Raw genomic sequence first — 57671 nt, 5'->3', positions numbered from 1 at the left:
CAGGGTCAGCGAATACTTCTCGGACTCCCCTTCCTGGGCAACGTAGCCCAACGATTTCATGGTTTGCAAAAAGCGATAAACGGTGCTTTTCGACATCATGACGCGCTGCGAAAGTTCAGTAATGCCAATCTCGCGTTCTTCGCCAAGTGCCTGCAGGATACCAAATACCTTTAGTACCGAAGAGACAGAATCTGGCTGTTTGTCCAAATCTGCTGCTGACATTTATCACCTCATCGCAACTGTTTTATAAATATTAGAACCGGTTTTTATTATAATTTCGCAAGGCCGCCGTAGCAATGAAACTTCTGTGACCTGGTTACAAATCTTCGACATTCAATTGATTAATCAATGCTAGAATCATTCTCCGGTTAATAATTTCATCATAAACAAATTCCCACATGACTAAAAACATGATTGATGGCCTGCCGTTGCCTCAGCGCTACGGTGCCATTTTGACGATTGTCATCGGCATTACGATGGCCGTTCTCGACGGAGCCATCGCCAACGTTGCGCTGCCGACCATCGCCAGCGACCTGAACGCGTCGCCCGCAGCGTCCATCTGGATCGTGAATGCCTATCAAATTGCTATCGTCATCTCCCTGCTGTCTCTTTCTTTTCTTGGCGATATGATTGGCTATCACCGTATCTATAAAGCAGGGCTGGTCGTTTTCACCCTCACCTCGCTGCTGTGCGCGTTCTCGCATTCGCTGGAAATGCTGACCCTCGCGCGTATCGCTCAGGGCTTTGGCGGCGCAGCGCTGATGAGCGTCAACACGGCATTAATTCGTCTGATTTACCCGCAGCGCCAGCTTGGGCGCGGGATGGGAATCAACTCATTTGTCGTGGCGGTATCCTCGGCGGCAGGCCCGACGATTGCCGCCGCAATTCTATCGCTGGCCTCCTGGCAGTGGCTGTTTCTGATTAACGTACCGCTCGGCATTATTGCCTGGCTGTTAGCCGTACGCTTCCTGCCATCAAATGCCAGCCACAGCGATAAACCGCGTTTCGATCTGCCGAGCGCAGTCATGAATGCACTGACCTTCGGCCTGTTGATTACCGCACTCAGTAGCTTTGCCCAGGGGCAGTCGACCACGCTGGTGCTGGCCGAAGTGGTCGCGCTGCTGGTCATTGGCTTCTTCTTCGTTCGCCGCCAGCTGCGCCTCCCGGTACCGCTGCTGCCGGTTGATCTGCTGCGTATTCCGCTGTTTTCGCTGTCAATCTGCACATCGATATGTTCGTTCTGTGCGCAAATGCTGGCGCTGGTCTCCCTGCCGTTCTTTTTACAGACCGTTGTCGGGCGTAGCGAAGTGGAAACCGGTCTGCTATTAACGCCATGGCCGCTGGCTACCATGGTAATGGCCCCGCTGGCGGGCTATCTGATTGAGCGGGTTCACGCGGGGCTGCTTGGGGCGTTAGGGATGGGGGTGATGGCCTGTGGGCTGTTTGCGCTGGCGCTGCTGCCCGCATCGCCGAGCGACCTCGATATCATCTGGCGTATGCTGCTGTGTGGCGCAGGCTTTGGTCTGTTCCAGTCGCCCAACAACCACACGATTATCGCTTCCGCGCCGCGCAACCGCAGCGGCGGCGCCAGCGGCATGCTGGGCACTGCTCGGCTGCTTGGTCAGAGCACCGGCGCCGCGCTGGTTGCACTGATGTTTAACCTCTTTGGCAACGGCGGCACCCACGTCTCTTTGCTGCTGGCAGGCGCGCTCGCGGTCATTGCTACGCTGTTCAGCGGCCTGCGCGTAACGCAGCCGCGCGCCCAAAGCTAACCCGCATTATCCAGACGATACCCGCCGCCGACCTAACAGGCCGGTATCGTCCACCGCCTCCAGCAGATTATTTTTGAAGATAAACAGGCAGGCCTCATTAAAGTTCTCCACGCCAAGACGCTCAGACAGTTCTGTTCGCTGACGATAAAGTCCCCGTGCCGACGTATTTAACGCATCGGCCACCTCCTCCATGGTTCTCCCGGCCATTAAAAGACGCAGCATGCGCTTTTCGCAAGCGCTGAGCGCCAGGTTCTCTAACCAGACCGGCGTCAAACGACGGCTTTTCATATTTAACAGCAGCGTAAACAGCGCGGCCGTATCCGTCGGCGCGAGTAGGCTGTGTAAAAATACCTTCATATTTAGCATCTCGGCTTCACGATAGCGCATATCCAGCATGATACAGGAGATCGGTTTTTTCGAGCGCATGGCATCAAGGATCAGATAGTCATAGCAGTGGAGCGGCGACCGGCTATCAATCAATACTGAATACTCATCGGCACCACCATCAAATACCTTACGGTCGATCGAATCTAACTGGATAATATCAGGAAACAACAGTTCAATGCCTCTGACGAGGTAGCTGTCTTGCGTGACGAGCAGTATAGATGTTGCCACAAATCATCCCTTATACATTAAAGCAGGAACATCCTTTCAGGAGAAAAGACAACCTCCATTGCATGGCTTATTATAATGGTGACAAACGCGGTTAATTTGATTCCCTCTCTCCGTCATATGAAGCACACACCACCTGCAGCACAGTAATGACGAGTCGTAATTATAATTAAAAAACAACCACAGAAAAGATGCCGATTATAAGATTAAGATTTTTTGTCATAAAACGTCCTAAATATTAGCGGATAAAATGTCTTTTTCTTCGACGAGACGCGCATGACACAACGACAAAAATTAATACTTAAAAACCAACAAAATAGATCATTATCAATAGTTTAAAAATAAAAAACATGCTGAGATAAATCATAAGATTGCAGCCATCTACAGATAAATCCTAAAATATAGCAGCCATTTGTCGTATATTTATCGCCAAACATATCAGGTGTATATTAGCGTTCACACGGCCCGATCACGAGGAAAATTCATTATTACCTAAAGGTAAGTTAGACACTGCAAAAGAACAATCGCGTCATCACCATTATTACCTTTCCCTGAATCAGGATTGAAAGGCAGCCACGTTTTGTCATGGACTCTGGATACAGCTATGGTAAATAGATATGGATAGTTCGTTTCAACACAATAAAGCGCACGGTTATCTCAACTCGGCATTATCGCTTTCAGTTAGCCTGATATTACTCATTCCGAATCTGGTTCACGGTGCTGAATCCATATATGAACAAAAGATTCAGCAGGCAGGTAACGGTAATTATCGGCCATTTCTTATTTACGTTCAGCGCTATCAGCAGCATCGCGCCTTAAATGCCGAGCAGGTGGCCGACTGGTTACAGGTTGCATTATGGGCCGGAGACGACCGGGACGTCATTCACCTCTGGCAGCGCTATCAGGTGTATATGCCGCTGCCAGCGCGCGGGCTTGCGGCCGCGGCGCAGGCCGCCCGAAACCTTCAGCAGTGGCAAACGGCACTATTGCTATGGCAGCAGGCGCTGACGCTGGCACCCAATAAGGATGACTACCGTATTGGTTACATCAAAACGCTGGCCGACGCCCGTCAGGATACCCTGGCGCTGGAAGCCGCGCGCGGTTTGCTCGCCGAAAGCCCTACCCCAGCGCATCGGCAAACGCTCGCCTATGTGTACCAACAGCAGGGAAAAGAGTGGGATCGGCTGTTAAACGATACCCTCGCGCTCACCCAGAACTCCCGTGATAGCGCGTTGCTTAGCGAGTGGGTAACGGCATTAAGCCGCAACCGCGTTGATACGCCCGCGCAAAGACATGCTTCTGAAGCGAAGCTTTCGCCTGCCCAACAACGGCAATTGGCTCTCAACGCGGTGGCTGAAATCGTGCGTCTTGCCGTGCTCCCTACGCGTACTGAGCGCGAGCGCTACCATCTGGCACAGCAGGCGCTCGGCCGCTACGAGGCGTTGCTAACACGCTGGAAAAATAATCCTGACGCGCAGCCGGACATTCTACGTGCCCGTATCGACCGGCTTGGCGCACTCTACGCCAATGCCGATTACCCGGGAGTTACCCATGAATATCTTGCGCTGGCCGCCGCACATCAGGCCATCCCCGACTGGGCCATCGGCTGGGTCATTTCGGCCTATCTGGAACAACAAGATGTCGCCGCCGCCCAGACGCTTCTCGCCCGGTACCCCGGTTATGTCCCGGATGCGGAGGATGAGCAAAACGAACTGTTCTTCTCTTTACTGGATACTGGTCAATACCCTGCTGCGCGGCAATACGTGGACCGCGTCATGCAACATACCCCTTGGGCTCGCTATAACCCCGGCGATCCCAGCGCGCAGCCTAATGACCTCTGGCTTATCGGCCAATCGCTCAACGTCCAGTATCTGACGGCAAGCAACACGCTGGCGCAGGCACAAACCCTTGCCCGGCAGTTGGCCGATTCCGCACCGGGGAATCAGGGTTTGCAGATTGATTACGCCACCGTATTGCAGGCCCGCGGCCAACCCAGAAGCGCCGAACGCAGGCTCAAAATGGCTGAAGCGCTGGAGCCGACCAATATTGCGCTGGAAAGCCAGCAGGCCTACATCGCCATGGATCTGCATGAGTGGCGACAGATGGATTTACTGACGGATGATGTTATCGCCCGTACGCCAAAAGATCGCAGCGCACAAAAGCTGGCGAGGATGCGCGATATTCAGCATTTTTCCGAGCTACGCGTTAACGCCACTAAAGGGCTGTATTCCGACAACCCGATCAGCGGCTCCCGCGATCTGTCCTGGGATGCCACGCTCTACGGCCCGCCCATGGCGGACAGCTGGCGGCCTTTTGCGGGCACCCGCTTTGCGCAAGGCCATTTTGATGAAGGTAACGGTTCCGCCCATCACCTGTTTGGCGGCCTGGAGTGGCGGCCACGCGATTTTAGGGGAGAAATCGAGCTCTCCAGCAACCACTTTCACGGAGGCAGCAAGCCCGGCGGACGTATTATCGGCGAGTATCGCCCGGTCGATAGCTGGCAGTTTGGCGGCGAACTGGAGCGTATCTCGCGCTCCACGCCGCTGCGGGCGCTGCGCAATGGCATCAGCGCTAATCGGGCTGCCGCTTCGGTACACTGGTATCAGAACGAGCAGCGTAACTATCGCCTCAGCGCCGCTTACAGTGATTTCTCTGACGGTAACCGTCGACAGGAATACAACATAACCGGCGAAGAGCGGATATGGCAGCGGCCTTCAATGACGCTCACCCTCGGGCCAGAAATATCCAGCAGCACCAACAGCCGTGCAGACACGCTGTATTACAACCCTTCCAGGGATCTCACTACGGCGGCTTCGCTGACCCTTGACCACGAGATGTATCGACATTACGACACGCTCTGGAGCCAACAAATCCTCGCTGGCGGCGGCGTTTACTGGCAGAAGCAACAATCCCCTGGCGCTATCACTCTCCTCGGCTACGGGCAGCGTATCCAGTGGAATAACGTTCTCGATACCGGGCTGATGCTCAATTGGGATAAACGCCCTTACGATGGCAAACGGGAAAGCAATCTCGCCGTCACCTTTGATGCAACTTTACGGTTTTAAGGATGAATATGCTGAATATACGTCTCCGTATCAGCCTGGTAACCCTCGGCTGGCTATGCCTGAGCGCAGCCGTCTGCGCTCAAGCGGTACCGTTTATCGCCCCACAGGATCGCTCCCCGCTGGCTGCCAGCCAGCCGTGGCCGAAAAATCATTTTCTGGTGCTGGGTTATCACGACGTTGAAGATGATGTTGTCGAGCAGCGTTATCTGGCCGTTCGCACCAGCGCGCTCAATGAACAGATAAGCTGGCTGCTGCACAACGGTTATCACGCCGTCAGCGTGCAGGATATTATCGATGCGCACGCATCGCGCAAGACATTGCCGCCGAAGGCTTTCTTACTGAGCTTCGATGATGGATACAGCAGCTTTTACACCCGCGTCTGGCCTCTGCTGAAGGCATGGAACGTCCCCGCACTATGGGCACCTGTCGGTAGCTGGGTGGATACGCCCGCCGGGCAGAAGGTCAATTTCGGCGGGTTGATGACGCCGCGCGATCGCTTCGCCACCTGGCAGATGGTGCAAGAAGTGAGCCGTTCATCATTGGTTGAAGTGGGGGCGCATACCTGGGCCTCACATTACGGTCTTCCGGCTAACCCGCAGGGAAGCCTGGAACCGGCGATTGCCAATCGGTTTTACGATCGGAAAAGCGGCCGCTATGAAACCGACCAACAATTTACCCAGCGCATTAGCGAGGACGTGCGCAAAGTGACCGAGAAAATCAGCTCGGTGACGGGAAAAGCGCCGCGTGCCTGGGTTTGGCCTTACGGCGAAGCCAACGGCGTCACGCTGGCAATAGCTAAAAAACAGGGGTATCAACTGGCCTTTACGCTGGCCGACGGCCTTGGCGATGCACGCAATATCGACAACATTCCGCGCATGCTGATTTCAGGAAACCCCTCGCTGAAAGCCTTTGCCAGCATGGTTACGCAGGCGCAGGAACCGGAGGTGGTGCGAGTGATGCACGTCGACCTCGACTATCTCTACGACCCGGATATTGCCCAGCAAACCCGGAATATCGACAGGCTGGTGCAGCGGGTCTACGACATGAAAATCAGCCACGTTTTTTTACAGGCGTTTTCCGATCCGCAGGGCGATGGCAACGTGAAAGCGCTCTATTTCCCGAATCGCTGGCTCCCCGTGCGGGCCGATCTGTTTAACTTCGTCTCCTGGCAGCTTCAGACTCGTGGCAGGGTTAAGGTGTTCGCCTGGATGCCGGTGCTGGCCTTCAACCTCGCGCCCCCCCTTCCCCGCGTACAGCGCTGGGATCCGCAGAGCGGTCGCACGCTGACGGCCACTGAGCCTTATATCAGGCTGTCACCGTGGAACACGCAGGCGCGCCGCCAGATAACGGATCTCTACGAAGACCTGGCCCGCTACGCTCCGTTCAACGGCATTCTGTTCCACGATGATGCGGTGTTAAGTGATTTTGAGGATGCCGGACCGGAAGCCCTCAGCGCATGGCGACAAACCGGTTCAACCACCGCTATCGCGGAGATGGCGCACAGCCCCGCCGCACAAGAAGCGTGGACCCGTTTCAAAAGTCAGGCGCTCACCGCCTTCACGCTTCAGTTAAGCCAGGCCACGCAGCGCATTCGCGGTCCACAGATACAGACCGCGCGTAATATTTTTGCCCTACCGTTGCTTGAACCGAAAAGCGAAACCTGGTTTGCCCAGAATCTTGATGATTTTCTTGCCGCCTATGACTGGACGGTACCCATGGCCATGCCGCTGATGGAGTCAATTTCGCCCGCACAAAGCCATGCCTGGCTGTCGCAGTTGGTACGCACGGTGGCAGCACGCCCTGGCGCGCTGAACAAAACCATTTTCGAACTGCAGGCCAAAGACTGGAACCAACGACAGCAAAACGCCGTTCCTGACGCCCTACTGGTGAAGTGGATGCAGGTGCTTCAGCTCAACGGCGTGAAAAACTATGGCTATTACCCCGACGATTTCATTAATAACCAGCCCGATATTTCTCATATTCGGTCCGCGTTCTCTTCGTACTGGTACCCAAACAATGACTGATCGCCTTATTGCTTTTTGTATTTTAGGACTGGTATTGGGTCTGCCGCTGGGCGTCGCGGCCATTTTTACCGGTGAACTGATTCTCGATTTCGTCTTCTTCTGGCCGCTGTTTATGTCCGTACTGTGGGTGACCGGCGGCCTTTACTTCTGGTTCCAGCTCGAACGTCACTGGCCGTGGAGTGATGAAATGCCGCCGCCCGAACTCAGCGGCGAGCCGCTGATATCTATTCTGATTCCCTGTTTTAACGAAGGGAAAAATGCGCGAGAAACCATCGCCGCCGCGCTGGCGCAGCGGTATCGGCACATTGAGGTGATCGCCATCAACGACGGTTCATCTGATAACACCGCCGAGGTGCTTGAGCAGCTTGCGCACGAGCAGCCGCACCTGCGGGTCATTCATCTGGCAGAAAATCAGGGTAAGGCCGTGGCGCTAAAAGCCGGTGCAGCGGCGGCCAGAGGCGATCTGCTGGTGTGTATCGACGGCGATGCGCTGCTCGACCGCGATACGGCGGCCTATCTGGTCGCCCCGCTGATTCAGTATCCGCACGTTGGCGCGGTCACCGGCAATCCGCGAATTCGCACGCGATCTACGCTGATTGGCCGCATTCAGGTTGGCGAGTTTTCCTCCATTATCGGTCTTATCAAGCGAACGCAGCGCATATATGGCCGGGTATTTACCGTATCCGGCGTCATTGCGGCTTTCCGCCGACAGGCGCTGGCCGACGTCGGCTACTGGAGCCCCGATATGATCACCGAGGACATCGATATCAGCTGGAAACTACAGCTACGCCATTGGGACATTTTTTTTGAACCACGCGCGTTGTGCTGGATCCTGATGCCCGAAACGCTAAAAGGACTTTGGAAGCAGCGGCTACGCTGGGCGCAGGGCGGCGCAGAGGTTTTCTGGGTCAACCTGCGCAAGTTATTTTATTGGGAACACCACCGCATGTGGCCGCTATTTGCAGAATACACGCTCTCTACGCTGTGGGCTTTCGCCTACGCGGTGACGGTGCTGCTGTTTGTGCTCAGCTACCTCGCGCCGCTTCCGGAAAATCTGGCCGTCAAAAGCCTGTTTCCACCGGAGTTCACCGGACTGCTGCTGGGGGTGATGTGTCTACTGCAGTTCGCCGTCAGCCTGTTTATCGAACGTCGCTATGAAAAACAGGTTGCAACCTCCCTGTTCTGGGTTATCTGGTTTCCGATGGTGTACTGGATGATAGGCATGCTCACCACTGTCGTCGCGTTCCCCAAAGTCATGCTGAAACGCCAGCGCGCCCGTGCACGCTGGGTGAGTCCCGATCGTGGAAAAGGAAGAATGTCATGAGCGAGCATTGCGTTATCTTAACCGAACACCGCCTGCTGCCCCGCTGCTTTGATGCAGTATTAACGTTGATCGCCTGGTGTGGCTTTCTGTTTTTCCTTTATGTCAATCTGGTGATGAAGCTGACGGAAAGCAGCGGTCAGCGCTGGGATACCGCCATCGAAGCATTCAATACGCTGCTGGTGTACCTGCTGATTGCCGTCGCCAACGGCTGGCTATTGATTATCTGGTATCAGTACAACCGCCGACGAACGCATGCCCGACGTCATGCTCGCCTGGCGTCGCTGGAGAATGACGAACTTGCCAGGAGCTTTAATATTGCGCCGCAGATGATTTCGGAGCTGAGCCAGTACAACCTGCTTACGGTCTATCACGATAACATCGGCCGGATTATTGATTTGAAGGCAGAGCCGCCGCAAAACCGCGGCTAAAAAAAAGCCAGCCCGTGACTGACGGGCTGGCTTCATTTTCGGCAACGCCGATTACTTCATGTATTCGCCGCTGCGCAGCGCTTCAATACGTTTATCCAACGGCGGGTGAGTCATGAACATTTCGCTCAGCGACTTCGACTTACCGTTGATGCAGAATGCCATCATGCTGCTGGCCTCCTGCGGCTCATAGCTTGTTTTCAGGCGCTGCAGCGCCGCGATCATTTTCTCACGGCCAACCAGCTTCGCCGAACCGGCATCTGCGTGGAATTCACGATAGCGCGAGAACCACATGGTGATAATGCTTGCCAGAATACCGAACACCAGCTCCAGCACCGTTGCCACCGCGAAGTAAATCAGCGGGTTGCCGTTACTGCTCTCTTCGCCGTCGTCGCGGTTACCGCCGAGGAAACCGGCTGCAATCTGCGCAATCACGCGGGAGATAAAGATAACAAAGGTGTTCACGATACCCTGAATCAGCGTCATGGTAACCATATCACCATTAGCGATGTGGCTGATTTCATGCGCGATAACCGCCTCAGCTTCGTCACGGCTCATGTTCTGCAACAGGCCGGTGCTCACGGCGACCAGCGATGCATCACGGCGCGCGCCGGTGGCAAAGGCGTTAATATCCGGCGCATGGTAAAGCGCAACCTGCGGCATAGCGATACCCACCTGCTGCGCCTGGCGGGCAACGGTTTCCATCAGCCAGCGTTCCTGCTCATTACGCGGCTGTTCAATGACCTCGCCGCCCACCGACTTCAGCGCCATCCACTTAGACATCATCAACGACACAATGGAACCGCCAAAACCAAATAGCAGCGCCATAATCAGCAGACCGGTCATGCTGCTCGACTGAATTCCCGTCAGGCTTAGCACCAGCCCAAATACGACCATCACCGCCAGGTTGGTCATCAGGAAGAGCGCGATTCGCATCATAATTTACTTTTAACCTCTTTTTAACAAAACGCACTATGCGATTACCCATATCGTATGGGTAATCCGGGAATTTTCAACGATTACGTGAGGCTAAGTCACGAGAAAGACACAACTTTACATTTTGTAGCATCGTTGTTTACGAGAAGCTGCGGGAGATAAAAAAACAGGCACAATTGCTTGTGCCTGTTGGGGGGTTACTTGCTTGCCGCCGGCTGTTCAGCGGAGGTCGCCTTCTCCAGCTTCGACAGGTCAATAGCGATATTGACCGTCTCATCCAGATACGGATCCGGCTCTTTATAATCCTTCGGCAGATCGTCAAGTTTCTTGATTGGCGGTTTGCCTTCACGCTTGTAGCGATCGTTTACGCGCGCCAGTCGCGTCGCATCATCTTCCTCGTTCTCTTTGTTACGCTGGGCGTAGTTGAGAGAAACGATGCTGCGCTTGTCCTTCAGCGCATTGAAATGTGCGATATCTTTCGCGATGTACTGGAACTCAGGATCTTTGGCAATACGATCGGCATGCAGCTTCAGCAGCTGCGGCTCGAACGGTGCCATATCGCCCGACTTCACGTAGGTGGCTGCGTTAATGCTGTCCCACGGCAGCGCGTTATCCTCGAACTTCTCGCCGGTTTCGGTCTCTTCGGTACCGGTCGGCATCATGATGTCCGGGGTGACGCCTTTACGCTGCGTACTGCCGCCGTTAATGCGGTAGAACTTCTGAATGGTGTACTGGACGGAGCCCAATGCCGGCCATTCAGGGCGCAGCATCTGATCGTAGATACGATTCAGCGAACGATACTGCTGCACGGTGCCTTTACCGAAGGTCGGTTCGCCGACGACCAGCGCGCGGCCGTAGTCCTGCATCGCCGCAGCGAAGATTTCCGACGCCGAGGCGCTGAAGCGGTCAACCAGCACCACTAGCGGGCCTTTGTAGTAAACGACGCCGTCGTTGTCGCTATCTTCGCGCACCTTACCGTTATTATCGCGCACCTGCACCACGGGGCCGGACGGAATAAACAGACCGGAAAGCGAAACCGCTTCGGTCAGCGCACCGCCGCCGTTGCTACGCAGATCGATAATAATGCTGCTGACGTTCTGTTTTTCCAGCTTCTGCAGCTGTACCTTGACGTCTTCGGTCAGGCCAACGTAGAAGCCAGGAATATCCAGAACCCCCACTTTCTCGTTGCCGGTACCTTTGATCGTCATTTTCACCGCGCGGTCTTCCAGACGGATGCGCTCGCGGGTCAGCGTCACAATACGCGTTTTAGAGCCTTTACCGGCCGGCAGGATCTCCAGGCGCACCTTGCTGCCCTTCGGCCCTTTAATCAGCGCGACCACATCATCAAGACGCCAGCCGATGACATCAACCATCCCTTTACCCGACTGGCCCACGCCGACGATGCGATCGCCTACGCTAATGGCCTTGCTTTTCGCCGCCGGGCCGCCAGCCACCATGGAGTTAATCACGGTGTAATCGTCGTCCATTTGCAGCACCGCGCCAATCCCTTCAAGAGACAGGCTCATCTCGGTATTGAACTGTTCGGTGTTGCGCGGTGAAAGGTAGTTGGTGTGCGGGTCGATCTCGCGGGCGAACGACGTCATCGCCAATGAGAACACGTCTTCGCTGTTGGTTTGCGCCAGGCGACGGATCGCGAACTTATAGCGTCGCGCCAGGGTGTCGTGAATTTCTTTGTCGTCTTTACCGGCGAGCTTGAGGCTCAGCTGGTCGTACTTCACTTTACTGTCCCACAGGGCGTTCAACTCAGCCTGATCCTTCGGCCACGGCGCTTTGCTGCGATCGAGGTTGAAGGTGTCATTACCGGTGAAGTCCATCGGACGATCGAGCACCTTCAGCGCATATTCATAGCGCTCAAAGCGGCGTTTTTGCGCCAGATTGTAAAGATCGTAGAAGACGTCAAGTTTGCCTGAACGAAGCTCGTCGCCAATCTGACCCTTTTTCGCCGCAAACTGCGCCACGTCGCTGGCCAGCAGCACGTTGTGGCTGTAGTCCAGCAGGTTCAGATAGCGGTCAAAAATTTTAGCCGAAAAGGCCTGGTCGAGATCGAACTGGCGGTAGTGGGAACGGGTAAAGCGCGATGTCACGCGCTCGCTTACCGTGGCGTGCTGAGTCTCTTCCTTAAGAATAGGAAGCTGATCAACACGGGTAATATCTTCTACCGCTACGGCCTGGCCTGTTATTAATAACAGGCCAGCAAGCGCGGAGAGCCTAAAAAATTTGTTCATGCCTGGCCCGGCCTCCGTTTCAGAACACCAGGTGTTCTGCGCGTACAATCATTGACATACCAGAAGTAAGCTGAACGCGAACGCCATCCTTGGTAATTTCCAGGATCGTTGCATCCATAGCGCTATTGCCCGCTTTAACTTTCAGGGATTGACCGACCGTCAGCGCAGACAGATCGGATACCGGCGTCAGTTTTTCTTCACGCACTTCGCGAGCCGGTTTAGCAGCCGGTTTTGCAGCAGCAGCGCGCGGCTTGCGCTCGGCCCCTTCTTTACGGCGTACCGGAGGACGCGGTTTACGCTCACGACGTGGCGCATCACCCTGCTCGCCCGCCGCAGCGGCCGCTTCGCGTTTTTTCGCCTGCTGTTCAGCGCGCTGCGCCTGAACGCGAGCTTTGGCTTCTTCAAGCTGTTGACGTGCGTGTGCAACGTGCTGCTCGTCCAGCTCACCGCATGGGTTGCCGTCGAGATCGACGCGAACGGCACCGGCTTTGATACCGTAAAGGTAGCGCCAGCTTGAAGTATAAAGACGTAATGCGGAACGCAGTTGGGTTTTGCTGAGGTTCATTTCCCCTTCAACACGCTCGACGAGATCCTGAAAAATACCGACTTTCAGAGGACGAGCTTCACCTTCCGCGCTAAAGCACTGCGGAAAACGTTCGGCTAAAAATGCGATAACTTCTTTACTGCTATTCAACTTAGGTTGATTTTCCATGAAATTTCCTGATTACAACGGACGTAGCCAACAAGCCGCAGGCATGAACAGGCGACATTATAATGACGCCATCCGTAAATGCTACGTTATCCGTTGATTATCCTGCGACGGGTGCAAAGAATTTTTGATAATCGGTGGCTTCAAGCACTTTTTGCAGGTGGCCGACCAGTTCACATAAGCCCTGTTCATCCTCTTCGCTAAAGCGCGAGAACGCGGTGCTATCAATATCCAGCACGCCAATCACCTGATTGTTTACCTGCAGCGGTAACACGATTTCGGCGTTGCTGGCCGCATCACAGGCAATGTGCCCATCAAAAGCATGAACATCTGCAATACGCTGAACGCGATTTTCCGCCACCGCGGTGCCGCAAACGCCGCGCCCAACCGGGATTCGCACGCAGGCAATTTTGCCCTGGAACGGCCCGAGAACCAGCGTATCGCCTTCCAGCAGATAGAAACCGGCCCAGTTTACGTCGGACAGACGCTCATACAGCAGCGCGCTGGTGTTAGAGATTACCGCTAAGAAACTTGTTTCACCTGCCATTAATGCCTGAAAATCACGGTTAAGGTCCGCGTAAAATTCTGTTTTGCTCATTATTCAATCACTGTTGTTTACGATGTTACTGGTTCGTTACCCATTCTCTGGCCTGATAAAATACGCATTAAGTGCGTTCGGGCTCAAGATGAATCCATACTTAGGTTAAGATAGAGTTATACATTCATTTATCAATGTAATAAATGGCACTGAAAATATCATCTATAACGCCGACAAAGAAAATACGCATTCACGCGGTGAGCGAACCACTACCGTGGGCACATTACCAACGTTGCCCGCAGTGCGATATGCTTTTTCGGTTACCGGTCGTAAAATCATCGCAATGTGCCTACTGCCCACGCTGTAACGCCAAAGTGCGCGACGGCCGCGATTGGTCGTTAACGCGCCTGGGCGCCATGGCGATTACCATGCTGCTGCTGATGCCCTTCGCCTGGAGCGAACCCCTGCTGCGTCTGCACCTGCTCGGGGTGCGCATTGACGCCAACCTGCTACACGGCATCTGGCAGATGACCGACAGCGGCGACCCGGTCACGGCGGCAATGGTCTTTTTCTGTACCGTCGCCGCCCCGGCGGTGCTGGTTGTCGCTATCGCCTATCTCTGGCTGGGTAATATTCTAGGGATGAATCTGCGTCCTGTCCTGTTGATGCTGGATAAACTCAAAGAGTGGGTGATGCTCGACATCTACCTGGTCGGCATCGCCGTCGCCTCAATTAAAGTTCAGGACTACGCTTTTTTACAACCGGGTGTTGGCCTGCTGGCCTATATTTCGCTGGTCATACTCAGCATCCTGACGCTCATTCACCTTAACGTCGAACAGCTGTGGGAACGCTTCTACCCGCAGCGCCCCGCCACCCGGCCGGACACGTCGCTTCAGGTATGTCTGAACTGCCACTACACGGGCTATCGCGACGCGCGCGGGCGTTGTAGCCGCTGCCACACCCCGCTTTATCATCGCGGTAAGCAGAGTTTACAAAAAAGCTGGGCGGCGCTGGTCGCGTCAATCGTGTTCCTGATTCCGGCGAACCTGCTGCCGATATCGATTATTTATGTCAACGGCGGCCGCCAGGAAGACACCATTCTCTCCGGGATTATGTCGCTGGCTAACAGCAACGTTGCCGTGGCCGCAGTGGTCTTTTTTGCCAGTATCCTGGTGCCGTTCACCAAAGTTATCGTGATGCTGACGCTACTGCTCAGTATCCGGTTTAAATGCGAACAGGGGCTGCGCACGCGTATCCTGCTGCTGCGCTTTGTGACCTGGATTGGCCGCTGGTCAATGCTCGATCTGTTTGTCATTTCATTAACCATGTCGCTCATCAATCGCGATCAGCTTCTCGCCTTCACGATGGGCCCCGCTGCGTTTTATTTTGGCGCTGCGGTAATATTAACTATCCTTGCTGTTGAATGGCTGGACAGCCGCTTACTTTGGGACGCACATGAGTCAGGAAACGCCCGCTTCACAGACTGAAGCGCGAATTAAAACAAAACGTCGCATTTCACCGTTCTGGTTACTGCCGGTTATCGCGCTGATAATTGCCGGCTGGCTTATCTGGAATAGCTACGAGGATCGCGGGACGACCATTACCATCGACTTTATGTCGGCGGATGGTATCGTCCCCGGGCGCACGCCTGTGCGCTTCCAGGGCGTAGAAGTGGGGACGGTACAGGACATCCGCCTGGCAAAAGACCGCAGCAAAATTGAAGTGCGCGCCAGCATCAAAAGCGACATGGAAGACGCGCTGCGCACGGATACGCAGTTCTGGTTGGTCACACCAAAAGCCTCTCTGGCCGGCGTTTCCGGCCTTGATGCTCTGGTTGGCGGTAACTATATCGGAATGATGCCCGGTAAAGGTGAGCCCAGCGATCGCTTTACCGCACTAGATACGCAGCCGAAATACCGTCTGAATAACGGCGAGCTGATGATTCACCTGCATGCGCCGGATCTCGGTTCGCTGAGCAGCGGGTCGCTGGTGTATTTCCGCAAGATTCCGGTTGGCCGCGTGTACGACTACACCATTAACCCAAATAACCAGGGCGTGACGATCGACGTGCTCATTGAGCGTCGCTTCACTAACCTTGTGAAAAAAGGCAGCCGCTTCTGGAACGTCTCCGGCGTGAAGGCCGACGTAGGCCTCAGCGGCGCGAAAGTGCAGCTGGAAAGCCTGGCGGCGCTGGTTAACGGCGCCATTGCCTTCGACTCGCCGGCAGACTCCCAGGCCGCTGCGCAAAACGACGAATTTGGTCTGTATGAAGACCTCGCCCATAGCCAGCGCGGGGTGCTGATTCAGCTCCAACTGCCAAACGGCGATGGGCTGAAAGCCGGTTCGACCCCGATGCTGTATCAAGGACTGGAGGTCGGCCAGCTCACCAAAATGACCTTAAATCCTGACAGCTCGGTGACCGGTGAAATGACCGTCGATCCAAGCGTGGTGTCGCTGCTGCGCGAAAGAACGCGCATCGAACTGCACCAGCCGAAGCTGTCGCTGGAAAACACCAACCTCAGCCAACTGCTGACCGGCAGTACCTTTGAGCTGGTACCGGGCGAAGGCGCGCCAAAAAACAGCTTTACCGTACTGGCGGCGGATAAAACCCTGTTGCAGCAGCCCGGGGTAATGACGCTCACCCTCACGGCACCGGAGAGCTACGGTATTGAAGCCGGGCAGCCGATTATGCTGCACGGCGTGCGTATAGGTCAGGTGATGGAGCGCACGCTAAGCGCAAAAGGGATCGCCTTCGCCATCGCTATTGACCCGCAGTACCGCGACCTGCTGCACGGCGACAGCAAATTCGTCGTCAACAGCAAGATGGACGTCAAGGTTGGGATTGATGGCGTTGAGTTCCTTGGTGCCAGCGCTAATGAATGGTTAAGCGGCGGCATTCGTATTCTGCCCGGAGAAAAAGGGCCGATGAAGGACAGCTATCCGCTGTACGCCAATCTGGAGAAAGCGCAGGAGAATAACCTGAGCGACTACCCGACCACGACCCTGATGCTTACCGCCGAGACGCTGCCGGATATTCAGACCGGATCGGTGGTGCTGTACCGTAAGTTTGAGGTCGGTGAAGTCACCTCGGTACAGCCGCGTGCCAACGCCTTTGATATCGCCGTGCACATCAAACCGGAATACCGTTCCTTGTTGACCCCAAGTAGCGTCTTCTGGGCAGAAGGCGGCGCGAAGGTACAGCTCAACGGCAGCGGGCTAACGGTACAAGCATCGCCGCTATCGCGTGCGCTGAAGGGGGCTGTGAGCTTTGACAACATCAGCGAAGCCAATAATGGCACCCGCAAAGGTGATAAACGTGTGCTGTTCCCGTCAGAAACGGCCGCCCGCGCCGTCGGTGGTCAAATTACGCTGCACGCTTTCGACGCGGACAAACTGTCCGCCGGTATGCCAATCCGCTACCTCGGTATCGATATCGGCCAGGTGCAGAGCCTGGCGCTTAACGCCTCTCGCAACGAGGTGCAGGCCAGCGCCGTGCTGTACCCAGAGTACGTCAACACCTTTGCTCGCCGCGGCACGCGCTTCTCGGTGATCACCCCCCAGATCTCCGCGGCAGGCGTCGAGCACCTGGACACGCTGCTACAGCCGTACGTCAACGTTGAACCGGGGCACGGCGAGCTGCGTCGTGACTTCGAGCTGCAGGAAGCCACCATCGCCGACTCCCGCTACCTGAACGGGCTGAACGTCGTGGTGGAGGCGCCAGAAGCCGGCTCGCTGAGCATCGGCACGCCGGTGTTGTTCCGCGGTATCGAAGTGGGCACGATTACCGGCCTGCACCTCGGCAGCCTGTCTGACCGGGTCATGGTCGAGCTGCGCATCGGCCAGCGCTACCAGCATCTGGTGCGCAACAACTCGGTGTTCTGGCTGGCATCAGGCTACAGCCTTGACTTTGGCCTGATTGGCGGCGTGGTGAAAACCGGCACCTTCAACCAGTTCATTCGCGGCGGTATCGCCTTCGCCACGCCGCCGGGGACGCCGCTGGCGCCGAAAGCGCAGGAAGGTAAACACTTCCTGCTGCTGGAATCTGAACCCAAAGAGTGGCGCGATTGGGGCACCGCCCTGCCGCGTTAACATCCAGCCTCACGCGCCGGTGTCCCGTCACCGGCGCGTTTTATGCTAGACTGCGCGCTCGTTATCTCCTTGTGGTATCCGCCAGTGGCTCAAAACTCTGTCTATTTTCCTGATGAATTCCTTGCGCAGATGCGCGAGGCCATGCCCGCACATCTCTCTTTTGAGGATTTTCTTGCTGCCTGCCAGCGCCCGCTGCGCCGTAGCATTCGCATCAACACGCTGAAAATCACGGTGGATGATTTTCTGGCGCTGGTCGCCCCCTATGGGTGGCAGCTGACGCCGGTGCCCTGGTGTGCGGAAGGTTTCTGGATTGAACGCGAAGAGGAAGACGCCCTGCCGTTGGGTAGCACCGCCGAACACTTAAGCGGGCTGTTTTACATTCAGGAAGCCAGCTCAATGCTGCCGGTGGCCGCGCTGTTTGCCGAAGGCGAGCGCCCCGAGCGGGTAATGGACGTTGCCGCGGCCCCAGGCTCTAAAACCACGCAAATTGCCGCGCGGATGGGCAATCGCGGTATGCTGCTGGCCAATGAGTTTTCCGCCAGCCGCGTGAAAGTGCTGCATGCCAACATCAGCCGCTGCGGCATCAGTAATACCGCCCTGACCCACTTCGACGGCCGCGTATTTGGCGCCGCGCTGCCGGAATGCTTCGACGCCATTCTGTTAGATGCCCCCTGTTCCGGCGAAGGCGTAGTGCGTAAAGATGCGGACGCACTGAAAAACTGGTCGCTGGCGAGCAATCAGGCGATAGCCGATACGCAGCGTGAACTGATCGACAGTGCCTTCCATGCACTGCGCCCCGGCGGCACGCTGGTCTATTCAACCTGTACGCTAAACCGCGACGAGAACGAATCGGTGGTAGCCTGGCTGCTGGCGCGCTATCCACAGGCGGTAGAGATAGCGCCACTGGGCACGCTATTCCCTGGCGCGGAACAGGCGCTGACGCCAGAAGGTTTTCTGCACGTCTTCCCGCAAATTTATGACTGTGAAGGCTTCTTCGTCGCCCGTTTGCGTAAAACCGCCGCCATCGATCCCCTACCGGCTCCGGGCTATAAAGTGGGTAAATTCCCGTTTGCGCCCATGAAAAGCCGCGAGTCCGCGGCGGTTGCCGACGCTGCGCGTAAGGTCGGTATTGAATGGGACGATACGCTGACGCTGTGGCAGCGCGACAAAGAGATATGGCTATTCCCGGGTGAGATTGCGCCTCTGCTGGGAAAAGTTCGTTTTTCCCGTATCGGGCTTAAGCTTGCCGAAACGCACAATAAAGGTTTCCGCTGGCAGCATGAAGCGGTTATCGCGCTGGCAAACACCCGAAAGTTAGGGCATGAGCTGACGCTGGAAGAAGCGGAAGAATGGTATCGTGGCCGCGATGTATACCCGCAGCAGTCGCCCGCCACGGACGATGTGATTGTCACTTTCCAGGGATTCCCGCTGGGCCTGGCCAAACGCATCGGCTCACGGCTGAAAAACAGTTATCCCCGTGAATTAGTTCGTGACGGCAAGCTTTTTGCCAACAGGTCGGAGTAGCGCACAAAAAAAGCGCACCTTTTGACTGGCAGAATTCTCCGCGTTGACTACGCTGAAAAGGTACGGCCTAACTGGTCGTACCACAACGGTCAGCAGATTAACGGAGAGCATTATGAGTAAAACCAGCGTACGCATCGGCGCATTCGAAATTGATGATGCCGTGATGCACGCCGATCAGCACGGCGAGCGAACGTTAAGCATTCCTTGCAAGTCCGATCCTGATTTATGCATGCAGTTAGATGCCTGGGACGCTGATATCAGCATCCCGGCCCTTCTTGATGGCGAACATTCCGTTCTCTATCGTCAACGCTACGATCGACCGTCCGACGCCTGGGTTATGCGGCTTGTCTAACCCAAAAGGAACCCGCCCAAAGGCGGGTTATTTATTTCGCGTGCGGTACGGCTTTGTACAGTGACGCCTCTCCGCGCGGCCGGGTTTTGAAACGGCGATGCACCCACAGATACTGCTCCGGCGCACGTAGGATTTCGCGTTCAATAATTTTGTTCATATAGCACGCAGCGGAGATCTCATCACCGCACGGATAATCCGTCATGGCTTCGCTAATATGCAGCGTGTAGCCACGCTGACACGGCTTGCGCACCATGGTCACGGTCAGCATCGCCGCGCCGGAAAGGCGCGACAGCACGTTGGTACCGTTGGTCGTCGCCGCTTCGTTTACCGAGAAAAACGGCGCAAAGACGCTGCCTTTCGGACCGTAGTCCTGATCCGGCGCAAACCAGACGGCCTCACCGGCCTTCAGCGCCTGCACCAGACCACGCAGGTTACGGCGATCGATCATCGCTTTGTTCGAACGCAGACGACCGGTGGTTTGCACCCATTCCATCAGCGGGTCATTATGCGGACGGTAAGTTGCCATCATTGGACGGCACAGCCCCATCGCACGACCGCCGAGCTCCAGTGACATAAAGTGCACGCCCACCACCATAACGCCGCGCTGCTCTTTCAGCGCGTCCATCAGGTTGGCATAACCTTCAACGTCAAACCATTTCTTAACGCGGGCATCGCTCCAGAACCAGGCCATACCGGTTTCGATAAGCCCCATTCCCAGTGACATAAAGTTTTGTTCAATCAGCTTTTCCCGCTGTGCGGCATCCATATTCGGGAAGCAAAGCTCAATATTGCGCGCGGCAATTTGCTCACGGCGCTTTAAAAAACGTCGTGACGCTTTACCAAGAGAAGTGCCAAGCAGGTGTAAGAGTGGGTACGGCAACTGCACCACCAGCCATAAAGAGGCCAGAGCGAACCACTTCAACCCGTTACGGGGATGAAGTAAAGCGGTATCAAATTTTTTGGACATCATTGTTTCCAGCAACGTAATGCAAGGGTAACGCGTAAGGAAAAAAACGAGTCCGTTCATTTGTCTTTATGCGGTACGTATAATCGTTGGACAGTGCTACGTTCGACAAATTCACTGCCCAGACGTTTATTTACAAAACGGTGGTCAACAGAGGTATGGCGCGGTGTGGCAGGCTGTGGCTCAACTCGCCGCAAAGCATGCGCCTTTTTTAGCAAAAAAAATAGAGATTTTAATTCACAATAGAAAATAAACTTTTTAACGCGACAAATAATATTATTAGCGACATATCTATTTTTCGGAAAAATATGAGTTCTTAGCATTTTGTATTTCGTCTGCGACTATTGTCACTTTATAAAAAGAAAAAAAAGTCGCTAAATTGTACAAAAGTGCTTGGATGGGAGCGAGAATCTGTTTACATTGGGTTAACAAGCTAACGGATTCCCGCGGAGCTTGTCCTGCTGAGTGCATACGGCAGATAAAAAGAGACCGAATACGATTCCTGTATTCGGTCCAGGGAAATGGCTCTTGGGAGAGAGCCGTGCGCTAAAAGTTGGCATTAATGCAGGCTAAGTCGCCATGCTTTATAAGAATAGATGACCGTGACAGGTTTTCCAGTCCGCAGCCCTTGCGAGCGGAAAATTTTCGTCAATGAAACGGCATAATGAAAAAAAACCGCAGCCATTTCTCGAGAATGATTGCGGTTTTTTATTGATTATTAAACAGATAGACGATCAGCAGAGCTTCTCAGCACGTTCAATAAATGGTGCCAGGCTCATCTTCACTCCCGGTTGGGCAGGATCGTCAATCTGAATAATGCTCAGCGGCTGTGCCTGGGTTTTACCCGCCTTAACCTGCTGCTCGGCCACATCATTGAGCGGATACTGCACCAGCGTACTGGGGTTAATCACGTATAGCGCGTGCCCAGGGCGGCAGGTCAGCATCACCTCCTCACGGTTGAAAGCCCACTTCTCCTTCCCCACCTCAAATCGACTCACGGTGATGACCTGAGCGGCCAGCGCGCTGCCGGAAGCGGTTAATAACAACAAAGACAGAATAATTTTTTTCATAGTTCGCCAGTTTGATTAAAAAGGTTCCCAGGTCGCGAAGAGACTGACGCACGCCAGCACCAGTGCCCCCAATACAATTTCCGCCTGCGTGGTGCGGAGGAACAGACGCTGTGCCAGCCCCTGCGGCGTCGATGCCATCCGTGGCACTAACAGATAGCGGTTTAGTAGCGCCAGCGCGACCATCAACGCAACGAGCCCCATCTTCACCCAAAGTGCGATACCGTACGGCGTGGCGACGGTCAGCCCCCCTTGAATGAGCCAACTATTGATCAACCCCGTCACCAGCGCTCCGGCAACGGCCAGATGGCCGTAGCGGGAATAGCGCATCATCGTACCGATAGCCGCCTTACGCCAGCGTCCTTTCGCCAGTCGCAGGCAGTAGAGAAACGGCACCAGCCCGCCAACCCACGCCGCCGCACACAGCAAATGCAGCGCATGATTAACACGCTGCAGCGCGCCCGCCGCGCCGTCATACATGGCCGCATGGCCCACGCCAGCCAGCAGGATAAACTGCGCGACACAGAGAAGCAAAAGCCGTCGCATCATCTGCCGCGGCCGCACCCAGGCGATGCCCAATGCAATCCAGGACAGCACGATTTCCCACAGCCAGACGCCGCCAAACTGCGTATGCAGCACCGCTTGCCAGACGTCGGGACGCCAGGTGTCAGACCAGCCCTCCCCCATCAACCCGCCCTGCACCACCAGCATCAGCATCGCCGAAAGCGCGCTAACGGCCAATGCGCTACGCAGTAGCTGGGCAAAGCGCTGAATCAACAGGCGACGCAGCGCGGAGGGTGCCCACCAGCCCGCGTAAAGCGTGCAGCCAAAAGCGACCATCAAGGCCGCAAAGTGAACAAAACGCAGCGCAATATACAGTGCCGTTAGCATCGTTACTTCACGCTAAACTGATATTGGCCTTTGGTCTTATGCCCGTCGACCGACACCACATGCCACGCGACGGTATAGAGACCAGGCATGAGCGTCTGGGTCAGCGGCACAACCAGCTGCATTTTATTGCTCTCGCTGCGAACCGGTTTGCCAGTAGCGACCGTCTGATGATCCGGTCCGGTTAGCGTCACGCCGCTAAAATGGGGCTCAATGCCTTCGGAGAAATTCAGCGTCAGCGCCTGCGGTGCAGGGCTTACCTCAGTGTTTGCTGCGGGCGTTTGCTGTTGCAGATGGGCGTGCGCCCAGACGGATGAGGCGCTCAAAAGGCCAAGAGTAAAAAGCATGGTGCAGAGCGCGCGGGGTGCGGTGAAGTTCATTTCCATCATTCCCTTTTGTTATCAATATAAGTCAAAGAATAACGCTGTATAATGTTCACGTCGAGATGGGTGCCCTGCGGACTTGCCATTTTGCGAGACTCTTAGTAACTTTTGCGCGATATTCCAAGGAGAAAAGCATGCAAACCAACCTGGCAGCCCTGCCTCAGCAGGAGATGGACAAAGTTAACGTTGACCTGGCCGCAGCGGGCGTTGCGTTCAAAGAGCGCTATAACATGCCGGTCGTTGCCGAAGTCGTCGAACGCGAGCAGCCTGCGCACCTGCGCGACTGGTTCCGCGAGCGTCTCATTGCACACCGTCTGGCTTCCGTAAATCTCTCACGCCTGCCGTATGAACCGAAAACCAAATAATGCTTACTGTTAGTGACAGTTCCTTACGTCAGATTTGATACCTTGTTAGAATAAAAGCCCACAGACGACGTGTTGAAGGATGCAACTATGCTGACATGGACTATTGCTGCAGCGCAATATACGCCCAGAACGGGAGATGTTGCTGAAAACATTACCCGCCATCTGCGTTTTATTGATGCCGCCGCCGAGCAGGCCTGTAAGGTGCTTATTTTCCCGGAACTCTCCCTTACGGGCTCAGCTGACGAGCACGCCCTGCCTGCCCCGCCGCCCGACAGCCAGCTTCGCCCGCTTCGCGATGCTGCACAGCGCCACCGGATGACGATCATCGCCGGGCTGCCGATGGAAAAGGAAGGGCAACGGATTAAGGGGATCGTTATTTTTACCCCCGATGACGCGGCGCCGTCCAAACATCAGCAGGGCCATGGCACCTGTCTGGCACCGGGATCTGATCAGATAAGCGTTTTTGAACTTAACACCGAAGGCTGTGAGCTGTCTCACCAGGCCTCGTTGCTGGCAACCGTCAGCTGTATGGCCGAACTTCAGCAGCAGCGTACGACCCAGCGTTTACAGCGCTTTGCCCACAAATATGCCATCGCGGTATTAAAATCCAACTACGGCTGCGGCACGTTCTCCGGCGGCAGCGCGCTGTGGGATGAAAACGGCCAGCTGATCGTCCGCGCCGACGCCGGCGAACTGCTGGTAACCGGCAGAAAAAGCGCCCAGGGTTGGCAAGGCGAGATCATTCCTTTACGCTAGACGTTTTGGCCGGGAGTTCGCCATGCTGCGCGTTATCGATACCGAAACCTGCGACCTGCAAGGAGGCGTCGTTGAGATTGCCTCCGTCGATGTTATTGACGGAAAAATCGTCAACCCCATGAGTCATCTGGTTCGCCCCGACCGCCCCATCAGCGCACAGGCCATGGCGATTCACCATATCAGCGAAGAGATGGTAGCCGATAAGCCATGGATTGAAGAGGTAGTGCCGTTTTATCAGGGCAGTCCCTGGTATGTTGCTCACAACGCCAGCTTTGACCGCCGCGTGCTGCCTGAGATGAACGGCGAGTGGATCTGCACCATGAAAATGGCGCGCCGCCTGTGGCCAGGTATCAAGTACAGCAACATGGCGCTGTATAAATCCCGTAAGCTGAGCGTCGCAACCCCGCCGGGGCTGCATCACCACCGCGCGCTTTACGACTGCTACATTACCGCCGCACTGCTGATTGATATTATTCAAGCCTCCGGGTGGACGCCGGAACAAATGGTCGACGTCACCGGGCGCCCGGCGCTGCTGCGTACGTTTACCTTCGGTAAATATCGCGGGCAGGAAGTCGCCGAAGTGGCTAAAAACGATCCGGGCTACCTGCGCTGGCTGTTTAACAACCTCGACCGCATGAGCCCGGAACTGCGTTTGACGCTAAAACACTATCTCGAGGGCTAGCTAGCGCTCCGCACGCCCTGGCAGCGTCCCCTGCGCCAGGGCAATCAGGAACGCGAACTCCAGCGCCACACCCTCATAGCTTTTATAGCGCCCCGACTTACCGCCGTGGCCGGCATCCATTTCGGTACACAGCAGCAGCAGATTGTCATCAACCTTCAGCTCGCGTAGCTTCGCCACCCACTTTGTCGGCTCCCAGTACTGAACCTGCGAGTCGTGCAGCCCGCTGGTGACCAGCAGATGCGGGTAAGCCTGCGCCCGCACGTTGTCATACGGGCTATACGATTTCATATAGCGATAGTAGGTTTCATCCTGCGGATTGCCCCACTCCTCAAACTCGCCGGTGGTCAGCGGGATAGACTCATCCAGCATGGTTGTCACCACATCGACAAACGGCACCTGCGCCACTACGCCGTGGAACAGCTCGGGGCGTTCGTTGATCGCCGTTCCCATCAGCATCCCGCCCGCGCTGCCGCCCATGCCATAACACAGCGACGGAGCACCGAATCCCTTCGCCAGCAGGGCATCGCAGACGTCGAGATAGTCATTAAAGGTATTTTTCTTCTTCAGGAATTTGCCGTCTTCATACCACTGCTGCCCCAGCTCGCCGCCGCCGCGAACATGGGCAATGGCGAAGACAAAACCACGGTCGAGCAGGCTAAGACGGCTGCTGCTGAAATCAGCATCCATGCTCGCACCGTAAGAACCGTAGCCATAGACCAGCAACGGATTCTTGCCGGAACGGAAATGCTCATGCCGATACACCAGCGAAACCGGGACTTCCACCCCGTCGCGCGCGGTGATCCACAGGCGTTCACTGCGGTAGCGGCTGGCGTCGAAGCCTTTAACCTCCTGCTGTTTCAGCACGCGGCGTTCACCGCTGTCCATATCCAGCTCAAACAGGGTATCCGGCGTGGTCATCGACGAGTAGCCATAGCGCAGGCAGGCCGTTTCTGGCTCCGGGTTATAGGCAATCCAGGTCACATAGGCCGGATCGTCAAAGGCGATGGCCGTTTCTTTGTGAGTCTGCCGATGGATCTGCCGCAGGCTTGTCAGGCCACGCTGGCGCTCTTCAACCACCAGCCAGTCACGAAACAGGGTGAAATCTTCCAGCATGACGGCATCACGCGCGGCAATCAGCGTCTGCCAGTTGGCCTCTTCCCCACTGACGCCACGATAAAGGCCAAAGTTCTTACCGTCGCGGTTAGAACGCATGTAGAAATGCCCCTGGTAATGGTCGAGACTGTATTCATGATCTTTGCGGCGGGCCAGGAACGTTTGCGGACGAGCGTCGGGATTATCGGCGTCGAGCAGCTGCATTTCACTGGTGGTGGTGCTGGAGAGCGCAATCACCACAAACTGGCGTGATGACGTTTTATGCAGGCTGACGTAAAAGGTGTCGTCCTGTTCTTCATAGATCAGGCAATCCTGCTCAGGCGCCGTACCAACCTGATGACGCCAGACCTGCCACGGCAGCAGCGTTGTCGGATGCTGGCGAACGTAATAGAGTGAGCGCGAGTCGTTGGCCCACACCACGCCCGGTGAGACGTCTTCAATCACCTCAGGCAGCCAGGTTTCGTTAGCCAGATGGCGAAGGCGTAGGCTGTACTGGCGGCGGGAGAGAAAGTCTTCCGTGACCGCCAGCAGGTTGTTATCAGGCGCGACGTTCAGCCCGCCGAGGGCATAGAACTCACTGCGCGCAGCGCGCTTATTTTCATCAAGCAGCAGCGACCAGTTTTCTTCGCCTGGAGCCTGTCGCTGATAGATAGCGTACTCCTGGCCTGGCTCAAAAATCTGCCGGTAGCGGTAGCCGTTTTTACAATACGGGGCCGACACTTCCCGCGGCGGAATGCGATCGACAATCTCCTTAAGCACGCGATCCTGCAAACTGCGCTGGCTCGACATCACCTCGCGACCGTAGGCGTTCTCCTGCTGTAAATACTCCATCACGGCGGGCTTCGTGCGAGTGTCGTCACGCAGCCAGTAGTAATGATCAACGCGCGTATTGCCATGTAAGGTCATGGCGTGGGATATCCGTTTTGCTTTTGGCGGCATCTCGTTATTCTTCTGTTTTAGTCACACCCTCTAAGGGTGGACAAATTCAACGTTGATGCAAGCAAAACCTGCAAGATTGCACTTAAAGCTGCTGTTTTTGCTGTTGTAAATCGCGCTCGATGCTTTCGCGCACTTCTGACGGCAGCTTCAGCGCCTCGCCCAGCTCATCCAGATAGCGACGTTCCATAAAGTGATCGATGTCGATTGCCGCGCAGCTCACATAGTACAGCTCAAGCGCCTCTTCTTCGTTATGCACGTCGCGCGCCAGCCGCTGCGGATCGAGCGGTTGTTCAATTGCCTGCGCAATCAGCGCACGGCCCTGCGCTTCCACGCCGGCATCGCGCAGCTGTTGTTCAATCGAAGCCTGCTCTTTAGCATCAATATGGCCATCGCTTTTTGCGGCAAACACCAGCGCCAGAATCAAACGCTCGGTACGCACATCCAGCGGCGCGGCCGGTTGGCCATACTTCGCTTCTGCCGGCGTCGAACCGCGTAGCTGATCTTTGTATTTGTTCCACAGCACGCTCCCGGCGACCGCACCGCCGCCCACCAGCAGCGCGCCAGTACCATACTTCGCCAGCATTTTCCGCGATGATTTACTGGCAAGGAGCAGCCCTGCCAGACCACCTAACGCTCCCGGCACCAGCATTTCGCCAAGAGCGCCTTTCCCATTACCCGATGATTTGCCCAACAGTGATTGCAGTTGATTAAGCCAGCCAGACATATGACCCCCAGTATAAATTCATGAGAAGCTTAGCCTATGCGAGCAGACGTCAGAATATGTCTGGTACAGATAAAGATGTGCAAATTTAACGCGATAGCCGCGCTGCCGCGTCGACAACAAGACAGACGCAAACGTTTTCGTTTATAATGCGACAAATTTTTGTCAGACGGTGGAATAGGTAAATGACGTTATTAGGCACAGCTCTGCGTCCGGCGGCGACGCGCGTAATGCTTTTGGGTTCCGGTGAGTTAGGTAAAGAAGTCGCCATTGAATGCCAGCGATTAGGGATTGAAACCATCGCCGTCGATCGCTACGCCGATGCGCCAGCGATGCACGTAGCGCACCGCTCATACGTTATCAATATGCTTGACGGAGCGGCGCTGAAGGCGCTGGTCGAGCAAGAGAAACCGGATTTTATCGTACCGGAAATCGAAGCGATCGCGACCGACATGCTGATTGCGCTGGAACAGGACGGGCAGCGCGTTGTGCCCTGCGCACGCGCCACTCAGTTGACCATGAATCGCGAAGGCATTCGTCGTCTGGCGGCCGAACAGCTTAAGCTGCCGACCTCAGCCTACTATTTTGCCGATAGCGAAGCACAGTTTCGCCAGGCGGTAGCCACCATCGGCCTGCCGTGTATCATCAAGCCAGTGATGAGCTCCTCCGGCAAGGGGCAGACGTTTATTCGCCGTGAAGATCAGCTGACGCAGGCATGGCAGTATGCGCAGGAAGGTGGCCGCGCAGGGGCTGGCCGGGTGATCGTCGAAGGCGTCGTGAATTTTGACTTTGAAATTACGCTGCTGACGGTGAATGCCGTCGACGGCGTGCACTTCTGCGCACCGGTAGGCCATCGTCAGGAAGACGGCGATTATCGCGAATCCTGGCAACCGCAGCAGATGAGCGAGCTGGCGCTGGAACGCGCGCAGGCAATCGCTCGCGACGTGGTACTGGCACTGGGCGGTTATGGTCTGTTTGGCGTTGAGCTGTTTGTCTGCGGCGACGACGTGGTGTTCAGTGAAGTTTCTCCTCGCCCGCACGATACCGGTATGGTTACGCTCATTTCACAGGATGTGTCTGAGTTCGCGCTGCACGTCCGCGCATTTCTGGGCCTGCCTATCGGCGCCATTCGTCAGTACGGCCCTTCTGCCTCTGCCGTGCTGCTGCCAAAACTGACCAGCCGTAACGTGACCTTTGATAAGGTCCATCATGCGCTTGGCGCGGGGATACAGCTACGTCTGTTTGGCAAACCGGATATTGACGGTTCGCGGCGGATGGGCGTCGCACTGGCTACCGGCGACAGCGTAGAACAGGCGGTGGAACGGGCAAAAATCGCCGCCGCCGCCGTGATTATCCAGGGATAAAAAAAGCGGGCCGCTAACGCGTGCCCGCTCTTTTTTTGTCCTACCCGGTCAGTTAACCGGGTAAGGCAAACACCTTACAGTTTCGCGCCTTCAACCGCTTCGCGAGCCAGTTTGGTGATGCGATCGTAGTCGCCAGCTTCCAGCGCGTCGGCCGGAACCAGCCAGGAACCGCCGATGCACAGTACGCTTTTCAGCGCCAGATAGTCACGATAGTTCGCCGGAGAGATGCCGCCAGTCGGGCAGAAACGGATATGAGAGAACGGACCTGCGATAGCCTGCAGCGCTTTCACACCGCCGTTCGCTTCAGCCGGGAAGAATTTGAATTCTTTCAGGCCGTGCTGCATACCCAGCATCAGTTCAGAAACGGAGCTAATACCCGGGATTAGCGGAATAGTACCCGCGGTTGCCGCTTTCAGCAGCTCATCGGTCAGGCCCGGGCTGATAGCAAACTGCGCGCCCGCATCGGTCACTTCTTTCAGCTGCTGTGCGTTGGTCACGGTACCCGCGCCCACGATAGCATCCGGCACTTCTTTCGCAATCGCGCGGATAGCGTCCATTGCGCACTCTGTACGCAGCGTCACTTCCAGTACGCGTACGCCGCCAGCAACCAGTGCTTTCGCCATCGGTACGGCGTGCTCAAGCTTTTTCACCACGATGACCGGCACTACCGGGCCAGTGGTCAGGATTGCTTCTGCAGTTGTTTTCCAGTTTTTCATCAGAATTATTCTCTCGCCAGATCTACAAAACGTGTCAACTTAAAAGGTAATACAGGTTGCGCCCTGCTCTGCGCCGGACAGTTTTTCCCGTAATGCGCCAAACAGTTCACGGCCTGTCCCCACGCGCGAGGCGCTCAGATCGGGAATATGCGGCTGACGCGCGGCCAGCTCAGCGTCATCAACCAGCAGCGTCAGCTCACCGGTCTGACCGTTCACGCGAATCATGTCACCGTCGCGGACTTTCGCCAGCAGGCCACCATCATAGGCTTCAGGGGTGACGTGAATCGCTGACGGCACTTTACCGGATGCACCGGACAGTCGTCCATCGGTGACCAACGCAATTTTGAAACAGCGGTCCAATAATACACCAAGTGGCGGCATAAGTTTATGTAATTCTGGCATGCCGTTCGCTTTTGGTCCTTGATGACGCACAACCACCACGCAATCTTTATCCAGCAGACCCGCCTCAAAGGCCGGCAGAACATCGTGCTGACTTTCAAAGACCACGGCCGGTGCCTCAATAATCTGGTTTTCCACCGGCACTGCGGAGGTTTTCATCACCGCGCGGCCAAGGTTACCGCTCAGCACTTTGGTGCCGCCGTGTTTAGAGAACGGCTTGTCGAAGCTGGCGATGATGCTGTCGTCCAACGAGGCGTTTGCGCCTTCACGCCAGTCCAGTTTGCCGTTATTGAGCCACGGTTCCATGGTGTAGTGGGACAGACCAAAACCGGCGACGGTATTCACGTCTTCGTGCAGCAGACCGCCTTTCAACAGTTCACGTACCATCACCGGTACGCCGCCAGCCGCCTGGAAGTGGTTGATATCTGCCGGGCCGTTCGGATACAGACGCGCCATCAGTGGTACAACGTCAGACAGTTCAGAGAAGTCGTCCCAGTTGATGATAATGCCCGCCGCGCGTGCCATCGCCACCAGATGCATGGTGTGGTTCGTTGAGCCGCCGGTCGCCAGCAGAGCAACGATACCGTTGACCACCACTTTTTCGTCAATCATTTTACCCAGCGGCATCCATTCGTTGCCGTTGCCGGTCATACGCGTGACCTGGCGTGCCGCCGCAGCGGTCAATTCGGAGCGCAGCGGGGCGTCCGGGTGGACAAACGAAGAACCCGGCAGCTGCATGCCCATGAACTCAATCACCATCTGGTTGGTGTTGGCGGTACCATAGAAAGTACAGGTACCCGGTGCGTGGTAGGACGCGGCTTCTGATTCAAGCAGCGCATTGCGATCCACCTTGCCTTCCGCATAAAGCTGGCGGATACGGACTTTTTCTTTGTTTGGCAGACCGCTGGCCATCGGGCCTGATGGGATGAAGATAGACGGCAGGTGGCCAAAGGAGAGCGCAGCCATCGCCAGCCCCGGGACGATTTTATCGCACACGCCGAGGTATAGCGCGCCGTCAAACATATTGTGAGACAGGCCAACGGCGGCGGACATGGCGATCACTTCACGGCTAAGCAGCGAAAGTTCCATCCCGTCCTGACCCTGAGTGACGCCGTCGCACATTGCCGGAACGCCGCCAGCAACCTGCCCGACCGCGTTCACGCTGTGCAGCGCTTTACGGATGATATCCGGGTAATGCTCGTACGGCTGGTGGGCCGACAGCATGTCGTTATAGGAGGTAATGATCGCGATATTGTTACGCAACATGCTTTTCAGCGACGCTTTATCGTCTGCCTGACAGGCAGCAAAACCGTGTGCCAGGTTGCCACAGGCAAGCTGGGAGCGGTGAACCGTTTCAGTTTTTGCCTGCTCGATACGTGCGAGATAAGCCGCGCGCGTGTCGCGAGAGCGTTCGATAATGCGATTTGTTACCCGTAACATTACAGAGTTCATAAAGGCTCCTTAAAATTTTTCTGTCCAGGCTACGACCTACTGCGGTTTATTTATTGATCTGATTAAGAGATAAATGCCCGAATAGCGCAGCTCAGAGGCAAAGGTCTGCCCGCAGTGTAATAAAAAAAGCCCCGGGGGTGAATCCTCCCGGGGCTTAAATGCGTAAAAAAAGCACGACTTGCTGTGTTAGATCATGTTACCGGTAAAATAACTCTTCCGGATTACAGCGACGCCTTACTCAAACTCGTTCCAGGAACGGCCGTCGCGGGTGATCATCGCCACAGAGGCAACCGGCCCCCAGGTCCCTGCCTGGTAAGGTTTCGGCGCGTCGTTGTCGCTTGCCCACGCTTCAGTAATGGAGTCAACCCACTTCCAGGCTTCTTCCACTTCGTCGCGGCGTACGAACAGCGCCTGGATACCGCGCATCGTCTCCAGCAGCAGGCGTTCGTAAGCATCGGCAAGGTGCGTTTGGTTAAAGGTTTCCGAGTAGCTCAGATCCAGCTTAGTCACCTGCAGGTTATGCTTGTGCTCAAGCCCCGGCACCTTGTTAAGGATCTGAATATCCACGCCTTCGTCCGGCTGCAGACGAATGGTCAGCTTGTTCTGCGGCAGTTCAGGCCAGGTCTCTTTGAACAGATTCAGTTCAGGGTTTTTGAAGTAAACGACGACTTCAGAGCATTTGGTCGGCAGACGTTTACCGGTACGCAGGTAGAACGGCACGCCCGCCCAGCGCCAGTTGTCGATATCTACGCGGATAGAGACGAAGGTTTCCGTGCTGCTGGACTTGTTCGCGCCCTCTTCTTCGAGGTAGCCCGGCACTTTCTGGCCCTGGGCAAATCCGGCGGTGTACTGACCGCGAACGGTTTTATCACGCACGTTGCTGCGGTCGATACGGCGGAGCGACTTCAGGACTTTCACCTTCTCATCACGAATGCTGTCGGCGGTCAGATCGGACGGCGGCGCCATCGCAATCATGCACAGAATTTGCAGCAGGTGGTTCTGGATCATGTCGCGCATTTGACCGGCCTGGTCGAAGTAACCCCAGCGGCCTTCAATGCCAACTTCCTCGGCGACGGTGATTTCCACGTGATCGATGGTGCGGTTATCCCAGTTATTCACAAACAGGGAGTTAGCAAAGCGCAGCGCCAGCAGGTTCAGTACCGTTTCTTTACCCAGATAGTGGTCAATACGGTAAACCTGGCACTCTTCAAAGTATTCACCGACCTGGTCGTTGATCTCACGTGAAGTTTCCAGTGAGGTACCCAGCGGTTTTTCCATGACCACGCGCGCCGGTTTGGCGTTCAGCTTCGCTTCGCCCAGGCCGCGGCAGATGGCGCCAAACGTGCTTGGCGGCATCGCGAAATAGTTGATGGTGGTGCGATTTTTTTGATCGAGCATCTCGCCAAGACGCGCAAATGCCGGGGCATCATTGACATCGAGGTTGCAGAAATCAAGACGTGCGCTGAGGGTGTCCCACAAACCTTCATCGATTTTTTCTTTCATAAAGGTTTCGAGCGCTTCACGGACAACTTTGGTGTATGCCGCTTTATCCCAGTCGGCGCGGCCTACGCCGATAATCCGCGTCTGCGGATTAATCTGGCCGGCTTTTTCAAGCTGGTACAGGGAAGGCAGCAGTTTCCGGCGGGCAAGATCGCCCTTCGCGCCGAAAATGACCAGATCGCATGCCTGGGCCGTTTGCGTTACCGCCATGTCATTCTCCTCAGTTTATATTCCCGGTTCTATGCCAGGCTATCTCCCCGTTATCGCCCGGGTTTCCCCGGAAAATCACGGATATCGTTGTAATTTTCTTACGGTGCACTGTACTGTGTTTACGAAATTGCCGAAACCCTTTAACGCCTTTCAGCGCCGCCGATCGCACAATTCGGAACCAGCAGGGCAACGACGCTTAGGCAATGCGCCAGTTTTGTTCGTTCTTTCGCCTGAAGGGCGTCGGTTAAAATACGACACCGATCATGTAATGAAAAAAAACAACATCTTTTGCTGTTACTCTTCACTTTTCATTCCGCTTCAAGCGTATATTCTTGCTAAAACGCCTGCAGATTTCACCCATTAATGGAATCGTTTCAATCTATGAGCACCTTGTCACGATGAACATGCTGGAAAGAATCCAGTCCCAGCTGGAAAACCTTAGCAAATCCGAGCGAAAAGTCGCGGAAGTTATTCTGGCGGCCCCCGAACAGGCAATCCACTCAAGCATTGCCGCCCTCGCTCTGGAAGCTGAGGTAAGCGAACCGACCGTTAACCGCTTCTGCCGCAGCCTGGAAACCAAAGGCTTTCCTGATTTTAAACTGCATCTTGCCCAAAGTCTGGCCAACGGTACACCGTATGTTAATCGTAATGTAGATGAGGATGACAGCGTCGAGGCGTATACGGCAAAAATTTTTGAGTCAGCGATGGCCAGCCTCGCCCACGTGCGTCAGTCGCTCGACATGTCGGCGGTGAATCGCGCCGTCGACCTGCTGACTCAGGCAAAGAAAATCGCCTTTTTCGGGCTGGGCTCCTCCGCCGCCGTGGCGCATGACGCCATGAACAAGTTTTTCCGCTTTAACGTGCCGGTTATCTATTCCGATGACATTGTTTTGCAACGAATGAGCTGTATGAATTGCAGCGATGACGACGTTGTGGTGCTGATTTCCCATACCGGCAGGACCAAGAGCCTGGTGGAGGTTGCGCTGGTGGCGCGTGAAAACGATGCTATGGTCATTGCCATAACCTCCTCAGGGACGCCGCTGGCCAGAGAGGCCACACTCGCTATCACGCTGGACGTTCCTGAAGATACCGATATTTATATGCCCATGGTGTCGAGGCTGGCCCAGCTCACCGTCATTGATGTGCTGGCAACCGGCTTTACCCTGCGCCGTGGAGCAAAATTCAGGGATAACTTGAAGCGAGTCAAAGAAGCGTTAAAGGAATCGCGGTTTGATAAAGAACTATCGACACACAGCGATAATCACTAAAAGCGATAAAAAAGCGTCATTTATTTAAGCATTCGGTAACGCATTATTGGCATATTGCCGAATTCCTGTTCACGCAACACCTGAGTTGTACTAGTCAACGGAGTATTACATGTCCAGAAGGCTTCGCAGAACCAAGATCGTCACCACGTTAGGCCCAGCAACCGATCGCGACAACAACCTTGAGAAAGTCATTTCCGCCGGCGCTAACGTCGTCCGTATGAACTTCTCTCACGGTACGCCTGAAGATCATCAGCTACGTGCCGACAAAGTCCGCGAAATTGCAGCAAAACTGGGGCGCCATGTAGCCATCCTTGGCGATCTGCAAGGACCAAAAATTCGCGTATCAACCTTCAAAGAAGGCAAAGTTTTCCTCAACATCGGCGATAAATTCCTGCTCGACGCCAACCTAAGCAAAGGTGAAGGCGATAAAGAGAAAGTGGGCATCGACTACAAAGGTCTGCCTGCCGACGTGGTACCGGGCGATATCCTGCTGCTCGATGATGGCCGCGTACAGCTGAAAGTACTGGAAATCCAGGGCATGAAGGTGTTCACCGAAGTGACCGTGGGCGGCCCGCTTTCCAACAACAAAGGCATCAACAAGTTAGGCGGTGGCCTCTCGGCAGAAGCTCTGACCGACAAAGATAAAGCGGACATCCACACGGCCGCCAAAATTGGCGTTGATTACCTGGCCGTCTCCTTCCCGCGCTGCGGCGAAGACCTGAACTACGCTCGCCGCCTGGCCCGTGAAGCGGGTTGCGATGCGAAAATCGTTGCCAAAGTGGAACGTGCGGAAGCCGTCTGCAGCCAGGACGCGATGGACGACATCATCCTGGCGTCCGACGTGGTGATGGTTGCCCGTGGTGACCTCGGCGTTGAAATCGGCGACCCGGAGCTGGTAGGCATCCAGAAAGCATTGATTCGTCGCGCTCGTCAATTGAACCGTTCCGTGATTACCGCGACCCAGATGATGGAGTCAATGATCACCAACCCAATGCCTACCCGTGCGGAAGTTATGGACGTGGCCAACGCCGTGCTGGACGGTACCGATGCGGTCATGCTGTCAGCAGAAACTGCAGCAGGCCAGTACCCATCTGAAACCGTAGCGGCCATGGCGCGCGTTTGCCTGGGCGCAGAGAAGATCCCCAGCATCAACGTTTCTAAACACCGTCTGGACGTGCAGTTCGACAACGTGGAAGAAGCGATTGCCATGTCAGCAATGTATGCGGCTAACCACCTGAAAGGCGTGACCGCCATCATCACCATGACCGAGTCCGGCCGTACCGCGCTGATGACCTCACGTATCACCTCCGGGCTGCCTATCTTCGCGATGTCCCGCCATGAGCGTACGTTGAACCTGACAGCGCTGTACCGCGGCGTGACGCCAGTCTTCTTCGACAGCGAATGTGACGGCGTTGCGGCGGCACACGACGCGGTAAATCTGCTGCGTGATAAAGGCTATCTGATGTCTGGCGACCTGGTTATCGTGACCCAGGGCGACGTGATGAGCACCGTGGGTTCAACCAACACCACGCGTATTCTGACCGTTGAGTAAGTTATTCTCGCGATAAAAAAACCGGACGATGTCCGGTTTTTTTATCTGCGTAGCCCGGCCAAGCGTAGCGCCGCCGGAAAGGCTCGGTGCCGCCCCGTCGTCGCATTGCTCGGACGGGCTACGGGGCTATTTCTTTTTCTTTGGATAGAGTTCTTTACGCTGATACGGCTCGGTTTCACCCGGCTTGCGCGTTTTCAGCAGCTTCAGGATCCACGTGTACTGCTCAGTATGTGGCCCAACGAAAATCTCCACCTCTTCGTTCATTCGACGCGCAATGGTGTTGTCATCCGCTTCCAGCAGGTCATCCATCGGTGGTCGAACCAGAATGGTCAGACGATGCGTTTTGCCATCATAAACCGGGAACAGCGGCACCACGCGCGCGCGGCACACCTTCATCAGACGGCCAATCGCCGGCAGCGTGGCTTTATAGGTAGCAAAGAAATCCACGAACTCGCTGTGCTCCGGGCCGTGATCCTGGTCCGGCAGATAGTAGCCCCAGTAGCCCTGACGGACGGACTGAATAAACGGCTTGATGCCGTCGTTACGGGCGTGCAGACGACCGCCAAAACGACGACGAACGGTGTTCCAGACGTAGTCGAAGACTTTGTTGCCCTGATTATGGAACATCGCCGCCATTTTTTGCCCCTGCGAGGCCATCACCATTGCCGGGATATCCACACCCCAGCCGTGCGGTACCAGGAAAATGACGTTTTCGCCATTGGCGCGGAGTTCATCGATAATCTCCTGCCCCTGCCAGTCGAGGCGCGGCAGAATTTTCTCAGGCCCTTTCAACGCCAGTTCGGCCATCATGACCATTGCCTGCGGCGCGGTGGCAAACATCTCATCAATAATGGCTTCGCGCTCGGCTTCGCTTTTATCCGGGAAGCAATACAGCAGATTGATCTGAGCACGACGGCGAGCGCTGCGGCCAAATTTACCCGCCAGGCGACCGAGCTTACCCAGAATAGGGTCACGAATTTTTGCCGGTACGTAAGCGATCCCCGCAAATGCCAGCACGCCTAACCAGGCACCCCAGTATTGAGGATGGCGGAAAGATTTCTCAAACTCGGGAATATATTCACTGGTATTTTTTTTCGTTTCCATGCCTGTTCCAGGTTCGAATTATCGGGTCGGTGCGAATAATCAAATAGTGTAGCGAGGCAGAATGCTTCGCACAAAAGAAAAAGCCGACGCCATAGTGACGTCGGCTCTGAACGCATACTTCTTAGTCGAAACTAGTCAAAACGCAGCTGCGGCAGAACCTGTTTCACCTGCGCCAGATAGTCGGTACGGTCTGAGCCGGTCAGCCCTTCGGTACGCGGTAATTTCGCCGTCAGCGGGTTAACCGCCTGTTGGTTAATCCACACTTCATAATGCAGGTGCGGGCCGGTTGAACGACCGGTATTACCGGAAAGCGCAATACGATCGCCGCGTTTGACTTTCTGCCCCGGTTTCACCAGCAGCTTGCGCAGGTGCATATAGCGCGTGGTGTAGGTACGACCGTGACGCAGCGCCACATAGTAGCCGGCTGCACCGCTACGCTTCGCCACCACCACTTCTCCGTCACCGACGGCCAGCACTGGCGTCCCCTGCGGCATCGCAAAGTCAACGCCACGGTGTGGCGCAACGCGGCCGGTCACCGGGTTCAGGCGGCGCGGGTTAAAGTTAGACGACACGCGGAACTGACGCGCGGTCGGGAAGCGCAGGAAGCCTTTCGCCAACCCGGTGCCGCTACGATCGTAGAATTTACCGTCCTCAGCGCGAATAGCGTAATAGTCTTTACCGTCGGAACGCAGACGCACGCCAAGAAGCTGGCTCTGTTCACGCTTGCCGTCGAGCATTTCGCGCGACATCAGCACCGAGAACTGATCGCCTTTTTTCAGCTTACGGAAGTCCATCTGCCACTGCATGGCTTTGATCACCGCGCTCACTTCCGCGCTGGTTAACCCGGCGCTGGTCGCGCTGGAGACAAAGCTGCCGCCGACGGTGCCGTTGATCAAGCTATTAACCCAGTCGCCCTGCTGCATCTCGCTGCTCATTTTGAAACCGTTTGCAACGCGATCGTAGGTGCGGGTTTCACGACGCGACATTTCCCAGGTTAAACGCTGGAGATCGCCATCATCGTTCAAGGTCCAGGAGAGCTGCTGGCCCACCTTCATATTTTTCAGGTCTTTATCAGCCGCAGCAAGCTGGCTGATGTTGCCCATATCAATGCCGTACTGGTTCAGGATGCTGCTTAGGGTATCGCCCGTGGATACCACATATTCATGCACGCCCGTTTCGTTATCGGCTTTGTCGTCCAGTTCATCCTGAGGAATCGCTTCGTCTTCCTGCGCGGATTGGTCAATCGGTTCGCTGGCCTCCGGTAGCAGAGAGCGAATCTCTTTTTTCTCCAGCTCGATGGTGCGAACAACCGGTGAAGAATTGGGGTGGTAAACATACGGCCGCCAAACGGCGACGGCCAGTGTGAGAACGGTGAGTGACCCCAGCATAACGCGGTGGGGTCGCGGCAAATTGTTAAATGCCAGGGCGACAGAGCGGGCTATCTGCTGCACGTATTCACTTCCTTACTTATCTCCTTTCAGGCAGCTCGCATACTGGGTCGCCAGCTGAGTCAGAAATGCTGGATAGCTCTCTTTGCTCAACTGAATGTTCGTGCCTAGAGGATCTAACGTTCCCATGCGAACGTTGGTTCCCCGCGCGACAGATTCAACGACAGCGGGCCTGAATTGTGGCTCAGCAAAAACGCAGGTTGCTTTTTGCTCAACCAACTGTGTTCTTATTTGATGTAAACGCTGCGCACCAGGTTGAATTTCAGGGTTAACGGTGAAGTGCCCAAGCGGCGTCAAACCGTAGTGTTTTTCGAAGTAGCCATAGGCATCATGAAAAACGAAATAGCCCTTTCCTTTTACCGGCGTCAGCTCATTTGCCACCTGCTTATCGACCGTGGCCAGATTAGCCTCAAAATTCTTCAGGTTGGCGTCAAGCCGGGCTCGACTCTGGGGCATAAGGTCCACTAATTTGTCATGGATTGCAACCGCCGAAAGCCGCGCTATCTCTGGGGATAACCACAGGTGCATGTTGTATTCACCATGATGGTGATGTGCGTCACCTTTTTCGCCGTGGGCGTGTTCACCGTCACCCGCTTCAGCAGCATCATGATCGTCATCATCACTCCCTTTCATGAGCAACGGTTTCACACCATCAAGCTGGGCAATGGTGACTTTTTTGCCGTCGGCAATGCTTTGCGTTGACTTGTCCATGAACGCTTCCATCTCTGGACCAATCCACACCACTAAGTCCGCGTTCTGTAAGCGTTTTGCATCAGATGGGCGCAATGAATAATCATGTTCAGACGCACCGTCAGGCAGTAAAACCTGGGTCTCGGTAACGCCATCGGCAATCGCGGAAGCGATAAATCCTAATGGTTTAAGTGAGGCGACAACGGCAGCATCCGCACGCGGTACGGCGGTACCCAAAAGCGCGGCTGATAAGGCTGCGCAAAGAAGCGTATTTTTCTGTAACATAATGCGTCTGATAATCGAAATGAATAAGTGATGTGTGATATTATAACATTCACTATCTTGTGCAACCCCTAATTGCTATGACGAATCTTGTATCGCTGCAAAATGTCTCCGTCAGCTTCGGCCAGCGCCGGGTGCTCTCCGACATCTCACTGAATCTCAAGCCAGGGCGCATTCTGACGCTGCTTGGCCCGAACGGCGCGGGTAAGTCGACGCTGGTGCGCGTGGTGTTGGGCCTCGTGCCGCCCAGCGAAGGCGTGGTCGTGCGTGAAAAACAGCTGCGCGTAGGCTACGTACCGCAAAAGGTCCACCTTGACGCGACATTACCGCTTACCGTCAAGCGTTTTTTACGCTTGCACCCGGCAACGCGCAAAGAAGATATTCTGCCCGCGCTGATGCGCGTACAGGCCGGGCACCTGCAGGATGCACCGATGCAGAAGCTCTCCGGTGGTGAAACCCAGCGCGTTCTGCTGGCGCGTGCGCTGTTAAACAAGCCTCAGCTGCTGGTGCTGGATGAACCCACCCAGGGCGTTGACGTCAACGGCCAGGTGGCGCTATACGATCTGATTAATCAGCTTCGCCAGGAGCTTAACTGCGCGGTGCTGATGGTGTCGCACGATCTGCATCTGGTAATGGCGAAAACCGACGATGTGCTGTGTCTCAATCATCATATTTGCTGCTCCGGCACGCCGGACGTGGTCTCCATGCATCCGGAATTTATCTCCATGTTTGGCCCGCGCGGCGCCGAACAGCTGGGGATTTACCGTCATCAGCATAACCACCGCCATGATTTACAGGGCCGTATCGTTCTTCGTCGGGGAAATGGGCAGTCATGATTGAAATTTTACTTCCCGGCTGGCTGGCCGGAATGATGCTGGCATGCGCGGCGGGCCCTCTGGGCTCGTTTGTCGTCTGGCGCCGGATGTCCTACTTTGGCGATACCCTCGCCCATGCCTCGCTGCTGGGAGTGGCGTTCGGCCTGCTGCTGGACGTTAACCCTTTCTATGCGGTCATCGCCGTCACGCTGCTGCTGGCCGGTGGTCTGGTGTGGCTAGAGAAGCGCCCTCACCTCGCGGTGGATACGCTTCTCGGCATTATGGCGCACAGCGCGCTGTCGCTCGGCCTGGTGGTCGTCAGCCTGATGTCGAATATCCGCGTCGACCTGATGGCCTACCTGTTCGGCGATCTGCTAGCGGTTACGCCGCAGGATCTGATCTCGATTGCGCTCGGCGTCATCGTGGTGCTGGGTATTTTGTTCTGGCAGTGGCGCAACCTGCTGTCGATGACCATCAGCCCGGATTTAGCGTTTGTCGACGGCGTGAAGCTCCAGCGGGTTAAACTACTGCTGATGCTGGTGACGGCGCTGACCATCGGCGTGGCGATGAAGTTTGTCGGCGCGTTGATTATTACGTCACTGCTGATTATCCCCGCGGCGACGGCGCGACGTTTTGCGCGTACGCCGGAACAAATGGCGGGTATTGCCGTCGTGGTAGGGATGATTGCGGTAACGGGTGGGCTGACCTTCTCGGCGTTTTACGATACGCCGGCCGGGCCTTCCGTCGTGCTGTGCGCGGCGCTGCTGTTTATCCTGAGCATGACCCGCAAAGCGGCCGCCTGATTTGCTCTGTGGCGCTTCGCCGACCGGGCCTACAGAATGGTAGGCCTGATAAGCGAAGCGCCATCAGGTGTTGCATTGCTAAGGCATTTCCGGCGGCGTGATGCCAAAGTGGCTCCACGCGCGCGTCGTTGCGATGCGCCCACGCGGGGTACGCTGCAAAAAACCCTGCTGAATCAGATACGGCTCCAGCACGTCCTCAATGGTTTCGCGCTCTTCACCGATTGCCGCCGCCAGGTTGTCCAACCCAACCGGCCCACCAAAGAACTTATCAATCACCGCCAGCAGCAGCTTGCGGTCCATATAGTCAAAGCCTTCGGCGTCGACGTTCAGCATATCCAGCGCCTGCGCGGCGATGTCGGCCGAGATAGTGCCGTCATGCTTGACTTCAGCGTAGTCGCGCACGCGCCGGAGCAGGCGGTTAGCGATACGCGGCGTACCGCGCGCGCGACGGGCAACCTCCAGAGCACCTTCGTCGCTCATTTCCAGCCCCATATGGCGGGCGCTACGCCCGACGATGTGCTGCAAATCAGGCACCTGGTAGAACTCCAGACGCTGGACGATACCGAAACGATCGCGCAGCGGTGAGGTCAGCGAACCCGCGCGAGTGGTAGCACCAATCAAGGTGAACGGTGGCAGATCGATTTTAATTGAGCGCGCAGCCGGGCCCTCGCCAATCATGATATCCAGCTGGTAGTCTTCCATTGCCGGATAGAGCACTTCTTCCACAACCGGCGACAGGCGGTGAATCTCGTCGATAAACAGCACATCGTGCGGTTCAAGGTTGGTGAGCATTGCCGCCAGGTCGCCTGCTTTCTCCAACACCGGGCCAGAGGTGGTGCGCAGGTTAACGCCCATTTCATTGGCAACAATGTTTGCCAGCGTCGTTTTCCCAAGGCCCGGCGGGCCGAAGATCAGCAGATGATCCAGCGCGTCGCCGCGCAGCTTCGCCGCCTGGATGAAGATTTCCATCTGCGAACGCACCTGCGGCTGGCCGATATACTCTTCCAGTAATTTTGGCCGAATCGCACGGTCTGCCACATCTTCTGGCAACGTGCTTTCAGCGGAAATCAGACGGTCTGCTTCAATCATCCTTTACCTCATAGCGCCGCGCGGAGCGCTTCGCGGATCAATGTTTCACTGCTGGCGTCCGGACGGGTGATTTTGCTCACCATCCGACTGGCTTCCTGAGGTTTATAGCCCAGCGCCACCAGCGCGGCAACCGCTTCCTGCTCGGCGTCGTCGCTCTCCGGCCCCGCAGGAGACGTCAGCACCAGATCGGCGGCAGGGGTAAACAGATCGCCATGCAGCCCTTTGAAGCGGTCTTTCATTTCGACAATCAGGCGCTCGGCGGTTTTCTTGCCAATCCCCGGCAGCTTGACCAGCGCGCCAAGCTCTTCACGTTCCACCGCGTTGACAAACTGCTGCGCCGACATGCCCGACAGGATGGCCAGCGCCAGCTTCGGGCCGACGCCGTTGGTTTTAATCAACTCTTTAAACAGGGTCCGCTCCTGTTTATTGTTAAAACCGTACAGCAGTTGGGCATCTTCGCGCACCACAAAGTGGGTGAAGACGATCGCCTCCTGCCCGGCCTCCGGCAGCTCGTAAAAACAGGTCATCGGCATATGCACTTCATAGCCGACGCCGCCGGTCTCCAGAAGGACCAACGGGGGTTGTTTTTCGAGAATGATGCCTCTGAGTCTGCCTATCACATGACGCTCCTGCGTTAAGGGCTGAAAAGGTAATGCACTATCATAAAAAAAGACTGGATAGATATCCAGATGAAAAACGTCTTTAGCGATTTGCCAGGCGCTTTATCGCCTACGGGTACCGTTGCTGGCACGAACAAAATATACCGTATAATGATTATCGACTTTCTTTCGCCCCACCCGGATAACCTCCTGCCCGCGCGTCGTATGGCAAATTCGATAGCCTTTACCGATAAACCGCAGCGCCTCTTCCCGCTCCTGCGTTTCCAGTAACAAGTGATGACGGCGATCAATAATACGCCAGGTCTCCAGCATCGGCAGGCGGGGATGCAGTTTATGGTGGACAAAGCGCGTCAGACTCATAAAAGCGGCGATTGACCAGATAGCGATTAAATAAGGTACAAAGCTGGCATTGAAAAAGAGATGATGACAGAGTTTGGCTACGCTTGGATCGTTCTGGACAAATTGTACGCACATCGCCCTTGCTGGCGGGTTTAGTTCTCTGTCGGTATGAAAAACGTAAGATTGCTCTCCTTGCCGCCAGGTCGTGTCGTACGAATAGAGGCCCGCACACGTATCTCGCGCTAAATGACAATCACCGCTCATCTTGCGCTCAGCGGTGCTAACGTAATGAACGGCGGAAACGAGTCCGCTATCGCGAACGCTGTTATGATAATAGCCATAATCGGTGAACAACACATAGCCACTGAAAATGATCGGTACTATCCACAATCTATGTTTCATGGCCATTAGTTTACGCATATTCACCAGCAATCCCCTAACCATTTATGCTGATTAATCAGAAGCAAATATTATTACAACAATACCGGTATAACCTGACATATTGAATAATAACGTTACGGACAACTCGGTTTAAGCTTGCTGAATTCAATTGCATACCGCCATGTTATTATGCTCAACATGCGTTAAACGACCATGACATAGAAAATATTGTGAAAACTCGCCGTTCATTCCATCAAAATTTACAGCAGGAACACCTTCTGGGTAGCTGTAATAAATATTCACATAATTTTCACTACTAAAAATCGTCTGTCGTTTCGCCGTCAAGCCATAACCTTGTGCCGCAATATACTGGAAACAGTGACCATTTGCGCCACAACTTACTCCATCATTAACAATATAAATATCAGCAGTGTTAAACTGTTGTTTTATCCGCTCCTGCCGGATTACCCCCCAAATACAGAGCAAAAATAACGCTACGCTCATCATCAGCCAGCCTGATTTATTTACCGCCGTTGTGGACCAGCATGCGATAAACCATGCGACCTGCACACACAAAACTAAGGTTTTATTTCCTGTAGCCAGGGGCCATTGATTAAAGATAAAAGTGATAACAATCGAGACAAACACCACCAGCATTCTGACACTTCGCGCCTTGATAGGAATAAATAAAAAGAACAGCGAAATAGTGCCTGGCTTCAATAAAAAAACGATTGCATTAGCCTCTGTTATATCAACAACCAGACAATAACATAAGCTCAGAAAAAAATGCATGCTGATACAAATACATACATAAGGCGGATAGAATAACTTTCGTCTTCCCTGCGACTGTTTACCTTCCATTCCCCTTCCTTCTGATAAAATTAAGCGCTCTTTTTTTAATGCCGTAAAAAACACATTAATAGCCCAAATAACAATAGATAACAGCATTCATCAAGATGATTTATCAATAACCCATTTCTTGTCATGGCACTAATATAGTGTTAATTATCTTACAGCGTAAAATAAAGGGCGTCATTTCAGAAAATCACCATGGAACGAGAGCATGAAAAAACATTACTCAACGCAATATGAAACCGGAGATATTGTCTTTACCTGTATAGGTGCTGCGCTTTTCGGCCAGATATCAACCGCATCACAGTGCTGGAGTAACCATGTTGGCATAATTATCGGCCACAACGGCGAAGACTATCTGGTGGCTGAAAGCCGCGTCACTCTCTCAACCGTCACCACGCTATCGCTGTTTATTCAGCGTTCCGCTGAACAGCGTTATGCCGTTCGTCGCCTGCGCGGCGGCCTGACGGTCGAACAAAAACTCGCGATCATGGAGCAGGTTCCTGCCCGGCTAAATAAATTTTATCACACGGGATTTAAATACGAGTCATCACGCCAGTTCTGTTCGAAATTTGTGTTTGATATCTACAAAGAAGCGTTGTGTATTCCGATAGGCGACGTCGAGACGTTTGAAGAATTGCTGCACAGCAACCCCGGTGCGAAGCTCACCTTCTGGAAGCTCTGGTTTTTAGGGTCTATTCCCTGGGAGCGCAAAACGGTGACGCCAGCCAGCCTGTGGCAGCATCCGAATCTTATTCTGGTGGATTCACAAAATGTAGATACCCCCCCAATCAACGGCGACTGAGGCGGTTTAAGTTATCGCAGCCGTCCACGCGCTAAATTCAGCCTTGCATCGCTCACCTGCATGGCATTCTGGCTGACATGGCAATGGGTAATGGCAATCGCCAGCGCATCCGCGGCATCCGCCTGCGGGTTGGCGGGCAGCTTGAGCAGCGTTCGCACCATATGCTGTACCTGGCTTTTTTCCGCGCTACCGATACCCACCACCGTCTGTTTGACCTGGCGAGCCGCATACTCAAAAACCGGCAGTTCCTGGTTGGTGGCGGCTACAATCGCCACGCCGCGCGCCTGCCCTAGTTTGAGTGCCGAATCGGCGTTTTTCGCCATAAAGACCTGCTCGATAGCGAAATAGTCCGGCTGGAACTGCGTGATGATCTCCGTCACGCCTGCGTAAATCAGCTTCAGACGCGACGGCAGATCGTCAACTTTAGTGCGGATGCATCCGCTGCCAAGATAGGTCAACTGGCGACCCACCTGGCGAATGACACCATAACCGGTGATGCGTGACCCCGGGTCAATGCCGAGAATAATAGACATCACGCCTCTCCTGTTATGTCAGCGTTAAACCACCTCATTCTAAGGTAGCAGCAACCTCGTCAGAGATTTCGCCGTTATGGTAGACTTCCTGAACGTCGTCACAGTCTTCCAGCATGTCGATCAGACGCATCAGCTTCGGCGCCGTTTCCGCATCCATATCGGCTTTGGTCGATGGAATCATGGACACTTCCGCCGCGTCGGCTTTCAGACCAGCCGCTTCCAGCGCATCACGCACTTTACCCATCTCTTCCCACGCGGTATAGACGTCAATCGCGCCGTCGTCGAAGGTCACCACATCTTCAGCACCGGCTTCCAGCGCCGCTTCCATGATGACGTCTTCGTCGCCCTGTTCAAAGGAGATCACGCCTTTTTTGCTGAACAGATACGCGACGGAACCGTCGGTACCCAGGTTGCCGCCGGTTTTGCTGAACGCATGACGCACTTCCGCAACGGTACGGTTACGGTTGTCAGACAGGCACTCAATCATCACCGCGGTGCCGCCAGGACCGTAGCCTTCATAGATGATGGTTTCCATGTTGGAATCTTCATCACCGCCCACACCGCGCGCGATAGCGCGGTTCAGGGTATCGCGCGTCATGTTGTTGGCCAGGGCTTTATCTACCGCTGCACGCAGACGTGGGTTCGCATCCGGATCGCCGCCGCCCAGTTTGGCCGCCGTCACCAGCTCACGAATGATCTTGGTGAAGATTTTGCCGCGCTTCGCATCCTGCGCGGCTTTACGATGTCTGGTGTTGGCCCATTTACTATGACCTGCCATAAAAATATCTCCAAAAAACTATGCCCTTTCAGGCAGCGTTAATGACAAATTCTTCAATCGCCTGCCGGTTGCTCCACGACTTGGTGAGCGCCGCCGCAGCGGGCGCATCGAGCCATTGGTAAGCCAGGTGTTCGGTGAACACCACTTCCCGTTCGTGAGGAAGCGCAAGACAGAACCACGATTCCGTATTGCGTTCGACGCCAGGGGCATAGCGATGACGTAAATGTTGAAAAATTTCAAACTCCACCGTGCGTTGACAGTCCATCAAGGTCAGTTGCTCAGACACAACATCAATGGTGACCTCTTCCTTTACTTCACGCATGGCAGCCTGCGACGCGGTTTCCCCTTCCTCTATACTGCCGGTGACCGACTGCCAGAAGTCAGGGTCATCGCGTCGCTGCAACATCAGCACCCGTTTACTGTCCTGGGCGTAAATGACCACCAGAATAGAAACGGGTCGCTTGAATGACATGTTACTTATTCTCCGCCGACTCTTTCGGCTCTTTCGCAATAACCTGAATACCCAGTTCACCCAGCGAAGCCGGGTTCGCGAAGCTTGGTGCTTCGGTCATCAGACAGGCAGCCGCGGTCGTTTTCGGGAAAGCGATAACGTCGCGGATGTTGTCGGTGCCGGTCAGCAGCATGGTCAGACGGTCCAGACCAAACGCCAGGCCCGCGTGCGGCGGCGTGCCGTATTTCAGGGCGTCGAGCAGGAAGCCGAATTTCTCACGCTGTTCCTGTTCGTTAATGCCCAGAATACCGAACACGGTCTGCTGCATATCGCCACGGTGGATACGCACGGAACCGCCGCCCACTTCATAGCCGTTGATGACCATGTCGTAAGCATTCGCCACGGCATCTTCCGGCGCGGCTTTCAGCTCATCGGCGGTCATGTCTTTCGGCGAGGTGAACGGGTGGTGCATCGCGGTCAGGCCGCCTTCACCGTCGTCTTCAAACATCGGGAAGTCGATAACCCACAGCGGCGCCCACATGGACTCGTCGGTCAGGTTAAGATCTTTGCCCAGCTTGAGGCGCAGCGCGCCCATCGCATCGGCCACCACTTTTTTATTGTCGGCGCCGAAGAACACCATGTCGCCATCCTGCGCGCCGGTACGTTCAAGAATCGCTTCCACGATGTCCGCAGTCAGGAATTTGGCCACTGGGCTGTTGATGCCTTCCATGCCTTTAGCACGTTCGGTCACTTTGATGTAGGCCAGGCCTTTCGCGCCATAGATCTTCACAAAGTTGCCGTATTCGTCAATCAGCTTACGGGTCAGAGACGCCCCGCCCGGTACGCGCAGTGCGGCAACGCGGCCTTTCGGATCGTTCGCCGGGCCGGAGAAGACCGCAAACTCAACGTCTTTCACCAGATCGGCAACGTCAACCAGTTCCATCGGGTTACGCAGGTCCGGTTTATCGGAACCATAGCGACGCTCGGCTTCAGCAAAGGTCATGATCGGGAAATCGCCCAGATCGACACCTTTGATTTCCAGCCACAGCTGACGCACCAGCGCTTCCATCACTTCACGCACCTGCGGTGCGGTCATGAAGGAGGTTTCCACATCGATCTGAGTGAATTCCGGCTGACGGTCGGCGCGCAGGTCTTCGTCACGGAAGCATTTTACGATCTGATAGTAGCGGTCGAAGCCGGACATCATCAGCAGCTGTTTAAACAGCTGAGGAGACTGCGGCAGCGCGTAGAATTTACCTTTATGTACGCGGGACGGTACCAGGTAGTCGCGCGCACCTTCCGGGGTCGCTTTGGTCAGCATCGGGGTTTCGATATCGAGGAAACCGTGATCGTCCATGAAACGGCGCACGAAGCTGGTGATTTTCGCGCGGGTTTTCAGGCGCTGAGCCATTTCCGGACGACGCAGGTCGAGGTAGCGGTACTTCAGACGCGCTTCTTCGGTGTTGACGTGGTTTGAGTCCAGCGGCAGCGATTCTGAACGGTTAATGATCGTCAGGTCAGAAGCAAGCACTTCGATAGCGCCGGTCGCCATGTCCGCGTTGATGTTCTTTTCATCACGCGCACGAACGGTGCCGGTGACCTGAATGCAGAACTCATTACGCAGTTCAGAGGCTAACTTCAACGCATCCGCACGATCCGGATCGAAGAACACCTGAACGATGCCTTCACGGTCGCGCATATCGATAAAAATGAGGCTACCGAGATCACGACGGCGGTTGACCCAACCACACAGAGTCACCTGCTGCCCAACGTGGGACTGTCGAAGCTGTCCGCAATATTCTGTACGCATGAGATATCCCTTAACTTAGCCGTCGGCGGATTGTCGCCTGCCGTGCAGGCGTTACTGTCGCAGCTTTAGCTGAATGTCACTACTGGATGAAAAAAGGGGGCTATTATACTGGAAATTCTCGCCCACGATAAGTCCGCAGCTGTTTATACGCCTGTTTGCTGAACGCTTATTGCCCCCGCTCACAAAAATTAACAATATTTATCCGTTCAATAACCTGGCGACGATTGTAAGGTATGCTCCCCATAGCCCGTATACCGAGGAACTCCATGCTGAATTTAGACGCCAAAAAAACCGCCCTTGTGGTGATTGACCTGCAGGAAGGCATTCTGCCCTTTGCCGGCGGCCCGCATACCGCTGACGACGTGGTCGCACGCGCGGCGCGTCTGGCCGAGAAATGCCGCGCCGTCGCCGCGCCGGTGGTGTTAGTTCGCGTGGGCTGGTCCGCCGATTTTGGCGAAGCGTTAAAGCAGCCGGTTGACGCCCCGGCCCCGGCAAAAGCGCTGCCGGATAACTGGTGGACCTACCCGGCCGCGCTGGGTAAACAGGACAGCGATATCGAAGTGACTAAACGCCAGTGGGGCGCATTTTACGGTACCGACCTTGAAATGCAGCTGCGTCGTCGCGGTATTGAGAACATCATCCTGTGCGGGATCTCAACCAATATCGGCGTGGAGTCGACCGCGCGTAACGCCTGGGAGCTGGGCTTCAACCTGGTCATAGCCGAAGACGCGTGCAGCGCGTTTAACAACGATCAGCATCAGAGCAGCCTGTCCTATATTTTCCCGCGCATTGCGCGCGTTCGCAGCACCGAAGCGATCCTGGCCGCGCTATGATTTATGTCGGGCTTCCCCAATGGTCGCATCCGAAATGGGTGCGCCTGGGTATCACCAGCCTTGAACAGTATGCCCGTCATTTTAACTGTGTGGAGGGCAATACGACCCTCTACGCCCTGCCTAAAGCCGAGATCGTCGCCCGCTGGCAGGCGCAAACGGACGATCATTTTCGCTTCTGCTTTAAATTTCCGGCAACCATTTCACACCAGGCCGCGCTTCGCCAGTGTGACGATCTCACGCAGGAATTTTTCCAACGCCTGTCGCCGCTCGCCGGGCGTATCGGCCAGTACTGGTTGCAGCTTCCCGCAACCTTCGGCCCGCGCGATCTTCCCGCGCTATGGGCTTTTCTCGATGGTCTGCCGAAAGATTTTCATTACGGTGTGGAAGTGCGCCATCCCGGCTTTTTCAGTAAAGGCGAGGAAGAACGGTTGCTGAATCGCGGCCTGCACGAACGTGGCGTTAACCGCGTTATCCTGAATCAACCTTTCTATTGATACACTTCAAGCATAGCTAGTTTACTTCCAACATTCGTAAATAAAATCAATAAGTTGGTTAACACCTAACACAAGGATTAATCAATGAGAATTGCACTATTACTACTACCAGTAGCTTTATTCCTTTCGACTGAATCACACGCACAACTTGAGTATCTGGGGAACTGCACGAACATGAGCGCTCAGGAGTGCGTGAACGCTATCAACGAGCAGCAAAGCCGCCCTGCTACACACTTTGACAACTATTTGGGACGTAGCGTAGCCAGTGCAGAACGTAAGGCTAAGAAATCTGGCTACAAATGGGATGGGGTCAAATGGGTATTACCTGGTTCACGTAGACATGCTGTAGCGTTTAAGACAAGGTCAGACGGCACTATCTACAAAATCATAGAATGGAACGGTTCAAGAATTGACATGATTGAGTAAGGTCAACACTGATGAAGGCTGTGGGGTTCATTGAATCTCATGGCCTTTTCCGTATCTACAGTGCATGGTAAATGAGATAAGTTATCTCAACTCATTGAAAGGTCATATCTAACGTGGCATACAGGATGGATAAAACGAACAACGGAGATTATGAATGTCCTGGATATGCCCCCATTGCGAGACCGCAGCAGTTATAAGAGATGAAGACAAGAAAACCTCTGCAATCGATTTGGATTCAAGTTTTGGCCTTTGGAGATATGAAGTAAAAGGTATCACATGTCCTAACCCAGAGTGCCGCAAACCGACCATAACAGTTGAAATGGCGGAATACAGTGATTTTGGTACTCATAAGCTGTTGAAACATGCACGTAAAGTTGCACGCGTCCTACCTCAATTGACTAAACAACGAGCAAAAGACTATCCAGCCTACATCCCGCACGGCATTCTCACAGACTATCAGGAAGCTTGCGCCATTGTGGAACTATCACCAAAAGCTTCAGCCACCCTTGCAAGACGATGCTTACAGGGAATGATACGTGATTTCTGGAAGGTCAAACCAGATACACTCTTCAATGAAATACAAGCTATTGAAGAGAAGGTTGACCCTGCTATATGGGAAGCTATCGACAGTACTCGCAAGGTTGGCAACATCGGCGCTCATATGGAAAAAGACATCAACCTGATTATTGATGTTAATCCGGATGAGGCGAATCTGTTGATTGAGATGATAGAAATGCTTCTTGAAGACTGGTACATAGCACGTCACGAAAGAGCGCAAAAGCTACAACGCATCAAAGATATGGCAGCAGAGAAATCAGAGGCTCGTAAGGGTTAAATCTGACAAGGCCACTTGTTGAATGCTAGTGGCCTTTACTCATCTCTATTGCTGGATAACCTTACAATCTCCGGCTATCCATTCCGTACCGTAGGTAAAGTCCTGGAACACAACAGACTTACCTCCATCTGCTATACCAAGACTGTACTTCTTATTACCACCACCAATAGCGTTACCCTGCACAGTCACCTTCAGCTTTACAATCTCATCCAGTTGAGTTTCATCGAAAGAACCAGCGTAGTATACAGCCGTTCCGTTCTTAACCTCGATGATGGCTTGTGTATAGGCTCGCTCAGACTCAGAGGAATCAGCAAGAATCCGCTTCTGAAATACGGATGAAGGGTCATTACAGTCAATCCGTACATTCTTCAAGAGTTGCTGTGGTGTAAGGTCGCTTGCGTGTGATGCAGACACCATCAATAGTGCTGTGAATCCTAGAAAGTATTTGTTCATATATCCATATTCATCAAGTATTTGGTTTGCATGACATACAATATGTGATTGATAAACCTAATCCTGTGATTTCACACATACTATTGTTGTTTTTTTTTTCTTATAAAAATCAGGTCACTGTAAAAGGTGGCCTTTGTTGTATCTGCGCAAAGTATCAAGGACAATGTCTACGTGCTTAGTAGGTCTGACCGTCCGGTTACCTCTGCTTTGCAAAATTTTAAAATATCTCTGAGAAATCACATGTTAAAACGTATAGCTTTGATATCACTTGTTTTACTGGTTCCTTCAATCACCAATGCCAAGACAGTCAATGATTACATGCAAGAGCACCACGAATTGCAGAACAAATCCGATGTTTACGCAAAGATTCTTGATTGGGTTAATGACCCTGTAAACAAGGATGGTAAAGAAAGTGGGTATGAACTGGCTGAAATGATGGTTAATGAACTTGCTCAGGCATGTCTTGCTGGTTATCCATCTATCAGTGATGAAAGCTGTAAAGCGGTTGTATTTACTGCGGGTAACAAATAAAGCCAGATACAAAAAAGGCCATGAGATTCAACGTATCGAATCACACAGCCTGCTGTGAAGTGGCCTGTATCGGTCAGACGTTCCAATGTCTCTTAACCGTAGCAATGCCTATGCTGAGTTCTGCGGCAACCTTTGATTGACTCATACCAGAAGCCTTCAAACGCTGTATAGCGGCTGTATCTGCTTTAGGTCGCCCAAATACCTTTCCTTCTGCTTTCGCTCGTTCAAGTCCCTGCTGTGTACGTTCAATGATGCGGTTGCGTTCAAACTCTGCGAATGTAGCGAAGAGTTGCAGCATCAACTTACCTTCAGGTTTTGACAGGTCAGCAACAGGCAGGTCTAAGCAGATAAGCTTGATACCTCTTTCCAGCAGTAACTTAACAGTCTTCTGAACATCAATGTTATCACGCCCTAAACGGTCTAGTTTGAGAACTATCAGTGTATCGCCCTCTTCCAGTTTATTATTCACAAGGTTAGAAAACTTTTCTCTATCCATTGCAGCCACAGAACCAGACACCGTTTCCTCTATCACACGTGATGGTGTGACTTTGTACCCTGCATTCTGTATAGCTAATACCTGATTGCTTGTGATGAGTTCATTGCGACTTACACGGCAGTAGGCAAAGGTACGTGACATAGTTATTCCTTTCATTGGTATCAAAAACACTATACCAAAATGATACTAGAATCAAAAACGCCAATCAATATTTTTGATACCGAATAAAGACGAGGTTTAAATGGGTCCAATAACGCCCGTTTTTGATACCAGTGGATTCAGGCAGCTTTAAGAGATTTTGAAGGTGAAGGGTTGAAGGTCGCTGTGGTCTGGAAAGTAGCTTGCTTACCAGCTTGTGCTGTAGTCGCTGGTACAGTCTCTTTATCACCAAGAACCTGTGCAGCAATCACACGCTTAGACAGTGAGCGCTTAAGATTGTTATCAGCAGCAAGAAGCTTCATTGCCACCTCAATTTGCTTATCCAGGGTGATAGCCTGAACAGAATTATCATCAACTCCGAATGAACGCAGAACCTTAGCATCCTTATACAGGACTGCTTCAAGGAATTTCTGAGAGGAAGTAATAGTATCGACGGAGGTATTGACCGAGGGCTGAATAGTAGTGTTTTGCATTTTATTTTTTCCGAGATGGATATGTGGGTAACACTGAGGGGTATGTGTAAACTGTGGATTGCTTAAAACAACCAAATAAATTACTTACAAATCAATCATTTAATCAAATTTGCAGCTTTTCTTGTTTGTGTAATCATATGATTTACATAAGATTTTGAGATACCAACTACAGCAGCAATCTCAGCGTGACTCTTCCCTTCAGCCTTCAGGAGAAGTACACGGGTCACAAGTGAAGATGTAGAGCATTTCTGTTCTGCTGTTTTCAGTAGTTCAATGTGTTCTGGGGTAATAATCATTAGTTTGTTTATCCTAGGTATTCTTCAAGTTTAAGCAGTACATGGTTGTAGAGTGAATGACTGCATTCAAAGATGGGGTCTTCAAAGGTGGGATGTTTCATCCGGTGAAAGACAAAGTGTCGGGCAATCCTCGCCACCTTTCGATTCATGTTGATTTCAATCTGTCTGATTTGCTCAGGTGTATGGTTCATGTTCACAGTGTTCCTTTAGTGCATTTGAGGATTTGGAAAATCCGAACAATGATGATGTGATGGGTATACAGTTGCCTTAAAACGCTTGCTCGCTCTTGTACGAAGCTTGAAGCTGACGCATCAGTGCTACTGTTTGAGAGATGAACAGAATTCTTATCAGTGGGATAGGATTCGTCCACGCATGAGGGACGAAGAAAAGGTTTTGAGTGTGATAAGTAATCTGTTCAGTGGGGGTAAGAATACGGTCACAGTAAAAGACGGCTCTCGCTCCGCTATGAAGCCTATGGTCGCCATGCTCGATGGCTCCCCACACTGTAAAGGGAACTATGTACAGATATCTTTTAAGTGCTAATACACAGTTCCGTATATTTTGTCTTAGAGAGGAATCTCTATAGTAACTCGTTATATTTTTGACTTTACCAATCAAACATTTCACCTGTGGTCACATCAACATAGCAACACAGGTCTGGAAGCCAAAGAAGGTTATCGATATTCTCAGGGTAGATGTCTACATGAACATACGATGACTGCACACCAGAAGAAGAACCACTCCCACAGCGAATACTTGCACCCCACTGAACCTTCTCACCATTCATATGAGACTCCACCTGTTCAGGAGTTAAACCAGCTTGAACAAGAAGCTGTCTCTTCTGTTCGGTAGTCTGAACAGGCTGTACATGATTACGATAACCCTCTGCATCAGATTCAATGTCAAAATCGTCGTATAGAGAGGAATCTCTATAGTAACTCGTTATATTTTTAACTTCAGAATGGTGCTCAAATGCAGAGATGACATTACGACAAGCTGAAGCTAATAGCTGAGCATATCTTACATCGATGTGCTCTGCTTTAGGTCTGCGACTATTAACAGCCATGTAAACGGATTCTGTAGAAATCGTGTTCAGTGACTTCAGCAGATTGAAAACAACGTATGAATTCAAATTACTACCTGTTGTAGTCTGACGTACTGCACCCATAAAGATATCCTCCACCTGAGATGGCATATTGTGATAGTTGTGGATTCGTCTGAACTCAGACTGAAACAGGTTTGGTGTAGACTTGCCTTGTCTTGGTTTGCGAGGCTTACCCGTTTTTGTGATTGTTACAACAGACTTTGCTGGCAATTGCGCTGGTGCAGATGGAAGGATTTCTTTCAGGACTTCTTCAACAGCGTTTTGTACATCTTGTTCAGTTGGAACTCTCAGATTGCTTGCATACATTAATACTCCATAGTTTTAATACCACTATGGATATGTTATCAGATTGTTATTATATTGTCAATAAATTGTTAACATAACCCCTCGATATGGAGGGGGTCACATATCAGCGCTTCAGTGAAGACGGAGAGAATCCAGCGTTTTGTCCCGGTGATTGCCATCCACCACCAAGACCTTGCGCTGACATCATGACAGAAGCTTCCCTACCATGAATCATAGAGGTGACCTGGGCGGTTGTGGTATATGTCGAACCGTCAAGCATTGGAATATTCAATGTTAACGGGGCAAACTGAATGGGAGATAGGGATACTTTCACATTCTGAGTCTGAGGCATTACTGGTGATGGTGTAAGGACTGGTAATGTTGACACTGCAGTTGCATTGACCGCCACCCCCGAAAGCGCACCATTAGCCCAATTCATAAACTGATTCCAGCGTGAGTTCTTGGCAGGGACACCCGGGATACCCCCTTCATCCGTCTGTAGGTATCCAGGTTCAGCACCAGCAGCCTTCATACCAAGGTACATACCCAGGGTGGAGCCAACTAGAGGGAGAGCAGGAACACCAGCAACAGTAAGAGCAGCAGCTCCAGCACCTTCAGCAACACCAGCAGCACCACCAAGACCTAGCAGACGCATAAGCCATCCACCACCCTTTTTAGCAACGCCAGCACCACCAAACAGAGCAGCCGTGACAAGCATACCCTCAGCCCATGTCCTGAAGATGTCACCGATAGTGGTCAGGGTCTTCTGAACCGGTTCTGGTAATCCTTTGAAGAACTCCTGCCACATGTCGGAAAAATCAGCGTAATACGCACGAACAGTCAGAATGACGTTGTCAAGAGTGTAAATCCAGTCCGACAGAGTTTTGAAGACACCACCAAGGCCATTACCAAGCACTTTAAACAAGGGAAGGTTATCCTCGATGATTGACGTAGACGCGCCCAGAAGCGCCCTGAACCCATCACTGAAGCCCATATAGAACTTCTCTTGTCCATCTTTAATGGCATTTGAATACCTTCCTTGGGCGGCAGCGAGACTGTTCAGAGCCTTCTCTGTTGCTTTGGTTTCAGTGTTGAGATTCTCCATAGCCTTGACCATAAGCTGTGCTGTTTCTCCACCTGAGAGAGCCTTAAGCTTATCACGCAGTTCACGACTACTTCTGGTATTGGTGAGTTTCTCAAGAGGCTTGATTAATGCTGGTGATGCGTTAACCACCTGTAGCCAGTCCTGCCCCATAAGATGGGTAGATGCAGCAATCTGTTGCATAGCGTAGTTTAAACGCCCTACAGCCTCCTGATTCATGCCTGTCTGATGAGCAAACACTGATTCTGTTTCAAGGAGTTTGACAATATCCTGATTCGAGAATTGCTGTTCAGGTAATGTGAAACGTAACTGAGCAGCTTGCTGTTGAGCGTCAGCTTTGTCTGCACCATATTTGTTTGCATACTCGTTGACGGCATCTGTGATGACCTTCGTATCACTACCATAAGCACCGGACAGCATATTCTTTGCCTGGTTACGCTTATTACCTTCCTGAAGAGATTCGTTGAAGTATTCTACTGCTGCATTCAGGGAAAGAAGACCAGCCGTTACAGTAGAAACTGCGAAACCAAGCTTACCAAATAAAGAAGCACCCTCGAGAGCATTAAGACGCTGCGAGGCTCTGACCTGTGACGATGCTCTTACCTGTTGAGAAAACTCAAAGTTGAGATTTCTAAGATTTCGCCTGAATTCAGTGACATCACGGTTACCCATCAAGCTACTATTACGAAGCTCATTCAGCCTGTTCTGATATTGCTGAGCAAGCTGTGGGTGGCGTAACTGCATATTGCCATACCAGGAACTGGTGGTCTGTCGATGTGAAAGGTCACGGATGGATTCTGCCCCTGCCAGGCGATTGTTAACACGTGGAGTGTATGGGCGAGGATTACCAGCGGGTGCACCAGCAGAGCGAGAAGCTTCACGCATCGCATCACGGACAGTATTAGCAGCCTGTACACCCTCTTGCTGGTATCGAGTGAACAGACCACCACCAACACCACCAACAGCAAAGCCACGCTGTAAAGATTTTTGGATGTGCTGTGAGGTTTGTGATGCCTGTCGCTGAATCTGATTAAAAATCTCACCCGTTTTCTGTGCACCATTCAGACGAGTGAAAGCCGAGTTAAGTTGTTTTTCAATGCGAGTTGCAGCTTGCATCACACGCTTGTCTAGCTGTGATAAACCACGTTCAACTTTAGACGGGTCAAACCCCATCTCAATTACAAAGGAAGAAACTGTATAGTTAGCCATTCATATTTTTGGTTACCTGTAATGTAAAAAAAGGCCACCCCGTTATTCACGATGGCAGCCTTACTTTATTGTTTTGACTATTTACGGCCTTTACGGACTGTCGAAACGAACATCTGCTCAAAGTCTGGAATACTGTTCCATTTCTCAGCAACTTCATCACGAAGTGATGTAGCCCCCTGAAACACCAGACAGTAGCTGTATCTCCAGATAAGAGATAGG

53 protein-coding genes and 1 pseudogene (1 of these 54 running past the window's edge) are annotated in these 57671 nt (G+C 53.8%); 22 read left to right on the top strand and 32 right to left on the bottom strand.

Translation table 11 applies throughout. From position 1 onward, the window contains the following. Positions 1 to 222: the 5' end (the start) of a DNA-binding transcriptional regulator KdgR gene (gene kdgR, locus V6942_RS17415; RefSeq protein WP_064544768.1), read on the bottom strand. 570 nt of this gene lie to the left of the window's left edge; only the first 222 of its 792 coding nucleotides appear in the window; the start codon lies at positions 220 to 222; its stop codon lies beyond the left edge, outside the window. 176 nt (positions 223 to 398) lie between these two features. Between kdgR and V6942_RS17410 the strand changes: the two genes are divergently transcribed. After that, positions 399 to 1772, top strand: coding sequence for an MFS transporter (locus tag V6942_RS17410; RefSeq protein ID WP_106927712.1), 1374 nt, complete (start codon positions 399 to 401; stop codon positions 1770 to 1772). A 6-nt stretch (positions 1773 to 1778) separates the two neighbouring features. Here V6942_RS17410 and V6942_RS17405 read toward each other — a convergent pair whose 3' ends face one another. Continuing rightward, on the bottom strand, positions 1779 to 2387 hold the full coding sequence (locus V6942_RS17405; protein ID WP_106927714.1) for a helix-turn-helix transcriptional regulator: 609 nt from the start codon (positions 2385 to 2387) through the stop codon (positions 1779 to 1781). Positions 2388 to 3001: 614 nt separating this feature from the next. Here V6942_RS17405 and pgaA point away from each other — a divergent pair. Genes pgaA through pgaD form a run of 4 tightly spaced genes read left to right on the top strand, consistent with a single transcriptional unit; the run spans position 3002 to position 9225 of the window. Continuing rightward, positions 3002 to 5449 carry a poly-beta-1,6 N-acetyl-D-glucosamine export porin PgaA gene (pgaA, locus tag V6942_RS17400; protein WP_333501562.1) on the top strand — a complete coding sequence of 816 codons (2448 nt, stop codon included), beginning with the start codon at positions 3002 to 3004 and terminating at the stop codon, positions 5447 to 5449. Between the two features lie 8 nt (positions 5450 to 5457). Further along, on the top strand, positions 5458 to 7473 hold the full coding sequence (gene pgaB, locus V6942_RS17395; protein ID WP_333501561.1) for a poly-beta-1,6-N-acetyl-D-glucosamine N-deacetylase PgaB: 2016 nt from the start codon (positions 5458 to 5460) through the stop codon (positions 7471 to 7473). Continuing rightward, positions 7466 to 8797, top strand: coding sequence for a poly-beta-1,6-N-acetyl-D-glucosamine synthase (pgaC, locus tag V6942_RS17390; protein ID WP_182965405.1), 1332 nt, complete (start codon positions 7466 to 7468; stop codon positions 8795 to 8797). Before pgaB ends, pgaC begins: the two co-directional genes overlap by 8 nt. Beyond that, positions 8794 to 9225 (top strand): poly-beta-1,6-N-acetyl-D-glucosamine biosynthesis protein PgaD, encoded by a 432-nt coding sequence (gene pgaD, locus V6942_RS17385; RefSeq protein WP_106927722.1) that lies wholly within the window; start codon positions 8794 to 8796, stop codon positions 9223 to 9225. Before pgaC ends, pgaD begins: the two co-directional genes overlap by 4 nt. A gap of 51 nt (positions 9226 to 9276) precedes the next feature. Here the strand turns inward: pgaD and htpX are convergent, their stop codons facing one another. The 4 genes from htpX to V6942_RS17365 all read right to left on the bottom strand — a co-directional run bounded on the left by htpX (position 9277) and on the right by V6942_RS17365 (position 13711). Next, a complete protein-coding gene (gene htpX, locus V6942_RS17380; RefSeq protein WP_106927724.1) occupies positions 9277 to 10161 on the bottom strand; it encodes a protease HtpX in 885 nt (294 codons plus the stop codon). A 194-nt stretch (positions 10162 to 10355) separates the two neighbouring features. Next, on the bottom strand, positions 10356 to 12404 hold the full coding sequence (gene prc / locus V6942_RS17375; protein WP_333501560.1) for a carboxy terminal-processing peptidase: 2049 nt from the start codon (positions 12402 to 12404) through the stop codon (positions 10356 to 10358). A 19-nt stretch (positions 12405 to 12423) separates the two neighbouring features. Further along, positions 12424 to 13116: an RNA chaperone ProQ gene (proQ, locus tag V6942_RS17370; RefSeq protein WP_333501559.1), complete on the bottom strand. Its 693-nt coding sequence runs from the start codon at positions 13114 to 13116 to the stop codon at positions 12424 to 12426. 97 nt (positions 13117 to 13213) lie between these two features. Next, positions 13214 to 13711 carry a GAF domain-containing protein gene (locus V6942_RS17365; protein WP_106927730.1) on the bottom strand — a complete coding sequence of 166 codons (498 nt, stop codon included), beginning with the start codon at positions 13709 to 13711 and terminating at the stop codon, positions 13214 to 13216. Between the two features lie 143 nt (positions 13712 to 13854). Here V6942_RS17365 and yebS point away from each other — a divergent pair, with 143 nt between their 5' ends. The 4 genes from yebS to V6942_RS17345 all read left to right on the top strand — a co-directional run bounded on the left by yebS (position 13855) and on the right by V6942_RS17345 (position 19616). After that, positions 13855 to 15138 (top strand): membrane integrity lipid transport subunit YebS, encoded by a 1284-nt coding sequence (yebS, locus tag V6942_RS17360; protein WP_106927732.1) that lies wholly within the window; start codon positions 13855 to 13857, stop codon positions 15136 to 15138. Next, a complete protein-coding gene (locus tag V6942_RS17355) occupies positions 15107 to 17740 on the top strand; it encodes a PqiB family protein (protein ID WP_106927734.1) in 2634 nt (877 codons plus the stop codon). Before yebS ends, V6942_RS17355 begins: the two co-directional genes overlap by 32 nt. Positions 17741 to 17824: 84 nt before the next feature. Further along, the gene (rsmF, locus tag V6942_RS17350; protein ID WP_106927911.1) at positions 17825 to 19264 is read left to right on the top strand and encodes a 16S rRNA (cytosine(1407)-C(5))-methyltransferase RsmF; all 1440 of its coding nucleotides are present in this window, start codon (positions 17825 to 17827) and stop codon (positions 19262 to 19264) included. Positions 19265 to 19376: 112 nt separating this feature from the next. Beyond that, on the top strand, positions 19377 to 19616 hold the full coding sequence (locus tag V6942_RS17345) for a DUF1480 family protein (protein ID WP_106927736.1): 240 nt from the start codon (positions 19377 to 19379) through the stop codon (positions 19614 to 19616). Positions 19617 to 19647: 31 nt separating this feature from the next. On the opposite strand, the gene lpxP is transcribed toward V6942_RS17345, so the two are convergent. The 4 genes from lpxP to yobA form a co-directional block, all read right to left on the bottom strand. Beyond that, positions 19648 to 20583: a kdo(2)-lipid IV(A) palmitoleoyltransferase gene (gene lpxP, locus V6942_RS17340; protein WP_106927738.1), complete on the bottom strand. Its 936-nt coding sequence runs from the start codon at positions 20581 to 20583 to the stop codon at positions 19648 to 19650. Positions 20584 to 21314: 731 nt separating this feature from the next. After that, positions 21315 to 21650 (bottom strand): YebY family protein, encoded by a 336-nt coding sequence (locus V6942_RS17335; protein ID WP_106927742.1) that lies wholly within the window; start codon positions 21648 to 21650, stop codon positions 21315 to 21317. A 15-nt stretch (positions 21651 to 21665) separates the two neighbouring features. After that, positions 21666 to 22538 carry a copper homeostasis membrane protein CopD gene (gene copD, locus V6942_RS17330; protein ID WP_333501558.1) on the bottom strand — a complete coding sequence of 291 codons (873 nt, stop codon included), beginning with the start codon at positions 22536 to 22538 and terminating at the stop codon, positions 21666 to 21668. A gap of 2 nt (positions 22539 to 22540) precedes the next feature. Beyond that, a complete protein-coding gene (gene yobA / locus V6942_RS17325; protein WP_106927913.1) occupies positions 22541 to 22915 on the bottom strand; it encodes a CopC domain-containing protein YobA in 375 nt (124 codons plus the stop codon). Between the two features lie 137 nt (positions 22916 to 23052). Between yobA and V6942_RS17320 the strand changes: the two genes are divergently transcribed. The 3 genes from V6942_RS17320 (at position 23053) to exoX (ending at position 24721) form a co-directional block, all read left to right on the top strand. Beyond that, positions 23053 to 23283, top strand: coding sequence for a DNA polymerase III subunit theta (locus tag V6942_RS17320; RefSeq protein ID WP_106927746.1), 231 nt, complete (start codon positions 23053 to 23055; stop codon positions 23281 to 23283). 87 nt (positions 23284 to 23370) lie between these two features. After that, positions 23371 to 24039 carry a carbon-nitrogen hydrolase family protein gene (locus V6942_RS17315; protein WP_106927748.1) on the top strand — a complete coding sequence of 223 codons (669 nt, stop codon included), beginning with the start codon at positions 23371 to 23373 and terminating at the stop codon, positions 24037 to 24039. Positions 24040 to 24061: 22 nt separating this feature from the next. Then, positions 24062 to 24721, top strand: a complete 660-nt coding sequence (gene exoX / locus V6942_RS17310) for an exodeoxyribonuclease X (protein WP_106927750.1) — start codon at positions 24062 to 24064, stop codon at positions 24719 to 24721. On the opposite strand, the gene ptrB is transcribed toward exoX, so the two are convergent. Continuing rightward, positions 24722 to 26773, bottom strand: coding sequence for an oligopeptidase B (gene ptrB, locus V6942_RS17305; RefSeq protein WP_333501557.1), 2052 nt, complete (start codon positions 26771 to 26773; stop codon positions 24722 to 24724). It abuts the gene before it with no gap. An 82-nt stretch (positions 26774 to 26855) separates the two neighbouring features. Next, positions 26856 to 27497, bottom strand: a complete 642-nt coding sequence (locus tag V6942_RS17300) for a tellurite resistance TerB family protein (RefSeq protein WP_106927754.1) — start codon at positions 27495 to 27497, stop codon at positions 26856 to 26858. A 182-nt stretch (positions 27498 to 27679) separates the two neighbouring features. Between V6942_RS17300 and purT the strand changes: the two genes are divergently transcribed. Next, a complete protein-coding gene (gene purT, locus V6942_RS17295; protein WP_106927756.1) occupies positions 27680 to 28858 on the top strand; it encodes a formate-dependent phosphoribosylglycinamide formyltransferase in 1179 nt (392 codons plus the stop codon). Between the two features lie 74 nt (positions 28859 to 28932). Here purT and V6942_RS17290 read toward each other — a convergent pair whose 3' ends face one another. The 3 genes from V6942_RS17290 to zwf all read right to left on the bottom strand — a co-directional run bounded on the left by V6942_RS17290 (position 28933) and on the right by zwf (position 33135). Continuing rightward, positions 28933 to 29574, bottom strand: coding sequence for a bifunctional 4-hydroxy-2-oxoglutarate aldolase/2-dehydro-3-deoxy-phosphogluconate aldolase (locus V6942_RS17290; protein WP_106927758.1), 642 nt, complete (start codon positions 29572 to 29574; stop codon positions 28933 to 28935). Positions 29575 to 29613: 39 nt separating this feature from the next. Further along, positions 29614 to 31425, bottom strand: coding sequence for a phosphogluconate dehydratase (gene edd / locus V6942_RS17285; protein ID WP_182965362.1), 1812 nt, complete (start codon positions 31423 to 31425; stop codon positions 29614 to 29616). A 234-nt stretch (positions 31426 to 31659) separates the two neighbouring features. Then, positions 31660 to 33135 carry a glucose-6-phosphate dehydrogenase gene (zwf, locus tag V6942_RS17280; RefSeq protein WP_106927762.1) on the bottom strand — a complete coding sequence of 492 codons (1476 nt, stop codon included), beginning with the start codon at positions 33133 to 33135 and terminating at the stop codon, positions 31660 to 31662. Positions 33136 to 33533: 398 nt separating this feature from the next. Between zwf and V6942_RS17275 the strand changes: the two genes are divergently transcribed. Further along, entirely contained in the window at positions 33534 to 34403 is an 870-nt protein-coding gene (locus V6942_RS17275; RefSeq protein ID WP_333501588.1) for a MurR/RpiR family transcriptional regulator, read from the top strand. 109 nt (positions 34404 to 34512) lie between these two features. Continuing rightward, positions 34513 to 35955 (top strand): pyruvate kinase, encoded by a 1443-nt coding sequence (gene pyk, locus V6942_RS17270; RefSeq protein WP_106927766.1) that lies wholly within the window; start codon positions 34513 to 34515, stop codon positions 35953 to 35955. A 126-nt stretch (positions 35956 to 36081) separates the two neighbouring features. Here the strand turns inward: pyk and lpxM are convergent, their stop codons facing one another. The 3 genes from lpxM to znuA form a co-directional block, all read right to left on the bottom strand. After that, positions 36082 to 37059 carry a lauroyl-Kdo(2)-lipid IV(A) myristoyltransferase gene (gene lpxM, locus V6942_RS17265; protein ID WP_106927768.1) on the bottom strand — a complete coding sequence of 326 codons (978 nt, stop codon included), beginning with the start codon at positions 37057 to 37059 and terminating at the stop codon, positions 36082 to 36084. A 131-nt stretch (positions 37060 to 37190) separates the two neighbouring features. Beyond that, entirely contained in the window at positions 37191 to 38510 is a 1320-nt protein-coding gene (gene mepM, locus V6942_RS17260) for a murein DD-endopeptidase MepM (RefSeq protein WP_106927770.1), read from the bottom strand. A gap of 12 nt (positions 38511 to 38522) precedes the next feature. After that, on the bottom strand, positions 38523 to 39482 hold the full coding sequence (gene znuA, locus V6942_RS17255; protein ID WP_106927772.1) for a zinc ABC transporter substrate-binding protein ZnuA: 960 nt from the start codon (positions 39480 to 39482) through the stop codon (positions 38523 to 38525). Positions 39483 to 39559: 77 nt separating this feature from the next. Between znuA and znuC the strand changes: the two genes are divergently transcribed. Both znuC and znuB read left to right on the top strand, forming a co-directional pair. Beyond that, positions 39560 to 40315, top strand: a complete 756-nt coding sequence (gene znuC, locus V6942_RS17250; RefSeq protein WP_106927774.1) for a zinc ABC transporter ATP-binding protein ZnuC — start codon at positions 39560 to 39562, stop codon at positions 40313 to 40315. Beyond that, a complete protein-coding gene (gene znuB, locus V6942_RS17245; RefSeq protein ID WP_182965363.1) occupies positions 40312 to 41097 on the top strand; it encodes a zinc ABC transporter permease subunit ZnuB in 786 nt (261 codons plus the stop codon). The genes znuC and znuB overlap by 4 nt, the downstream gene beginning before the upstream one ends. 78 nt (positions 41098 to 41175) lie before the next feature. Here the strand turns inward: znuB and ruvB are convergent, their stop codons facing one another. The 4 genes from ruvB to V6942_RS17225 form a co-directional block, all read right to left on the bottom strand. After that, a complete protein-coding gene (gene ruvB / locus V6942_RS17240; protein WP_106927779.1) occupies positions 41176 to 42186 on the bottom strand; it encodes a Holliday junction branch migration DNA helicase RuvB in 1011 nt (336 codons plus the stop codon). An 8-nt stretch (positions 42187 to 42194) separates the two neighbouring features. Further along, entirely contained in the window at positions 42195 to 42806 is a 612-nt protein-coding gene (gene ruvA, locus V6942_RS17235) for a Holliday junction branch migration protein RuvA (protein WP_182965364.1), read from the bottom strand. 102 nt (positions 42807 to 42908) lie between these two features. Next, positions 42909 to 43571: a hypothetical protein gene (locus V6942_RS17230; protein ID WP_333501556.1), complete on the bottom strand. Its 663-nt coding sequence runs from the start codon at positions 43569 to 43571 to the stop codon at positions 42909 to 42911. A 120-nt stretch (positions 43572 to 43691) separates the two neighbouring features. Beyond that, the gene (locus tag V6942_RS17225; RefSeq protein WP_333501555.1) at positions 43692 to 44387 is read right to left on the bottom strand and encodes a hypothetical protein; all 696 of its coding nucleotides are present in this window, start codon (positions 44385 to 44387) and stop codon (positions 43692 to 43694) included. A gap of 202 nt (positions 44388 to 44589) precedes the next feature. Between V6942_RS17225 and V6942_RS17220 the strand changes: the two genes are divergently transcribed. After that, on the top strand, positions 44590 to 45183 hold the full coding sequence (locus V6942_RS17220; RefSeq protein WP_420107854.1) for a YebB family permuted papain-like enzyme: 594 nt from the start codon (positions 44590 to 44592) through the stop codon (positions 45181 to 45183). Between the two features lie 11 nt (positions 45184 to 45194). On the opposite strand, the gene ruvC is transcribed toward V6942_RS17220, so the two are convergent. Genes ruvC through aspS form a run of 4 tightly spaced genes read right to left on the bottom strand, consistent with a single transcriptional unit; the run spans position 45195 to position 48755 of the window. Beyond that, the gene (gene ruvC / locus V6942_RS17215; protein WP_106927781.1) at positions 45195 to 45716 is read right to left on the bottom strand and encodes a crossover junction endodeoxyribonuclease RuvC; all 522 of its coding nucleotides are present in this window, start codon (positions 45714 to 45716) and stop codon (positions 45195 to 45197) included. 34 nt (positions 45717 to 45750) lie between these two features. Continuing rightward, positions 45751 to 46494 (bottom strand): YebC/PmpR family DNA-binding transcriptional regulator, encoded by a 744-nt coding sequence (locus tag V6942_RS17210; RefSeq protein WP_106927783.1) that lies wholly within the window; start codon positions 46492 to 46494, stop codon positions 45751 to 45753. Between the two features lie 28 nt (positions 46495 to 46522). After that, positions 46523 to 46966: a dihydroneopterin triphosphate diphosphatase gene (gene nudB / locus V6942_RS17205; protein WP_106927785.1), complete on the bottom strand. Its 444-nt coding sequence runs from the start codon at positions 46964 to 46966 to the stop codon at positions 46523 to 46525. 1 nt (position 46967) lies between these two features. After that, positions 46968 to 48755, bottom strand: coding sequence for an aspartate--tRNA ligase (aspS, locus tag V6942_RS17200; RefSeq protein ID WP_106927787.1), 1788 nt, complete (start codon positions 48753 to 48755; stop codon positions 46968 to 46970). A gap of 266 nt (positions 48756 to 49021) precedes the next feature. Between aspS and V6942_RS17195 the strand changes: the two genes are divergently transcribed. From V6942_RS17195 to V6942_RS17185, 3 genes and pseudogenes are all read left to right on the top strand, one after another. Beyond that, positions 49022 to 49588, top strand: coding sequence for a hydrolase (locus V6942_RS17195; RefSeq protein ID WP_182930419.1), 567 nt, complete (start codon positions 49022 to 49024; stop codon positions 49586 to 49588). Continuing rightward, positions 49585 to 50067: pseudogene (locus tag V6942_RS17190) on the top strand (DUF72 domain-containing protein); the annotation flags it as partial. The gene V6942_RS17195 and the pseudogene V6942_RS17190, both read left to right, overlap by 4 nt. A 595-nt stretch (positions 50068 to 50662) precedes the next feature. Beyond that, entirely contained in the window at positions 50663 to 51343 is a 681-nt protein-coding gene (locus tag V6942_RS17185; protein WP_333501554.1) for a DUF4145 domain-containing protein, read from the top strand. Positions 51344 to 51388: 45 nt separating this feature from the next. Here V6942_RS17185 and V6942_RS17180 read toward each other — a convergent pair whose 3' ends face one another. Beyond that, positions 51389 to 51796 (bottom strand): hypothetical protein, encoded by a 408-nt coding sequence (locus V6942_RS17180; protein ID WP_333501553.1) that lies wholly within the window; start codon positions 51794 to 51796, stop codon positions 51389 to 51391. Positions 51797 to 52036: 240 nt separating this feature from the next. On the opposite strand from V6942_RS17180, the gene V6942_RS17175 reads away from it, so the two are divergent. Then, positions 52037 to 52327: a hypothetical protein gene (locus tag V6942_RS17175; protein WP_333501552.1), complete on the top strand. Its 291-nt coding sequence runs from the start codon at positions 52037 to 52039 to the stop codon at positions 52325 to 52327. Positions 52328 to 52400: 73 nt separating this feature from the next. On the opposite strand, the gene V6942_RS17170 is transcribed toward V6942_RS17175, so the two are convergent. The 5 genes from V6942_RS17170 to V6942_RS17150 form a co-directional block, all read right to left on the bottom strand. Continuing rightward, a complete protein-coding gene (locus V6942_RS17170) occupies positions 52401 to 52964 on the bottom strand; it encodes a recombinase family protein (protein ID WP_333501551.1) in 564 nt (187 codons plus the stop codon). Positions 52965 to 53101: 137 nt separating this feature from the next. After that, the gene (locus tag V6942_RS17165; RefSeq protein ID WP_333501550.1) at positions 53102 to 53455 is read right to left on the bottom strand and encodes a hypothetical protein; all 354 of its coding nucleotides are present in this window, start codon (positions 53453 to 53455) and stop codon (positions 53102 to 53104) included. Positions 53456 to 53550: 95 nt separating this feature from the next. Further along, positions 53551 to 53751 (bottom strand): helix-turn-helix domain-containing protein, encoded by a 201-nt coding sequence (locus V6942_RS17160; protein WP_333501549.1) that lies wholly within the window; start codon positions 53749 to 53751, stop codon positions 53551 to 53553. A gap of 607 nt (positions 53752 to 54358) precedes the next feature. Next, positions 54359 to 55162, bottom strand: a complete 804-nt coding sequence (locus V6942_RS17155; RefSeq protein ID WP_333501548.1) for a hypothetical protein — start codon at positions 55160 to 55162, stop codon at positions 54359 to 54361. A gap of 103 nt (positions 55163 to 55265) precedes the next feature. Continuing rightward, positions 55266 to 57452, bottom strand: a complete 2187-nt coding sequence (locus tag V6942_RS17150) for a hypothetical protein (protein ID WP_333501547.1) — start codon at positions 57450 to 57452, stop codon at positions 55266 to 55268. Between the last annotated feature and the right edge of the window lie 219 nt (positions 57453 to 57671).

This window comes from Kluyvera genomosp. 2 (genome assembly GCF_036759865.1).
Taxonomy (GTDB): domain Bacteria; phylum Pseudomonadota; class Gammaproteobacteria; order Enterobacterales; family Enterobacteriaceae; genus Kluyvera; species Kluyvera ascorbata_B.
Note: the sequence above shows the minus strand (reverse complement) of the source record. Positions and strands in the feature narration are given on the sequence as shown.

What these genes read in the sequence shown, in the direction of transcription:
- purT (WP_106927756.1), top strand. Translation starts at nt 27,680, where the DNA reads ATGACGTTATTAGGCACAGCTCTGCGTCCGGCGGCGACGCGCGTAATG.
- V6942_RS17220 (WP_420107854.1), top strand. Translation starts at nt 44,590, where the DNA reads ATGAAAAAACATTACTCAACGCAATATGAAACCGGAGATATTGTCTTT.
- zwf (WP_106927762.1), bottom strand. Translation starts at nt 33,135, where the DNA reads ATGGCGGTAACGCAAACGGCCCAGGCATGCGATCTGGTCATTTTCGGC.
- copD (WP_333501558.1), bottom strand. Translation starts at nt 22,538, where the DNA reads ATGCTAACGGCACTGTATATTGCGCTGCGTTTTGTTCACTTTGCGGCC.
- V6942_RS17150 (WP_333501547.1), bottom strand. Translation starts at nt 57,452, where the DNA reads ATGGCTAACTATACAGTTTCTTCCTTTGTAATTGAGATGGGGTTTGAC.
- pgaD (WP_106927722.1), top strand. Translation starts at nt 8,794, where the DNA reads ATGAGCGAGCATTGCGTTATCTTAACCGAACACCGCCTGCTGCCCCGC.
- znuC (WP_106927774.1), top strand. Translation starts at nt 39,560, where the DNA reads ATGACGAATCTTGTATCGCTGCAAAATGTCTCCGTCAGCTTCGGCCAG.
- V6942_RS17170 (WP_333501551.1), bottom strand. Translation starts at nt 52,964, where the DNA reads ATGTCACGTACCTTTGCCTACTGCCGTGTAAGTCGCAATGAACTCATC.
- V6942_RS17275 (WP_333501588.1), top strand. Translation starts at nt 33,534, where the DNA reads ATGAACATGCTGGAAAGAATCCAGTCCCAGCTGGAAAACCTTAGCAAA.
- V6942_RS17165 (WP_333501550.1), bottom strand. Translation starts at nt 53,455, where the DNA reads ATGCAAAACACTACTATTCAGCCCTCGGTCAATACCTCCGTCGATACT.
- V6942_RS17210 (WP_106927783.1), bottom strand. Translation starts at nt 46,494, where the DNA reads ATGGCAGGTCATAGTAAATGGGCCAACACCAGACATCGTAAAGCCGCG.
- ruvB (WP_106927779.1), bottom strand. Translation starts at nt 42,186, where the DNA reads ATGATTGAAGCAGACCGTCTGATTTCCGCTGAAAGCACGTTGCCAGAA.
- pgaA (WP_333501562.1), top strand. Translation starts at nt 3,002, where the DNA reads ATGGATAGTTCGTTTCAACACAATAAAGCGCACGGTTATCTCAACTCG.
- edd (WP_182965362.1), bottom strand. Translation starts at nt 31,425, where the DNA reads ATGAACTCTGTAATGTTACGGGTAACAAATCGCATTATCGAACGCTCT.
- ptrB (WP_333501557.1), bottom strand. Translation starts at nt 26,773, where the DNA reads ATGCCGCCAAAAGCAAAACGGATATCCCACGCCATGACCTTACATGGC.
- pgaB (WP_333501561.1), top strand. Translation starts at nt 5,458, where the DNA reads ATGCTGAATATACGTCTCCGTATCAGCCTGGTAACCCTCGGCTGGCTA.
- proQ (WP_333501559.1), bottom strand. Translation starts at nt 13,116, where the DNA reads ATGGAAAATCAACCTAAGTTGAATAGCAGTAAAGAAGTTATCGCATTT.
- V6942_RS17300 (WP_106927754.1), bottom strand. Translation starts at nt 27,497, where the DNA reads ATGTCTGGCTGGCTTAATCAACTGCAATCACTGTTGGGCAAATCATCG.
- V6942_RS17355 (WP_106927734.1), top strand. Translation starts at nt 15,107, where the DNA reads ATGAGTCAGGAAACGCCCGCTTCACAGACTGAAGCGCGAATTAAAACA.
- znuA (WP_106927772.1), bottom strand. Translation starts at nt 39,482, where the DNA reads ATGTTACAGAAAAATACGCTTCTTTGCGCAGCCTTATCAGCCGCGCTT.
- yebS (WP_106927732.1), top strand. Translation starts at nt 13,855, where the DNA reads ATGGCACTGAAAATATCATCTATAACGCCGACAAAGAAAATACGCATT.
- prc (WP_333501560.1), bottom strand. Translation starts at nt 12,404, where the DNA reads ATGAACAAATTTTTTAGGCTCTCCGCGCTTGCTGGCCTGTTATTAATA.
- V6942_RS17410 (WP_106927712.1), top strand. Translation starts at nt 399, where the DNA reads ATGACTAAAAACATGATTGATGGCCTGCCGTTGCCTCAGCGCTACGGT.
- V6942_RS17345 (WP_106927736.1), top strand. Translation starts at nt 19,377, where the DNA reads ATGAGTAAAACCAGCGTACGCATCGGCGCATTCGAAATTGATGATGCC.
- yobA (WP_106927913.1), bottom strand. Translation starts at nt 22,915, where the DNA reads ATGAACTTCACCGCACCCCGCGCGCTCTGCACCATGCTTTTTACTCTT.
- aspS (WP_106927787.1), bottom strand. Translation starts at nt 48,755, where the DNA reads ATGCGTACAGAATATTGCGGACAGCTTCGACAGTCCCACGTTGGGCAG.
- V6942_RS17320 (WP_106927746.1), top strand. Translation starts at nt 23,053, where the DNA reads ATGCAAACCAACCTGGCAGCCCTGCCTCAGCAGGAGATGGACAAAGTT.
- lpxM (WP_106927768.1), bottom strand. Translation starts at nt 37,059, where the DNA reads ATGGAAACGAAAAAAAATACCAGTGAATATATTCCCGAGTTTGAGAAA.
- znuB (WP_182965363.1), top strand. Translation starts at nt 40,312, where the DNA reads ATGATTGAAATTTTACTTCCCGGCTGGCTGGCCGGAATGATGCTGGCA.
- V6942_RS17290 (WP_106927758.1), bottom strand. Translation starts at nt 29,574, where the DNA reads ATGAAAAACTGGAAAACAACTGCAGAAGCAATCCTGACCACTGGCCCG.
- htpX (WP_106927724.1), bottom strand. Translation starts at nt 10,161, where the DNA reads ATGATGCGAATCGCGCTCTTCCTGATGACCAACCTGGCGGTGATGGTC.
- V6942_RS17335 (WP_106927742.1), bottom strand. Translation starts at nt 21,650, where the DNA reads ATGAAAAAAATTATTCTGTCTTTGTTGTTATTAACCGCTTCCGGCAGC.
- pgaC (WP_182965405.1), top strand. Translation starts at nt 7,466, where the DNA reads ATGACTGATCGCCTTATTGCTTTTTGTATTTTAGGACTGGTATTGGGT.
- V6942_RS17315 (WP_106927748.1), top strand. Translation starts at nt 23,371, where the DNA reads ATGCTGACATGGACTATTGCTGCAGCGCAATATACGCCCAGAACGGGA.
- V6942_RS17160 (WP_333501549.1), bottom strand. Translation starts at nt 53,751, where the DNA reads ATGATTATTACCCCAGAACACATTGAACTACTGAAAACAGCAGAACAG.
- lpxP (WP_106927738.1), bottom strand. Translation starts at nt 20,583, where the DNA reads ATGTCCAAAAAATTTGATACCGCTTTACTTCATCCCCGTAACGGGTTG.
- V6942_RS17155 (WP_333501548.1), bottom strand. Translation starts at nt 55,162, where the DNA reads ATGTATGCAAGCAATCTGAGAGTTCCAACTGAACAAGATGTACAAAAC.
- nudB (WP_106927785.1), bottom strand. Translation starts at nt 46,966, where the DNA reads ATGTCATTCAAGCGACCCGTTTCTATTCTGGTGGTCATTTACGCCCAG.
- V6942_RS17185 (WP_333501554.1), top strand. Translation starts at nt 50,663, where the DNA reads ATGTCCTGGATATGCCCCCATTGCGAGACCGCAGCAGTTATAAGAGAT.
- pyk (WP_106927766.1), top strand. Translation starts at nt 34,513, where the DNA reads ATGTCCAGAAGGCTTCGCAGAACCAAGATCGTCACCACGTTAGGCCCA.
- ruvC (WP_106927781.1), bottom strand. Translation starts at nt 45,716, where the DNA reads ATGTCTATTATTCTCGGCATTGACCCGGGGTCACGCATCACCGGTTAT.
- V6942_RS17225 (WP_333501555.1), bottom strand. Translation starts at nt 44,387, where the DNA reads ATGGAAGGTAAACAGTCGCAGGGAAGACGAAAGTTATTCTATCCGCCT.
- exoX (WP_106927750.1), top strand. Translation starts at nt 24,062, where the DNA reads ATGCTGCGCGTTATCGATACCGAAACCTGCGACCTGCAAGGAGGCGTC.
- V6942_RS17180 (WP_333501553.1), bottom strand. Translation starts at nt 51,796, where the DNA reads ATGAACAAATACTTTCTAGGATTCACAGCACTATTGATGGTGTCTGCA.
- V6942_RS17175 (WP_333501552.1), top strand. Translation starts at nt 52,037, where the DNA reads ATGTTAAAACGTATAGCTTTGATATCACTTGTTTTACTGGTTCCTTCA.
- V6942_RS17195 (WP_182930419.1), top strand. Translation starts at nt 49,022, where the DNA reads ATGCTGAATTTAGACGCCAAAAAAACCGCCCTTGTGGTGATTGACCTG.
- V6942_RS17365 (WP_106927730.1), bottom strand. Translation starts at nt 13,711, where the DNA reads ATGAGCAAAACAGAATTTTACGCGGACCTTAACCGTGATTTTCAGGCA.